The following is a 56,928-nucleotide window of genomic DNA, read 5'->3' as shown; positions in this document are numbered from 1 at the left end:
CTGAAGCACCACCAACTCCCCAGCGCGGATGACCCGGCGCACGAACTCGCGCGGGGTCAGCGAGCCATCGAGCAAGGCGGCCTGGTTGCCGTTGTCGGTGACTGCCTGGCCCGCCACGCTGAACAGTTCGTTGGCGGCCTGCGCACTCGGCACCTGCCAATGCAGCAGCGCGTTGTCGGCGGTCTGCAGATACAGCTTGAACCCCAGTCCGGCGATTTGCAGGCCGAAGGTGGCGATGGCCTGAGTCATGGCGTCCACCCACAGCGCCGGGCTGGCAAAGCGCTTGTACAACCAGGCTTCGCTGGCCGGCAATTGCCCGGGCTCGAAGCGCGGTGCGTTCCGGTAGACGCCGACCACCCGATAGTTAGAGAGCAGTTTCGGCTGACCGTCGGCGCGGGTCGGGAACAGGCTTGCCAGGGTCGAGCCCGCCGCCACCGGTAACGTCGCGACATACGACGAGCGGGTCTGATGCTTGAGGACAAACCCCTGGTATGCAGCAGGCGGCAGCGAGTCGAGATTATTCAGGGCGATCAGCGCCGCCACATGCCCCATGCCGGCGACCGGTGTAAAGAACGGCTGTTCCTGCACACTGCCGGCGGGGGCGACCGGGTGGCCGAGACGCCAGCCTCTGGATATCCGACCGCGAGCACCGCCCCAGACACGATTGGGCAATACCACCCGCAGGTCTCCAACATCCGCAAAGCCCCAGATGGCCCCTTCAAAGTCAGTGAACGGCTCGATCTCCAGCTCGCCGGTCAGTTGCTTGAGCAGCTTCTGCTCCGCTGCCGAGCCGCTGCTCATGTACTTGAGCAAAGAGCCCTCCGGCCCCGAGAGATAGTGGGCCGGGGCGAACTCGCAGTTACCGATGATAAACGCCTGGTCGGCCGACGAGAAAAAGCTGATAAACACCCTGACCTGGTCGGCGGAAAACTGTTCGTGCAGCTGTTGTTCCCCAGCGGAGCCTGCCGGATGCGAATGGTAGAAGGCGTGGCAGTCATAGGGCGACGGTGCAATGAAGTAGTCATGCTCGTCGGTGGCCATCATGGTGCGGAAATCAAACTGAATGGACGCACCGGCCACCGGCTCAGTGGCGAAATAACGCCCGCCCTGTTTCAGTACCGCGCCGCCATACTCCTTGTCACGCCGCTCGCCGATCCGATTGTGGGCCCAGCGGGCAGCATCGTCGGCCGTGGCAAAAGGCGGGCTCAAGACGGGCTTGGGAATCAATGAACAAGCACGCCAGTGCCCATCGACCGGGCCAACCTTGTCCCAGATCTTCCCTGCCCGGATCACCGCCAAATGCCCGGCTGCTGCCACGCGCAGCACAAAATCCCGCGGCCGCAACGTGCCGGCAAGCAGCGCCGAATCAATCTGGTTATCCACCACCCGCCCGCTGGGCGCGACGCGAAAAAGCTCCGTCTCAGCCGCCGAAAACCCACAGGTGTATCGCAACAACGCGCCATCGTTGAGGTTGCGATAGAACCACAGCTGGCGCCCCGGCCCCAGTAAATCCGTGGCCTGGTGCCCCTGATAAAGCTGGGTCGCCAGCTCAAGCGGAGTAAAGAAGTTACGGTACAGCCAGGGTTCCAGGGCGGCGAGCCGCACCGGCGTCGGGGTTTTTCCCAGATAGACCCCGACCCAATGAAAATGGTCGTGCACCACGCGCTTGCCATCCGGGGTGCGCGGGAAGAGCTGTTGAACCGACAGCGCCGGTGCGCCATCGGCCTGGGGTTCACTCAGCACATAGTCTTCTTTGTCGACGTGCTTGAGGATAAACACCGGCCGTGTCCGCTGGGGGCTGCGCGCCTGCAGCACCGCCAACGCAGCCGTCAGTCCCGCCTGGACAGGCCCGCAGGCAGGCAGGTCGTAGGTGTGTGAGGCAAAGGGTGAATACGCCTGCCACTGCTTGGGAACGGTGCCCACCGAACCGCCCCACAAGGGACTGGACACCACAAAGGACAGTTGGCTGACACTGAGCACCTTCTTGATAAGGCTTTCCGGTTTGTTGTCGGGGATCCCGTCCTCATGATTGAAGTGCAGCTTTTGATCAAGCCAGACCCCGAAACGGCGCTCCTCTTCCGAGCCGCTGGTGACATGCTTGAGCAACGCGCCGTCGGGAGCGGACAGATAGGACGCAGAGAAAAAACCGCGCTCCAGAATATTGATGGCCAGATCAATGTCCGAAAAAAAGCCGTTCAGCGCCCGGACCTGACGATCGGAAAACTGCGGATTATTGGCTTCGAACTCATCGAACAGATCGGGGTGAGAGTGGTAGTCGGCCACACACCGATAGCCTTCCGGGGCCAGGTACTGCCCATTGCTGTCGACTTTCAGTACCTTCCAGTGATCGAAACTATTGCGCTCCCCGGCGATGGGCTCGGTGGAATGAAAGTAACCATCCGCCAGGCTCTCCAGAATCACTCCGCCGTACTCCACATCCCGCCGCCGACCAATCTGCTGATGAGCATAACGAGCCGCATCATCCATGCTGGCAAAGGCCGGCCCCACTGGCGGCAGCACCGCATCTGACTGCAAACCGCCCCCGAACCAGCCGCGTTTAGGTCGCTCCATGACATCCCCTCCAATTGGATAATCGCTGTGGCCAGACGCTGGCCACACAACCAGCCAAATAATCACCGCTGCGGCCAGGCAGGGGGCGCTAGATAGTTATCTGCCGCCGCGCCCTGCCCTATTCGGGCGCGCGTCACGCACCAGCATGCAAAACAGGCCCTCACTTGGTGCAGCGTGCCTTGCCCACCCAGTCGATAGCCCCTGCAACCGCGCGGTGCAGGCACTAGGCACAGCCTTTGCAAACGCTCCAGCAATGCCCCTATCTGCCCTCATGAAAATAATCAGTTCTGGAGATCGCACCATGAAGCGTCGCAGCTTGATCAAGGCTTTCACTCTGTCGGCATCCATTGCCGCCATGGGCCTGACCTGGACCGTCCAGGCCGCCGAGACCATCAAGGTCGGCATCCTGCATTCGCTGTCCGGGACCATGGCCATTTCCGAAACGTCCCTCAAGGACATGGCGCTGATGACCATCGACGAGATCAACGCCAAGGGCGGAGTGAACGGCAAGATGCTCGAAGCGGTGGTGGTCGACCCGGCCTCCAACTGGCCGCTGTTCGCCGAGAAGGGCCGACAGTTGCTGACCCAGGACAAGGTCGCGGTGGTGTTCGGCTGCTGGACCTCGGTGTCGCGTAAATCGGTGCTGCCGGTGTTCGAAGAACTCAACGGCCTGCTGTTCTACCCGGTGCAATACGAAGGCGAAGAGATGTCGCCCAACGTGTTCTACACCGGCGCCGCGCCGAACCAGCAGGCGATCCCGGCGGTGGAATACCTGATGAGCGAAGAAGGCGGCAGCGCCAAGCGTTTCTTCCTGCTGGGCACCGACTACGTGTACCCGCGCACCACCAACAAGATCCTGCGTGCGTTCCTGCATTCCAAAGGCGTGGCCGACAAGGACATCGAAGAGGTCTACACCCCGTTCGGCCATAGCGATTACCAGACCATCGTGGCCAACATCAAAAAGTTCTCGGCGGGCGGCAAGACCGCCGTGGTCTCCACGGTCAATGGCGACTCCAACGTGCCGTTCTACAAGGAACTGGCCAACCAGGGCCTGAAGGCCACCGAGGTGCCGGTGGTGGCGTTCTCGGTGGGCGAAGAAGAACTGCGCGGCATCGACACCAAGCCGCTGGTGGGCAACCTGGCGGCGTGGAACTACTTCCAGTCGGTAGAAAACCCGGTCAACGCCAAGTTCGTCGCCGACTGGAAAGCCTACGCCAAGAAACACAACCTGCCGGGCGCCGATAAAGCGGTGACCAACGACCCGATGGAAGCCACCTACGTCGGCATCCATATGTGGGCGCAGGCCGCTGAGAAAGCCAAGTCCACCGACGTCGACAAGGTGCGCGAAGCCCTGGCCGGCCAGACTTTTGCGGCACCGTCGGGCTACACCCTGACCATGGACAAGACCAACCACCACCTGCATAAGCCGGTGATGATTGGCGAGATCCAGTCCGACGGCCAGTTCTCGGTGGTGTGGCAGACCGAAGGGCCGATCCGTGCCCAGCCGTGGAGCCCGTACATCCCTGGCAATGACAAGAAGCCGGATCACGCGGTGAAGAGCAACTAAACCGCACCACAGATCAAATGTGGGAGCAGGTCGAATCGCCGCTCCCACATAAACCTAGTCCGCGCATGACCAGGACATTTGTTTATGCCCACTGCCCTCCACCGCTTCCTCCTGGCCTGCCTGCTGTTGCTGCCCCTGGCCGCACACGCCGGTGATGCCGAAGACTTCCTCGCCGCCAACCCGAGCCAACAAGCCAAGCTGTTGCAGGACTGGGCCGCCCAGCCTGACCCGGCGCGCATCGAGTTGGTCAACGCCCTGCAACAAGGCCAACTCACGGTCAACGGCGAACCCAAGACCGTGCGCCTGAACAACCGCCTGCGCGGCCTGATCGATAATGTGCAGGCCAGCCAACAACTGCTCGCCGCCGATCCCACGGTGCGCCTGGCCGCTGCGCGGACCCTGCAAAAAAGCGCGCAGCCTGCGCAACTGAAATTCCTCGACCAGCAACTCGCCAGCGAAGCCGACGACGACGTCCACAGTGCCCTGAGCCTGGCCCTCGCCAACCTGCAACTGGTCGACCCCGATCCGGCCGTGCGCCTGGCTGCCGTGCGCCTGCTTGGCAGCACCGGCGACCCGCTGGCCCGCACGCGCCTGGAAGCCTTGCTGGCGCCCGGCGTGGAAACCGATGCCGGGGTGCACACCGCCGCCGAAACCAGCCTGGCCCAGGTCAAGCGCAAGTTGCTGGTGGGCGAGATCCTCGGGCAAGCCTTCAGCGGCATGTCCCTGGGTTCGATCCTGCTGCTGGCGGCCCTGGGCCTGGCGATCACCTTCGGCTTGCTCGGGGTGATCAACATGGCCCACGGCGAGATGTTGATGCTCGGTGCCTACTCCACCTACGTGGTGCAGTTGCTGATGCAGCGCTACATGCCCCAGGCAATCGAGTTCTACCCGCTGATCGCGCTGCCGGTGGCGTTTTTTGTCACCGCCGGCATCGGCATGGCCCTGGAACGCACGGTGATCCGTCACCTCTACGGCCGCCCCCTGGAAACCTTGCTCGCCACCTGGGGCATCAGCCTGATGCTGATCCAACTGGTGCGCCTGCTGTTCGGTGCACAGAACGTCGAAGTGGCCAACCCGGCCTGGCTGTCGGGCGGGATCCAGGTGCTGCCCAACCTGGTGCTGCCGTACAACCGCATCGTGATCATCGGCTTTGCGTTGTGCGTGGTGGTGCTGACCTGGCTGCTGCTGAACAAGACCCGCCTGGGCCTCAACGTGCGTGCCGTGACCCAGAACCGCAACATGGCCGCCTGCTGCGGCGTGCCCACCGGGCGTGTGGACATGCTCGCCTTTGGCCTCGGCTCGGGTATCGCCGGCTTAGGTGGCGTGGCCCTGAGCCAGATCGGCAACGTCGGCCCAGACCTGGGCCAGAGCTACATCATCGACTCGTTCCTGGTGGTGGTGCTCGGCGGGGTCGGCCAGTTGGCCGGCAGCGTCATGGCCGCCTTTGGCCTGGGGATCGCCAACAAGATTCTCGAACCGCAGATCGGTGCCGTACTCGGCAAGATCCTGATCCTCGCGCTGATCATTCTGTTTATCCAGAAACGCCCGCAAGGACTCTTCGCACTGAAAGGACGGGTGATCGACTGATGAACCAGCCATTGATGCTTACAGCCGCGCAAAAGGCCGGCCCCAAGGTAACGATCGCGGTGGGTGTGGTGATCCTCGCCGTGCTGCTGGCGTTGCCGCTGCTGTCGCTGCTGCCTGCCGATAACGCATTGCATGTCTCGGCCTACACCCTGACGCTGGTGGGCAAGATCCTCTGCTACGCCATCGTCGCCCTGGCCCTGGACCTGGTGTGGGGCTACGCCGGTATGTTGTCCCTGGGGCACGGCCTGTTTTTTGCCCTAGGCGGTTATGCCATGGGCATGTACCTGATGCGCCAAGCCGCCGGCAGCGAGTTGCCGGCGTTCATGACCTTCCTGTCGTGGACCGAACTGCCGTGGTATTGGCTCGGCACCCAGCACTTCCTCTGGGCCCTGTGCCTGGTGGTGTTGGCCCCGGGTTTGCTGGCGCTGGTGTTCGGCTTTTTCGCCTTTCGCTCGCGGATCAAGGGCGTGTATTTCTCGATCATGACCCAGGCCCTGACCTTTGCCGGGATGCTGTTGTTTTTCCGCAACGAGACCGGCTTTGGCGGCAATAACGGCTTTACCAACTTCCGCAGCATCCTGGGCTTCGGTATCACCGAGCCCGGTACCCGTGCGGTGCTGTTCCTGGCCACGGTGCTGCTGTTGGTGGGCAGCCTGTTTATCGGCTGGCGCCTGGCCCGGAGCAAGTTCGGGCGGGTGCTGACGGCCCTGCGCGACGCGGAAAACCGTCTGATGTTCTGCGGCTATGACCCGCGTGGCTTCAAGCTGTTTGTGTGGGTGTTGAGCGCGGTGCTGTGCGGCCTCGCCGGGGCGCTGTACGTGCCGCAAGTGGGCATCATCAACCCCAGTGAAATGTCGCCGACCAACTCCATCGAAGCCGCCGTATGGGTGGCCCTGGGCGGGCGCGGCACACTGATCGGCCCACTGCTGGGTGCCGGCGTGGTCAACGGCATGAAGAGCTGGTTCACCGTGGCCTTCCCGGAGTACTGGCTGTTCTTCCTGGGGGCACTGTTCATTATCGTCACCCTGTACCTGCCCAAGGGCATCATCGGCCTGCTGAAGAAAAGGGGCGAACAATGAGAGTCACGGCAACCGACCAGTTCATGGTCGAACCGATCATCGAACCGAACCGCGACCAGGGCACCAGCCGCGACGCCATCGGTCTCGGCCAGGCCGCCGGCAAGGGCCTCAATACCCGCCATGGCACGATCCTGACCCTGGAAGATATCAGCGTCAGCTTCGATGGTTTCAAGGCCCTCAACGACTTGAACCTGTACATCGGCGTCGGCGAATTGCGCTGCATCATCGGCCCCAACGGCGCGGGCAAGACCACGCTGATGGACGTGATCACCGGCAAGACCCGCCCCAGCCACGGCAAGGCGTGGTTCGGTGAAACCCTGGACCTGACGCGCATGAGCGAAGTGCAGATCGCCCAGGCCGGTATCGGCCGCAAGTTCCAGAAGCCCACGGTGTTCGAGGCCCTGAGCGTGTTCGAGAACCTGGAGCTGGCACAGAAGACCGACAAATCGGTGTGGGCCAGCCTGCGCGCGCGTCTGAGCGGTGAACAGAAAGACCGCATTGAGGAGGTGCTCGACACTATTCGCCTGACCACGTCGGTACAGCGCCCGGCCGGCTTGCTGTCCCACGGCCAGAAGCAGTTCCTGGAAATCGGCATGCTGCTGATGCAAGACCCGCAACTGTTGCTGCTCGACGAGCCGGTGGCCGGCATGACCGACGCCGAGACCGAGTTCACCGCCGAACTGTTCAAGCGCCTGGCGGGCAAGCATTCGCTGATGGTGGTGGAGCACGACATGGGCTTTGTCGGCTCGATTGCCGACCATGTGACGGTGCTGCACCAGGGCAGCGTGCTGGCCGAAGGGTCGCTGGAGCAGGTGCAGGAAAACGAGCGGGTGATCGAGGTATACCTCGGTCGTTGAGCCAGACACAGACCGCTTACTGTGGGAACCAAATCAAATGTGGGAGCTGCCTTGTCGGATCGCCGCATCGCTGCGATCCAGACAACTCGGTATGTCTGATGGACCGAGGTGATGCCATCGCAGGCAAGCCAGCTCCCACAGTTGATCCGGTTCCTACCAGGGATTTGAGGAGAGTTTGAACATGTTGCAAGTCGACAAGCTGCACCAGTACTACGGCGGCAGCCACATCCTGCGCGGCCTTTCGTTCGACGTGAAAGTCGGTGAAGTCACCTGCCTGCTCGGCCGTAACGGCGTGGGCAAGACCACCCTGCTCAAATGCCTGATGGGCCTGCTGCCCGCCAAGGAAGGTGCGGTGAACTGGGAAGGCAAGGCCATCACCGGCTTTAAGCCGCACCAGCGGGTACACGCCGGCATCGCCTACGTGCCCCAGGGCCGCGAGATTTTCGGCCGGCTGACGGTGGAAGAAAACCTGCTGATGGGCCTGTCGCGTTTTCCCGGCAGCGAAGCCAGGGAAGTCCCGGCGTTTATCTACGAGCTGTTCCCCGTGCTGCTGCAAATGAAGCACCGGCGCGGTGGCGACCTGTCCGGTGGGCAACAGCAACAACTGGCCATCGGGCGCGCCCTGGCCAGCCGTCCGCGCCTGTTGATCCTCGATGAGCCCACCGAAGGTATCCAGCCGTCGGTGATCAAGGAGATCGGCGCGGTGATCAAGAAGCTCGCCGAGCGCGGCGACATGGCGATTTTGCTGGTGGAACAGTTCTACGATTTTGCCGCCGAACTGGCCGATCAATACCTGGTGATGTCCCGGGGTGAGATCGTCCAGCAGGGCCGTGGTGAAAATATGGAGGCCGACGGTGTACGCGGCCTGGTTACCATCTAATCTGTAGCGTCCCGTTGATTAAGCCCTGACCATGACCGTTCCTGCCCCCACCGCCCTGTTCACCCCCAGCTGGCACGCCGCGCTGGAGTTGGGCTATGCACGCTTCGGCGCCAGCACACGCCCGGTGATGCGCCGCCACCTGGGCCCGCTGCGGGTGCAAAAGCACCTGTACGCCGAAGGCCCCGAGGTGTGCCAGCACATCATCGTGCACCCGCCGGGCGGGATTGCCGGAGGGGATCGCCTGGAGATCACCGCCCACCTGGCTGAGGGCGCGTGGGCGCAATTGACCAGCCCCGGCGCTGCCAAGTGGTACCGCGCCAGCGGGCCGGCCTATCAGCAGGTGGCTTTGACGGTCGAGGCCGGCGCCACCCTGGAGTGGCTGCCCCAGGAAACCATCGTGTTCAGTGCGGCCCAGGCCGAACTCAGCACCCGCATCGACCTGCACGGCGACGCCCGGCTGTTGTACTGGGATGTGGTGGCGCTGGGGCGCCCGGCCAGTGGCGAGCGTTTCGAGCGCGGGCACTTCCAGTCGCACCTGGACATCCGCCGCGACGGCCAGTTGCTCTGGCATGAGCGCCAGCGCATCGTCGGCGACGACGGCCTACTCGACTCGCCGATCGGCCTGGATGGCCAGCCGGTGTTTGCCACCTTGCTGGTGACCGGTGAAATCGACAGTGAACTGCTGGAACAGTGTCGCGCCCTGCCCCATGCAGTACGCGGCGACCTGACCCAGTTGCCGGGCTTGCTGGTGGCGCGCTGCCTGGCCAGCGAGACCCTGCTGGCGCGGGCGTGGTTGATTGATTTATGGCGACTGTTGCGCCCGGCACTGCTGGGGCGTGAGGCTGTACCCCCAAGAATTTGGAACACATGAAGGTGGAACCGGGCTTGTGTGGGAGCGGGTTCCCACAATGAATCTTCGGTGTTTTTTAGAATGCTTTTTATGACGGACTGCTGACCATGGACCTGACCCCAAGGGAAAAAGACAAACTGCTGATCTTCACCGCAGGCCTGGTGGCCGAGCGTCGCCTGGCGCGCGGGGTGAAGCTCAATTACCCGGAAACCATCGCCTATATCTCCGCCGCCCTGCTTGAAGGCGCGCGCGACGGGCGCACCGTGGCCGACCTGATGCACTTTGGCACCACCCTGCTCAGTCGCGAGCAAGTGATGGAAGGCATCCCGGAGATGATCCCGGATATCCAGGTTGAAGCCACTTTCCCGGACGGCACCAAACTGGTGACCGTCCACCAACCCATCGCCTGAGGCCCGGCCATGTCCTTGCTGATTCGTGACGCGGTACACGGCGACCTGCCGGCCATCTGCGATATCTACAACGATGCCGTGCTCAACAGCACCGCCATCTGGAACGACCAACCCGTGGACCTGGGCAATCGCCAGGCCTGGTTCAGTGCGCGCCAGGCGCAGTGCTATCCGATTCTGGTGGCGGTGGAAGCCGAGGAGGTGGTCGGCTATGCCTCGTTCGGCGATTGGCGGCCCTTCGACGGTTTTCGCCACACCGTCGAACATTCGGTGTACGTGCGCAACGACCAACGCGGCAAAGGCCTTGGCCCCTTGCTGATGCAGGCACTGATCGAACGCGCCAGGGCCTGCGACAAACACGTGATGGTCGCCGCCATCGAAAGCGGCAACCAGGCCTCGATCCGCCTGCATGAGCGCCTGGGCTTCAGTGTCACCGGGCAGATGGCCCAGGTAGGCACCAAGTTTGGCCGCTGGCTGGACCTGACCTTTATGCAACTGCTGCTCAACCCCGGCGCCCAGCCGCCGGCGGTTCACAAGGAGTAATAGCGATGAACGCTGCCCAACTGCGTCGAGTGAATGCCGAAAGTTTTGCCCATTACCGCCAGGGCTTGATTGAGTTGTTGCTGGACGCCGTGCAGCACGGCGCATCGGTAGGCTTCATGGCCGACCTCGACGCGGCCCAGGCGCGCAGCTACTTCGATGGCGTACAAGCCGGCGTCGAGGACGCCAGCGTGTTGCTGTGGGTGGTGGTGCGTAATGAGCAAGTCCTGGCCAGCGTGCAACTGGCGCTGTGCCAGAAAGCCAATGGCCTCAACCGTGCCGAGGTGCAGAAACTATTGGTGCGCAATGACGCCCGGCGCCACGGCCTCGGCCAGCAATTGATGAGCGCCCTGGAGCTGTGCGCGCGCCAGCACAAGCGCGGCCTGCTGTACCTGGACACCGAAGCTGGCTCCCCCGCCGAAGCCTTCTACCAGGCCCTGCGCTACACCAAAATCGGCGAGCTGCCGGACTACTGCCAAAGCCCGGACGGGCGCTACAGCCCGACCGCCATCTACTACAAGACCCTGGGGCAACCTGCATGATTCCTGGCCAATTCCAGATCCAGCCTGGCGACATCGAATTGAATGTGGGCCGGCGCACATTGAGCCTGAGCGTGGCCAACAGTGGCGACCGGCCGATCCAGGTCGGCTCCCATTACCATTTTTTCGAGACCAACGACGCGCTGACCTTTGACCGCGCCCTCAGCCGCGGCATGCGCCTGAACATCCCGGCGGGCACGGCGGTGCGCTTTGAACCGGGGCAGAGTCGCGAGGTGGAGTTGGTGGAGCTGGCAGGGTTGCGCCGGGTGTTTGGCTTTGCCGGACGGATCATGGGCGACCTCGACTGACTGATCGTTCCCACGCTCCGCGTGGGAACGCCGCCTGGGACGCTCCGCGTCCCGCTCTTAACGTCGTGACGCAGAGCGTCAGCGGATGCATCCCCACGCAGAGCGTGGGAACGATCAACACAAATTTTTCAGGACACCCCAATGAAAATCAGCCGCCAAGCCTACGCCGACATGTTCGGCCCCACCGTCGGCGACAAGGTCCGCCTGGCCGATACCGAGCTGTGGATCGAAGTCGAACAGGACTTCACCACCTACGGCGAAGAAGTGAAGTTCGGCGGCGGCAAGGTCATCCGGGACGGCCAGGGCCAGAGCCAACTGCTGGCCGCCGAGGTGGTCGACACAGTGATCACCAACGCGCTGATCATCGACCACTGGGGCATCGTCAAGGCCGATGTCGGCCTGAAAAATGGCCGCATCGCCGGGATCGGCAAGGCCGGCAACCCGGATATCCAACCCGGCGTGACCCTGGCCATCGGCGCCAGCACGGAAGTGATTGCCGGCGAAGGCATGATCCTCACCGCCGGCGGCATCGACACCCATGTGCACTTCATTTGCCCGCAGCAGATCGAAGAGGCGCTGACCAGTGGCGTCACCACCATGATCGGCGGCGGCACGGGCCCGGCCACCGGTACCAACGCCACCACCTGCACCTCCGGCCCGTGGCACCTGGCGCGCATGCTGCAATCAGCCGACGCGTTTGCGATGAACTTGGGCTTTACCGGCAAGGGCAACGCCAGCCTGCCCGAGCCTTTGATCGAGCAGGTCAAGGCTGGGGCGATTGGCTTGAAGCTGCATGAAGACTGGGGCACCACCCCGGCCAGCATCGACAACTGCCTGAGCGTGGCCGACGAGTACGACGTGCAGGTGGCAATCCACAGTGACACGCTCAACGAGTCGGGTTTTGTCGAAACCACCCTCGCCGCCCTCAAGGGCCGCACCATCCACACCTATCACACCGAGGGTGCCGGCGGCGGGCATGCGCCGGATATCATCAAGGCCTGCGGCTTTCCTAACGTGCTGCCCAGCTCCACCAACCCGACCCGGCCGTTCACCCGCAATACCATCGACGAACACCTGGACATGCTGATGGTCTGCCATCACCTCGACCCAAGCATTGCCGAGGACGTGGCCTTCGCCGAAAGCCGCATTCGCCGCGAGACCATCGCCGCCGAAGATATCCTGCATGACCTCGGCGCCTTTTCGATGATCAGCTCCGACAGCCAGGCCATGGGCCGCGTAGGCGAAGTGATCATGCGCACCTGGCAAACCGCCGACAAGATGAAGAAACAGCGCGGGCCGCTGCCCGGCGACGGCGAGGGCAATGACAACTTCCGCGCCAAGCGCTATATCGCCAAGTACACCATCAACCCGGCGATCACCCACGGTATCAGCCATGAAGTGGGCTCCATCGAAGTCGGCAAATGGGCCGACCTGGTGTTGTGGCGCCCGGCGTTCTTCGGCATCAAGCCCACTTTGATCCTCAAGGGCGGGGCAATTGCGTCCAGCCTGATGGGCGATATCAACGGCTCGATCCCCACCCCGCAGCCGGTGCACTACCGCCCGATGTTCGCCAGCTTCGGCAGCTCGCTGCACGCCACCAGCCTGACGTTTATCAGCCAGGCGGCGCTGGCCGAGGGCCTGCCGCAGGCGTTGGGCCTGAAGAAGCAGATCGCCGTGGTCAAGGGGTGCCGCCAGGTGCAGAAGACCGACCTGATCCACAACGACTACCTGCCAGACATCGACGTAGACCCGCAGACCTACCAGGTCAAGGCCGATGGCGAACTGTTGTGGTGCGAGCCGGCGGACGTGCTGCCGATGGCCCAGCGTTACTTCCTGTTCTGACCGTTCATCGGCAGATACCCGCCGTGCCAGTGAAGCGAAGAGGTGTAAGGCGCTACGATGCGCCACGCTTCTTCACTGTCTTGCACTTGGGAACCTGGCTATGCGCCTATCCGAATTCATCGTGTTACATGCCGACCGGATCGTCGATGAATGGGAACAGTTTGCCGAAACCTTGACCCCGGCCGCCGAAACCCTGAACCGCACGCAACTGCGCGACCACGCGCACTCCATCCTGCTGGCCGCTGCGCGGGACATGAACACCCGCCAGAGCGCCAGCGAACAGGCGGCCAAGGCCAAGGGCGAAGGCCTGGAAAAAACCCCGAGCCTGGACGAAGCCGCCGCCAGCCATGGCGAGCTGCGCCATACCGTTGGCTTTGACCTGGTACAGATGACCTCCGAGTTCCGCCACCTGCGCGCTTGCGTGATCCGCCTGTGGGTCAATCACCTGGAATCGCCAGAGCTGACCTATTTCCAAGACATGATCCGCTTCAACGAAGCCATCGACGAAGCCCTGGCCGAATCCACGGCGGCCTACGCCGAGCAGGTCAATCGCTCGCGGGATATCTTCCTCGCCATCCTCGGCCACGACCTGCGCGCCCCCTTGCAGGCGGTGAAGATGTCCACCGAGATGTTGTTGCGCAAAGCCCCGCTGGACAGCAAAGGCCTGAGCCTGGTGGGCAATATCCAGAATGGCGCCCGGCATATGGGAGCGATGGTCAGCGATCTCTTGGAGTTTGTGCGCAGCCGGCTGGGCAGCAGCCTGCCGATCGAGCCCAAACCGATGAACCTGGCCGATGCAGCCAGGGAGGCCATCGCCGAAGCGTGCGCAGGCCGCCCGGATTGCCAGGTTCACTTGCATACCGACGGGGACACCCAAGGGCAGTGGGATCGCGGGCGCATTGATCAACTGCTGCAGAATCTGATCGGCAATGCGTTACAACACGGGCTCAACGGCCAGGTGCCGACCCTGAGCCTCGACGGCACCGCCGACAGCGTGGAACTGCGCATGCACAACTTTGGCCCGCCGATTCCCCAGGCGGCGCTAGGTACCGTATTCGACCCGCTGGTGCGCAGCGCCACTGAAGAACTGGGCAGCAACTCGACCAGCCTTGGGCTGGGGTTGTTTATCGTCAAGGAAGTGGTGCAGGCCCACCGAGGCACGATTGAAGTGGCGTCCAGCGAGGCGGCGGGCACCACGTTTACCGTGGTACTGCCACGCCGATAGGCCACGCAAATCCTTTGTGTGTCGAGCGAGAGCGAGGCTGCGATAGCGGTGGGTCAGCCAACATCAATACTGGCAATGCCGCCGCCATCGCAGCCTCGCTGGGGCTCGACAGCTCCCACATTGGGCTTGTGTTCCTGACACAGACTGAGAGGCGCCGCCAATCCCTGTGGGAGCTGTCGAGCTTTAGCGAGGCTGCGATAGCGGTGGGTCAGCCAACATCAATACTGGCAATGCCGCCGCCATCGCAGCCTCGCCGGGGCTCGACAGCTCCCACAGTAAACTTGCGTTCCTGACACAGACTGAGAGGCGCCGCCAATCCCTGTGGGAGCTGTCGAGCTTTAGCGAGGCTGCGATAGCGGTGGGTCAGCCAACATCCACGCTGGCAATGCCGCCGCCATCGCAGCCTCGCCAGTGCTCGACAGCTCCCACAGTAAACTTGCGTTCCTGACACAGATTGAGAGGCGCCGCCGATCCCTGTGGGAGCTGTCAGCGGCTCCAGGTTTCCCGTGGATCAAAGTTGGCCTTTTTCGCCAATTCCTGCCACAGCGCCTTGACCTCTTCGTCGCTGCTTTTTGGCATCACTGCCTTGAGCTGCACAAACAGATACCCGCGCTGCCCGGCCTTGTTCAGCAAGCCATGGCCCTTGGCCCGCATGCGCTGGCCATTCTGGCTGCCGGCCGGGACTTTGAGGTTGATCTTGCCGGTCAGGGTCGGCACCGCGACTTCTGCACCCAGGGCCAATTCCCACGGTGCCAGCGGCAAATTAATCACCAGGTTTTCGCCTTCCACCTCAAACTTCGGATGCGGCGCAAAGCGGATGATCAGGTACAGGTCGCCATTCGCGCCGCCACCAATCCCCGGTGCGCCCTGGCCCTTGAGGCGGATGCGCTCGCCATCGGCCACGCCGGCCGGGATCTTCACGTTCAGGCTCTTGGTGGTGTTGCTGACGTGCTGGCCCGCCGCATTGTATTGCGGCACCTGGAAGCTGATCGCCTTGGACTCGGTAGACAGCGTCTCTTCCAGGAACACCGGCAGCTCCATCTCCACATCCTGGCCGCGACGGCCGGGGCTGCGCCCTTGAGCGCCGCCGAAGCCGTTGCCACGCGAACCAAAGATCGAGCTGAAGAAGTCCGAAAACTCGCCCGTGTCCTGGCCACCGCCGAACCCGCCACGGCTCTGCCAGCCTGGCGGCCCCTGGAAAGGTTGACCGTGCTGGCCATAGCGGCGCAATTCGTCATATTCGGCGCGCTTGTCGGCACTTTTCAGCGCTTCATAGGCTTCCGAGGCGTCCTTGAACTTCTCTTCCGCGTCCTTTTCCTTGCTGACGTCGGGATGATACTTACGGGCCAGCTTGCGATAAGCGGCCTTGATCTGCTTGTCATCGGCCGTCGGCTCGACACCAAGAATCTTGTAATAGTCTTTGAAATCCATGGGGGCATCACCATCCGTTATCGAGATCGCACAGTCGGGCCCTGCCTGCCGGGGCATTGCGGGGCGATTCGAGGTGCGTCAGAAAAATATCGGCGGCTTGCAGGACAAACTTGATCCTTTCGACAGCCACCAACCGTATGCACAGGAGTTGGGGGCAAGGAGCCGACCTTTCAAGGTAACAAGTCTGCTGTATTTAGCGGATAGTCGGCCTACGCATCTGCACGCGAGTGACATACACTGCGCGGCCGTTTTTTAACCGGAACCTGTTAGACATGAACAACACCTCCCCAGCCCGTGCCTGCGGCATCGACTTCGGCACGTCCAACTCCACTGTCGGCTGGATCCGTCCCGGCATGGAAACGCTTATTGCGCTGGAGGACGACAAGATCACCCTGCCGTCGGTGGTGTTCTTCAACTTCGAAGAACGCCGCCCGGTGTACGGCCGTCTGGCGCTGCACGAGTACCTGGAAGGCTACGAAGGCCGCCTGATGCGCTCGCTCAAAAGCCTGCTGGGCTCCAAGCTGATCAAGCACGACACCAGCGTGCTGGGCACGGCCATGCCGTTCAAGGACCTGTTGGGCCTGTTTATCGGCCAACTCAAGAACCGCGCCGAAGCCACCGCCGGCCGTGAATTTGAAGAAGTGGTGCTGGGCCGCCCGGTATTTTTCGTCGACGACGACCCAATGGCCGACAAAGAGGCCGAAGACACCCTGGTGGACGTGGCCCGCAAGCTCGGCTTCAAGGAAGTCTCGTTCCAGTACGAGCCGATTGCCGCGGCCTTCGACTACGAGTCCACCATCGAAAAAGAAGAGTTGGTACTGATTGTCGACATCGGCGGCGGTACCTCCGACTTCTCCCTGGTGCGCTTGTCGCCCGAGCGACGCAAGCATGACAACCGCCACGACGACATCCTCGCCACCGGCGGCGTGCATATCGGCGGTACCGACTTCGACAAACAGCTCTCGCTGGCCGGCATGATGCCGCTGTTCGGCTATGGCAGCCGCATGAAAAGCGGCGCCTACATGCCCACCAGCCACCATATGAACCTGGCCACCTGGCACACCATCAACTCGGTGTACTCGCAAAAATCCCAGCTGGCCCTGGGCAGCATGCGCTACGACATCGAAGACACCGGCGGCATCGACCGTCTGTTCAAGCTGATCGAACAGCGCGCCGGCCACTGGCTGGCCATGGAAGTCGAAGAGACCAAGATCCACCTCACCCACGACGACAGCCGCCATGTGCCGCTGGACCGGGTAGAACCGGGCCTGAGCGTGGAACTGAGCCGCGCCCTGTTCGAGTCCTCCATCGACAACCTGCTGGAACGGGTGCGCAACAGCGTGACCCAACTGCTCGACGACGCCTCGGTGGATGTGGCCCAGGTCGACACGGTGTTCTTCACCGGCGGCTCCAGCGGCATCCCGGCCCTGCGCCAGAGCATCTCGGCGATGCTACCCAATGCCCGGCACGTGGAAGGCAACATCTTCGGCAGTATCGGCAGTGGGTTGGCGATTGAGGCCAGTAAGCGTTACGGCTACTGAGTGAAGAAATCGCCTCGTGATGGCACGGGGCGATTCATCACAACTTACCTGTGGCCAACTGATCGACCCATGCCTTGAAGGTATCGGCATAGTCATAAAAACCGACAACCGTACGGACTAATTTTCCGTCCCGGAAAAACAGCGTGGTTGGCGCGGACTGCACGTCATAAGCAGGCGTCTTCTCGATCGGACCATTGACCTCCAGCGTCTTGTCGAGGAACTCAATAGCCGTGCCCTGATCCCGGGCTGCAGCCTCCAGTGTCACGACCATTCTGTTTGAAGAGGGCTTGCTGGCATTACTGAACAGCACAATCACTGGGGTCGTGGCCTTGAGCACACGACTTTCAAAGCTGCTGGCATCTACCGTAGGCAAAGACATGATTTAGCTCCTGTCGAAACGAAAAATGATATTCCGCACTCAGGAGCAGACCAGCAAACCCGTGGTGGGTCTACTGTCAGAAGTAACAGGTGTGAACCAAAGGCAGCCTCTTACCGCAGCTCTCTACACCATCCCGCCCAGCTTCAACTCACTCTTCAAATACGCATAGTAGATCGGCCCCGCCACCACTCCCGGCAGGCCAAAGGCGGCCTCGAACACCAGCATCGCCAACAGCAACTCCCACGACTTGGCGCTGATCTGCCCGCCGACGATGCGCGCATTGAGGAAGTACTCGACCTTGTGGATCACGATCAGGTAGCCCAGCGCCGCCACCGCCACCCAGATCGACACCGACAACGCGACGATGGTGATCAGGGTGTTGGACATCAGGTTGCCGATCACCGGCAGCAGGCCCAGCAGGAAGGTGAGGACGATCAGGGTCTTGGTCAGCGGCAGGTGGATCCCCGCCAGCGGCAGCACCACCGCGAGGAATATCCCGGTGAAGATGGTGTTGAGGGCGGCAATTTTGATTTGCGCAAAGACAATGTTGCGAAAGGCCTGGACCAGCAGGTGCAGGCGGTCGAACAGCACGGCGGCCAGGGGTTTGCGCTTGGTCAGGTCGGGCACCCGCTGCAGGGCGATGATCGCCCCCAGGACCATACCGATCAGCAAGGTCACGAACATATGGGCGGCGTCTTTGCCCACCAGTTGCAGTTCGCTCAGGTGCTTGCTCAGCCATTCGCCGATGGCCACGCGAAACTCGGCGGCGCTGGCTGGCAGGTAGGCGTCGAGGAACGGCGGCAACTGGCCGCGCGCGCGGTCGACCACGCCCATGAATTTATCGAGGGAGGCCCCGGGGTTTTCCGCTTCGTGCAGCAGGAAACTGATGGCGCCAGCGAAAATCAGGGTCAGCGCGCTGACAATCACAGTGCCAAGCAACGCCACCGCCAGCCAGCGCGCACGCCGGCCTTCGATCAGGCGTTGCAGCTGCGGGGTGAGCATATTGACCAGTTCGAAAACCAGCAGGCCGGCCAACAGGCTGGGCAGCAGTTTTAACGGTAGGACCAGCAACAAGCCGCCGAAAATGATGATGTAGCTGGCCAGCAACAACACATGACGCTGAGAAAACGTTGGCATACAGCCTCTAAACGAACGGCGTTAAAGGATGGGCAGTCTGCCAGCCTTGGGACAATCAAGCGAGAAGTCTGATGGCTGTAAACGCCATCGACTGTGGGAGCGGGCTTGCCCGCGATGGCGCTGGCTCAGTCGATATCTCGCCGGCTGACACACCGCAATCGCGGGCAAGCCCGCTCCCACAGGGGTATTTAAGCGGGTCAGCCTTTGAGGCAGGTGCTCATAAAGGTTTTACGCGCATCGCCGGTCAGCGCCTTGGTTTTTGCCGACGCGTTGCAGTCCTTCATTTTTTGCTGCTGCGGGGTCAGGGTCTTGGCGTCGTTGGCGGCCGGGGCCGAGAGGCAGGTTTTCATGAAGGCCTTGCGCTCGTCGCCCTTCAAGGTCTTGGTCGAGGCTTCGGCATTGCAGGTGGTCATTTTGTTTTGCTGGGCAGTGGCCGCAAACCCTTGGGAACAGAGCAGCAGACCGATCATCAACAACGGAATACGCAACATCTTCATGGAGTTTTCTCCCTGTTACCACGCCGAGGGGCGCGGCCTCCCCTGCAGTGTAGACAAAGCCTGTTACACCTTCACCTGCTACGTAAGTTCGTTCGTCGATACTGCTCCGGCGTACAACCGGCCTGGCGCTGGAACATCGCAATAAACGCCGAGGCGGTGCTGTAGCCCAGGTCAAACGCCACCTCCTGCACGCTGCGCGTGCTTTCCAGGGCCTCGATGGCCGCCAGAAAGCGCAGGCGCTGACGCCACTCGCCAAAGCTCATGCCCAGTTCGCGCACAAACTGCCGGGCCAGGGTGCGCTCGCTGACATGCACCTGCTGCGCCCACAGCGCCAGCGCGCGATTGTCCCCAGGATCGGCCTGCATGCCTTCAAGCACGCTGAGCAGGCCGGGGCTGCTGGCATACGGCAGGAAACAGTCATGCACCGGCGCCTGCTGGAGTTGGTCCACCAGCACCTGGGCCAGGCGCACGTCGGCCTCGTTGGCCGGGATGTTCACGTCGCGCTCGGCGAAATCACTGAGGATCGCCTTGAGGATGTTGCTGATGGTCAGGGTGCAGGGCTGCTTGGGCAACAGCTCGCACAACGACGGCGACAGGTACACCGAGCGGTAGACAATCGCCTGGGCATTGTAGGAACTGTGCTGGGTGTTGGGCGGGATCCACACCGCGTATTGCGGCGGCGACATAAACCGGTTGCCGCCCACTTCAAAGCGCATCACGCCACGGGCCGAGTAGTCCAGGGAGCCCCAGGCATGCTGATGGCGGGAGGCGCGGCTGTCGGCGGCAAATTCCGAGTAGCGGAAGTACACCGGGGCCGGTAGCACGTCGAAATCGGGCAGGTTGATGTAGGTCTTGGACATATTGTCTGGATACAAAGGCGGCTTGTCTGGATCGAAGTATAGGCTTCGATCCAGACAAAGGATAATCAACCCTCACTAACGTTCCTGGTTCCTTGCAATGCAATACGCTTATCCGCTGCTGGCCATCTTTATCTGGGCTGGCAATACCGTGGTCAACAAACTCGCCGTGGGCTCGATTTTCCCGGCCGAGATCGGTTTTTATCGCTGGCTGCTGGCGGCCATCCTGTTCACCCCGTTCATGCTCAAGCCGGTCATTGCCAACTGGGCATCGATCCGCCCCAACCTGGGCAAGATCGCTGTGCTCGGCGTGCTCGGCATGGCGGTTTACCAGAGCCTGGCGTACTACGCCGCGAGCCTGACCAGCGCCACCAATATGGGGATCATCCTCTCGCTGATGCCATTGATGGCCCTGACTGCGGCGATTATCAGCCTCGGCCAGCGCCTGACCTTCGGCGCCCTGACCGGGGCGGTACTGTCGTTTGCCGGGGTGGCGGTGGTGGTGTCAGCCGGCAGCCTCGGCGCGCTGCTGCAACACGGGGTGAACCTGGGCGACGCGATGATGTTGGTGGCCACCCTGGCCTACGCGATCTACAGCACCCTGTTGAAAAAATGGCAGCTGCGCCTGCCGCCCCTGGTGCTCCTGTATTTGCAGGTGCTGGTGGCTGTGGTGGTGCTGTTTCCACTGTTCCTGGCCTCGGACAAGGTCGGCCTCGGCCCGTCGAATATTGGCCTGGTGGTGTACGCCTGCCTGCTGGCCTCGATGATTGCGCCGCTGGCGTGGATGCATTCGGTCAAGCAGTTGGGGCCGAGCCGGACCACGCTGTTTTTTAACCTGCTGCCGTTGATCACCGCGCTGATTGCCGCAGTGGTGCTCAAGGAACAGCTGGCGCTGTATCACCTGGTCGGCGGCGTACTGACACTGGGTGGGGTGATTTTGTCGGAGCGCTGGACGACGCCCGTAAGACGTTAAAGCCCGGCCGCCTTCAACCGCTGTGCATGCTCGACAAACAGGCGGATCGGCTCGGCACCCTTGCCCACCAGGCCCAGCGACTGGTTGACGATATCGAAATGGTCCAGCGCATAGTCGTCACCGATCACCGTGCCCAGGTGTGAGCTGTAGCGCCCGACCATGCCGTCGCACTGGCCTTTCTCCTTGACGAAGGTCCGCGCAAACAGCCGGCAACTGCGGTTGGTGCCGTCCAGCAGGTTGCGCCCGCGATCGGTCTTGCCCGGCTGCAGGGTGCCGGACCAGGAGTAATAGCGCACACCGCCCACTTCCTCGGCGCCCTGCCCGCCCCAGGTATCTGGCAGGCCCTGAGGGTACTGGCGATTGAACAGCGCCACTCCCGCGCTGGTCAGCGACTGATGGGAGGCGTGGATATCCGCCGCAAAACGCGGGCCGCGATAGCCGGTTTCCAGAAGCCCCATCACCACGCCCACCAGGCGCAACAGCGCACTCATGATCCGGCCCTTGGCGCTGTCGGCCGGGTAGTGGGTGTGCAGGTAGTCTGCCAACTCCGAGCCGTGATTGGGTCCCGCCACCGACGTCACCGAAGCCACCCATTCCGGGCGTTTGGCCGCTGCGTAACGGGCGGTGAGCGAGCCCTGGCTATGGCCGATCAGGTTGACCTTGTCGGCGCCGGTCTGGCGGCGTATCTGCTCGATCTGCACCAGCAACTGCTCGCCGCGCACCTCGCTGGAGTTGAGCGGCGCCACTTGCACCGCAAACACCTGCGCCCCGCCGGCACGCAAGGCCGGGATGATGCCGTACCAGTACGGGTACAGCAGCAACCGTACAAACCCGAGCATGCCTGGCACCAAAACCAGGGGATAACGTGTAGCCAATGTCTGCGTCATAGGGGCAAACGTCCTTGAAAGAGGCGATTAGGCTGATCCTAGACCAGCCCTGCCGCCACCGATATGACACCCGGCAACATCCGATAAAACTTTTTGCGCCGCGCAGCACTCACAACTTGGAGCGATCACGCCCCGAGAGTGTGGCGCAAAACCGGATTAGCCTCAGGAGATTGAAATGACTGACATGCATTTGTCTGACGTAAGCACCCTTCGCGAACGGGCACGCAAGAATGTGGAAAACGGCGCGGTGACCGAAGGCTACAGCGCCGACCGCGAAGAGATCCTGCGTCTGCTCAATGAGTCGCTGGCCACCGAACTGGTCTGCGTGCTGCGCTACAAGCGCCACTACTTCATGGCCAGCGGCCTGAAAGCCAGCGTCGCCGCCGATGAGTTCCTGGAGCACGCCAACCAGGAACTGGAACATGCCGACAAACTGGCCGAGCGCATCGTGCAACTGGGCGGCGAACCCGAGTTCAACCCGGACCTGCTGTCCAAGAACTCCCACGCGCAGTACGTAGCCGGCAAGACCTTGAAGGAAATGGTCTACGAAGACCTGGTGGCCGAGCGCATCGCGGTGGACAGCTATCGCGAGATCATCCAGTACATCGGCGAAAAAGACCCGACCACCCGCCGCATCTTTGAAGACATCCTGGCCCAGGAAGAAGAGCACGCTGACGATATGGCGGACATTCTCAAAGACCTGTAAGGCTCTGCCAGCACAGCTAACGACGGTGGGAGCGGGCAAGCCCGCTCCCACATTGAGCTATCGGTTTCTTCAGTTAGCCTTTCACCGTTTTCGGTGCCTTGCCTTCCCGCATCTGCTGCAACAGCGGCACGCACTGGTTCGGCTCATCCCCACTCGGCGCCACCAGCGCCAGCAAGCCCGCCGCAGGGGCGACGATCACACCCAGCGCCACCATGCCTGCGCCACGCAACAACAGTGGCACCGTCTTGACCCCGGCATTGGGCTTGATAAACGGCCCGTTGACGTACAACGGCGAACGCAGCGAGAACAGGCGAAAGCCCTTGGACTCTGGGCTGATCGTCAGGTCCAGCTGTTCGCTGGCCATGTTCGCGGTGCCGTCGATGTAGATGATCGCGTTCTCGGTATCGAACACAAACAGGCGGGTGGTGGCCAGGCCGGTCTTGATGCCGAAATCTGCCGCCGCGCAGTTGATCTTCACTTCCTTGTCGCCAAACAGTTTGCCGATCACATAGTTGCCCACGTTCAGCCCGGCGATTTCCATCAAGCCACGGCTGATGGCTCCGTCGTTGATGAGCATTTTCAGATCGCCATTGGCACTGCCCAGCAACGCTGCCACCGAGTTGCCGCGCCCCGCGATATCGGCATCGCCATTGAGCTCGCCAAAGCTGGTCTTCATCGGTTCAAAGGTGGGGAACAGTTGCTTGAGCTTGAAGTTGCGCGCCGTCAGTTTCGCCCGGCCTTCCAGCGGGGTGATGCGGCCATTGAGGCGAATCTGCGCATCCAGCTTGCCGCCCGCCACACCGAAACGCAGGGGTTCGAGGCTCAAGTGGCCGTCGTTGAGCACCAGGTGCGTGTAGAGGTCGGTAAAGGGCAGTTCGGCACTGTGGACGATGCGTTTGCCGGTGAACTCGACATCCGCGTCCATATCGCGCCAGCGCTCGGTGCGAAATTCCTCCACCGGCAACACCTTGGTCGCCGGTTGCTTGCTTTCACCGCCACGGGCTTTTTGCTTGGCATTGGAGTCGGCACCGATCAGCGGCGCGAGGTCGGCCAGCAGCAGTTGATTAGACACCAGCGCGCCGCTGAGCTTGGGCCGTGGCTGGCTGGCGACGTAGGCCAGGTCGCCGTGGATGTCGCTGTTGCCGATCTTGCCGTTGAAGTTCTCATAGCGGAACGACGCACCGCCGGCCTCCTGCAACTTGGCGATCAGGCGCCCATCGGTGGAATAGGCCGGCGAGTCCGGCAGGGTCACGCCAGTCAGTGGGTAAAGGTTGCCCAGGCTGGTGCCGGACAGTTTCAGGCGCAGGTCCAGGGCGCCGAGGTTCAGTGGGTCGGTCAGGGTGCCAGCTAGGGCAATGCTGGTATCACCGATTTTCGCCTGGGCTTGCAGGGGGAATGGCTTGGCAGCGTCCTGCAGGGCCAGCAGCCCGCCGATCTTGCCGCTGCCCGCGAGTTTCTGGCCGTGGTACTGGCCGCTGACCTTGAGGCCGAAGGCATAGTCCTGGGGTGTCGCGCCCTGCTCCAGGGCCTTTTTGGCATCGCGTTCGCCGACGATTTCGCTGAATGCGATGGGTTTGCCCAGGAGCTCGATCAGCACATCGAGACGGGTTTTGAGGGTCTGATCGTCGAGGGTCACGTGGCCCTTGTCGAAACCGATGGCACCGATATCCACCACCCAGTTGGACGGTTCGGCATTCGGATCCTTGGGATCAAAGGTGAAGGTCCAGTTGGCGCGGCCATCGGCCAGGCGCTGCAACTCGGCGCTCGGTTCGGTCAGGTCGATGCGCGGGATCACCACGCGCTGGGCCAGCAAGGCCAAGGGCGAGATGCGCAGTTCAACGCGCTTGAGGGTGACCATCTGCGGTTTTTTCGACCACTCGGGGTTGCCCAGGCTCAGGTCTTCGGCCACCACATGGGGCCACGGCACCCAGGCGCGCCAACCGCCCTCGTCCGCCTCGCGCTGCCAGACCACCGCCAGGTTGCCATTGATGGCAAAGGCGCGATGCAGCTCTTCGGAGACTTTGGCATTGAGTTGCGGCTTGATCCGGTTCCAATCGAAGAACACCAGGATCAGTACCACTGCGGCGATCAGCAGGACGAAGCAAGCACTGCTCCAGGCGAGAATTTTACGAGTGCGCGTCATTGCACAGGGCTCCTGATTACGACTGCGCGTGCCACGGGCAACGCGCGCAAGGGCTAAAGCTTATATGGCTACGACTGGCAAATGGCCTGGGGGTTTAACCGCAGAGGGCAATTAGCAGTGAAAAGCGTTTTTTCTGACTAATCCGACAGCTTATTTCATCAATGACGCACCGTTGTTACCCACGCCCGTGTCGAAAATACCCACCTCGGTGCAAAAGCGCGTGCTTGAGAGCCGCGATTTAGAGCCTCGGCGCAGAACAATCAATTCTGTTGATTATTACCATTGCGTTTATGAACTTTTATATCGAGATATCGAGAGTAGCATTGGCTCCGTACCCACTTTATCGCCCTCCCAAGGAGCCACTCTCATGAAACGCCAATTACTGCTCAGTGTTGCACTCTCCGTCCTGGCCACCAGCGCTTTTGCCCTGCCAGCCACAGAACAAGCCATCCCACAAGCCAAGGCTGACGCCGCGCACATCAGCCAGACCGTTGCCGAAGGTGGCCGCGATCGCCTGGAACAGAAAGGTCTGGTTGAAGGCGGTTCCGACCGTCTGCAAGAGCGCAACGCCGTCGCCGAAGGCGGTCGCGATCGCCTGGAACAGAAAGGCCTGGTTGAAGGCGGTTCTGAGCGCCTGCAGAAACGTGAATTCGTAGCCGAAGGCGGCCGTGATCGCCTGGAACAGAAAGGTCTGGTTGAAGGTGGCTCGGACCGCCTGCAACAGCGCGAATTCGTTGCCGAGGGCGGCTCCGACCGTCTGGATGACATGCATAAAGCTACGAGCTAAGCCTGTGCCGGCCCTGAAAAAAGCCCGATCCCCAGTGATCGGGCTTTGACTTTGTGGGACCTACCCCCCTTTTGCCCTGTTTCAAGTTCGACGCCGGTAAAGTTGTTTTGCTAGAGTGCGTCGCTGTCCTTGTCTACAAAGCCCAGCTGCCAATGCTCCCCCGCGCCGAACAGAAGCAACAGACCCGCCTTGCCTTGATGGACGCAGCCCGCCATCTGATGGAGGGTGGCCGTGGGTTTGGTAGCCTGAGCCTGCGTGAAGTGGCAAAGAGCGCCGGCATCGTGCCCACCGGTTTTTACCGTCACTTTGCCGATATGGACCAACTGGGCCTGGTGCTCGTCAGTGAGGTCGGCCAGACCTTCCGCGCCACCATCCGCCTGGTACGCCACAACGAATTCGTCATGGGCGGCATCATTGATGCCTCGGTGCGGATCTTTCTCGATGTGGTAGCGGCCAACCGTTCGCAATTCCTGTTCCTGGCCCGCGAGCAATACGGTGGTTGCCTGGCCGTGCGCCAAGCCATCGGCGCGCTGCGCGAGGACATCACCTCGGACCTGGCAGCCGACCTGACGCTGATGCCCAAGCTCCAGCACCTGGATGCCGACGGCTTGCATGTGATGGCCGACCTGATCGTCAAGAGCGTGTTCGCCACCCTGCCCGACATCATCGACCCGCCCGCCGCCGCCCTGCCGCCGCATCTCACGCCCCAGGCCAAGATCACCCAGCAACTGCGCTTCATCTTTATCGGCCTCAAGCACTGGCAAGGCCTGGGCAGCACCGAGTAGCGCGGTCAACGCACCGTGTGAAAACGCTTGGCGGTGGTGTAGTTCTTCTTCCAGTAGTTGTTGGCCAGGGAGTCGATGCGGATGCTCTTGCCCTTGCGCGGCGAATGAATGAACTTGCCCTCACCCACATAAAGGCCGACATGGCCGACCTGGCTGCTGCCATTGGCCTTGAAAAACACCGCATCGCCGGGCTGCAGCGCATCACGCTTGATCGTCGCCGCCGTTGACCGGTGCATCGCCGCCGTGGTGCGCGGGATGACAATATTGGCCTCGGTCTTGAACAGATAGACCAGCAACCCGCTGCAATCGAACCCCTGCTCCTGGGAGCTGCCGCCCCACGTGTACGCGGTGCCCAGCAACGCATGGGCGCGGTCGACCACACTCTCGATGGTGGGTTGCGGCACGGCCTGCAACGATGAACTGAAAGGGGCCAGGGAGGTGGTGCGCTTATTGAAGTTGGCCGAAGCCGATGAGGTGATGCCAAACAGACCGACCATGACTACACATAAAAATGACTTAAACATGAGGAACGTCGCAATGGATTAAACACGGGGGCGAAATCCTAGTGAAACGACGCGTAGAAATATGAGCGAGGAATCCCCTATGCGCGTAGGAGCAATCCCAAATCAACCCTGGGACAAGTAGCTGAAGGAAACGCCCTGCAAAACACCTGGCGGGCCCCGCCAAAACCGCCCAATTCGGGTGCTTACGCAGCCCATGACGCACCACAATGAATCACTCCCTCACCACCCCCTCGCCCCGTTTAGTGGCGCAACGCCCCAGACCTACGGCGTTTTCCTACGTCCAGCAGGGTTGGCAAGCCCCTTGCTCTAGCCTGTTTATCGCTCATAGCTGGAAGCTTCCTGATGCTGGTGATCCACCGCCGAATCGCCCCCCAACCCACCTGGGCCGCAGAGTTGCTGCTGAACTTCGAAGCCCGCAGCAAAAGCCGCCTGCGCTGTTTCAGTGCCGAGGGAGAAGACGTCGGCCTGTTTCTGGAGCGCGGTCAGCCGCCGCTGCATGATGGGGAATTCCTACAAGCTGAAGACGGACGTGTCGTACGTGTCTGCGCGCGCCCTGAACAACTGCTGCACGTGACCTGCAGCAGCGCGTTCGAGCTGACCCGCGCGGCCTATCACTTGGGCAACCGCCATGTGGCCCTGCAAGTGGGTGACGGCTGGCTGCGCCTGCTTGATGACTACGTGCTCAAGGCCATGCTCGAGCAATTGGGGGCCCATGCCGAAACCCTCGAAGCACCGTTCCAGCCCGAGCACGGCGCCTACGGTGGCGGTCATCATCACTCACGCCACGGTGACGAAGACTTCAACTACCCGCCCAAACTGCATCAGTTCGGCGTGCGCCTGTGAACCCGGCCTGGGCGCTGTTGCGTCTGGCCAGTCCGCAATTGCCGATTGGCGGCTACAGCTATTCCCAGGGCCTGGAAATGGCCGTGGACAATGCCCGTGTCAGCGATGCCGACAGCGCCCGACGCTGGATCAGCGACCAACTGCTACTCAACCTCGCACGCTTCGAAGCGCCGCTGTTGCTTGCCCATTGCCAGGCCGCCGCCGACCAGGACTGGGCGCGCCTGCGCCAGCTCTGCGAAGAGCATCGTGCCAGCCGCGAAACCCGCGAGCTGTTCCAGGAGAGCCGGCAAATGGGCTACTCCCTGCAACAACTGCTCAACGGTCTGCCGGAACTGGATGACGCAGCGCGCCGCTTTCTCGACGCCACCCCCGAACCCCACCTGGCCCTGGGCTGGGCACTTGCCGCGCGCGCCTGGGCGATCAGCCCCGAGGATGCCCTGGCTGCCTGGCTGTGGAGCTGGCTGGAAAACCAGTTGGCGGTGCTGATGAAGACCCTGCCCCTGGGCCAGCAGGCCGCCCAACGCCTGACCAGCGAGCTGCTGCCGTTGCTGCAACAAGCCCAGCAGGACGCCCGCCAGTGCGATCCCCATCACGTTGGCAGCGCCGCGTTCGGCCTGTCCCTGGCATGCATGGCCCACGAGCGCCAGTACAGCCGCCTGTTCCGTTCCTAGGAGAAACCCATGAACACACAACCTCTGCGCGTCGGTATCGGCGGCCCCGTTGGCTCCGGCAAGACCGCCCTGACCCTGGCGCTGTGCCTGGCCCTGCGTGATCGCTACAACCTGGCGGTGGTCACCAACGACATCTATACCCGCGAAGACGCCGACTTCCTGGTGCGCAACCAGGCCCTGGCACCCGAGCGCATCATCGGCGTAGAAACCGGCGGCTGCCCGCACACGGCGATTCGCGAAGACGCGTCGATCAACCTCGAAGCCGTGGATCAACTGAACCGGCGCTTCCCAGGCCTGGACCTGATCCTGGTGGAGTCGGGCGGCGACAACCTGTCGGCCACCTTCAGCCCCGAGCTGTCGGACCTGACCATCTATGTGATCGATGTGTCGGCCGGCGACAAGCTGCCACGCAAGGGCGGGCCGGGGATCTGCAAGTCGGACCTGTTGGTGATCAACAAGATCGACCTGGCGCCGCTGGTCGGCGCCTCGCTGGAACTGATGAACAGCGACACCCAGCGCATGCGCGGCGGCAAGCCGTTTGTCTTCAGCAACCAGAAAACCGGCGTCGGCCTGGAAGAAATCGTCGCCTTTATCGAACGCCAGGGCCTGCTGACCGCAGCCTGATCCCTTACCAAGGAGCTGTTTATGAGCCTCAACAAACTGTTTGCCGCCGCCACCCTGCTACTGGTCCCAGCCCTGGCCTTTGCCCATCCGGGCCACGGCGACAATGGCCTGGTGGCCGGCATCAGCCATCCCCTCGGCGGGCTGGACCATCTGCTGGCGATGCTGGCCGTCGGCCTATGGGCGGCGCAGCAACAAGGGGCGGCGCGTTGGGCGCTACCGTGTACGTTTGTCGGCACCATGCTGCTCGGCGGCGTGCTGGGGTTTGAAGGGTTGGCCTTGCCGGCCCTGGAAAGCGGGATTGCCGCGTCGGTACTGGCCCTGGGCCTGGCGGTGGCCTTGGCGATTCGCCCGCCGGTGGCGCTGGCCGTGGCCGCAACAGCGGTGTTTGCCCTGTTCCATGGCGTGGCCCATGGCCTGGAGCTGCCGGACATGACCAGCCCCTGGGCGTATGCAGCCGGGTTTGTCGGGGCGACGGCGGTGCTGCACGCGGCCGGGTATGCGCTGGTGCGCTTCTTGCCGGCTGCGGCGGCGCCGCTGGTGCGGCTGGCGGGCGCGGCTTCGGCGGCGACCGGGGTCTGGTTGCTGGCGGGCTGAGCCTTGCGGCGCCTGTAAGGGCCCCATCGCAGGCAAGCCAGCTCCCACATTTGAAGGGGTTCACAACTCAAAAATGGGGAGCGGGCTTGCCCGCGATAGCGCTCGCACAGACACCACTGTTCTCAAGCCTGCTACCATGCGCGGCAAACACCCCTGCCGTGACGACGCCAGCCGATGCCCATCGCTCCAAGCTCCGCCCACAAGCCTCAATTGAACGCCGTGCTCACGCACTTCAACGACCTGATCGTGCCGCTCTGGCAGGGTCCGGGCTGGAATGCCGAGCTGGCGTTGCCCTATGAGGCGCTGGACGCCGACCATCGCCCCTTGCCCCCGCAACGCTACCGCGCCATGGCCTGTGCCCGGCAGTTGTATGTGTTTGCCAGCCTGATCGGCGAGCCAGGCAAAGCGTTTGCGCAAGAGCGCGCTGCGGCGCTGTTCCGCTCGCTGCAACGGCACTTCCATGACGCCGAACACGGTGGCTGGTTCTACAGCATCGACCCCCACGGCAATCCGCTGGACCAGCGCAAAGACCTCTACACCCACGCGTTTATCATCTTCGCCTGCGCCCATTACTGGGCCAAGGTCCGCGAGCCGTTGGTGGAGTCGGTGCTCAATGCCGCCCTGGAAGTAGTCGCCGAGCGCTTTGCCACGGGCGACGGCCTGTATGAGGCGGTCCTGGAGCGTAACTGGTCGTCCCTCAAGTCCGGCCCGCTACAGAACCCGCTGATGCACCTGGCTGAAGGCTTCCTCGCCACCCTCGCGGTGCGTGAAGACGCGGCGGTGCAACAGGCCCTGCTGGCACTGGCGACGGCCATGCAACAGCGCTTTATCGAGCGCCAGCATGGCGTGATGATGGAGAAACCCCTGGGCGCTGTGGATAACTGGTTCGAGCCGGGGCATCAGTTTGAATGGTTCTTCCTGCTGGAGTCCTCGCCCCTGCTGCGCGGCACTGCGCTGCATGCCTCGCTGAGCCGGGCATTTGCCTATGCCGAGCAAACCGGTGTGGATAACCTCACTGGCGCCGTCAGCGGCATGTTGGCGCTGGACGGCAGCGTGCGTGACGCCACCCAGCGCATCTGGGCCCAGGCCGAGTACCTGCGGGCACTGACCTTGCGCCCGGGCAGCGCGGCGGTGCTGGAGCGCCAGTTGCTGGCGTTGCAGCAGCATTTCCTGCATGCCAGGGGCTGGAATGAGTGCCTGGATGCCAAGGGTGAGGTGAGCCGGCGGGATATGCCGTCGACTACGCCTTACCATTTGGCTACCTGCTATCAGGGGTTGAGCGAGTTTCTCGGCTGATTTTCCCGGCCCCATCGCAGGCAAGCCAGCTCCCACACTTGACCGATTTCCATCGTTGGAACGCAGTCGAATGTGGGAGCTGGCTTGCCTGCGAGAGCCTCACCTCGGTCTAACGGCTGATCACGCAATCCACTTGCGATCCCCAGTAAAACTGATCGTCAGCCATCGCGCCTTGTCCGGCGCGCCCAGCCCTGTGGATATCTCTTCACGTAGCCCGTCGAGCGTCGCGACCTTATCCACCGGGTAATCGGCCGGCAACACCACATGGATCTCGATAAACCGCGCCCGCCCGTGTTTCTGCACGTAGGACACGTAATCCTCGAAACCATGCCGGGCCTGGGCCGCATCCATCACTTCGCGCACCTTGTCGTCCAACTGGTCCGGGGCAATCCCCAGCACGTCGCGCAAGGCCGGGCGCAGGATCTTCAAGGCCGGCGCCAGCATGCTCAGGGCCAGCAGGATCAGGATCAAGGGGTCGACATACACCGCCCACTCGCCGTAGCCCTGGGACTTGAGCAACAACGCGGCCAGGAAGCTCACCAGCAGGCCCACGGAGAGCATCGCGTCCACCAGCCAACTGATGTTGTCGAACTGGATCAGCGACGACTGCAGCTTGCGGTTGCGGTGGCGCACATAGAAGAAGTAGGCGAACTCGACCACGGTAAACACCGCGGCGTAGATGATCACCAGCCCCAACTCGATCTCGCGCCCGCCATTGATAATGCCGAACACCCCGTTGAGAAACGCGTAGATGGCGATCAACAGCAGGAAACTGCCCTCGATCAGCAACACCATGGGTTCCAGGTGCCAGTAGCCGAACTGGAAGCGGTCATTGCTTTTCTTGGCGATCAGCTTGGCCGTGATCAGCATCAGCACCTTGATAAAGGTCGCGATCAGCGAGAAAAAGCCATCGAATAAAATGGATTGGGCGCCTGATATCACACCCGTGACAATCCCGGCGATCGCCACGGCGAACATCAGGATGGTCGATTGTTTGAGCAGTGCCTGCTCACCTCGGTTACTCACATATCCTCCTGTCAAAACCTTTAAACCGCTGGTTGCGGTGGGGTTTTCAGGAGTGGAGTGTACCTTATGTCGCCTTTTGGCCGATTTGCCGCCTTCGCCGGCAACCCCGGCTCCCCCATTTGATTGCATTTCAGAAGAGGGAGCCGCGCTGCGACGATTCGACTTGCCCGCGCTGCAGGCGGCGCGGTGCTAAGCCTTATTTAGCCCCACGCTCAATCGCAAACCCAGCCCAGGTCTGGCTGACCGGCATCAGCTCCAGGCGGTTGATGTTCACATGCGCCGGGGTGTTCATCACCCAGAAGATGGTGTCGGCAATATCTTGCGGCTGGATCGGCTCGGCGCCCGCATAGGTCGCGTCGTAACGCGCCTGGTCACCGCCGAAGCGCACCAGGGAGAACTCGCTCTCGCACAGGCCCGGCTCGATGTTGGTCACGCGTACGCCGGTGCCTTGCAGGTCGCAGCGCAGGTTCAGGGAGAACTGTTTGACGAACGCCTTGGAGCCGCCATACACGTGGCTGCCCGGGTACGGGTAGTTACCGGCGATGGAGCCCAGGTTGATGATCCCGGCGCCACGACCATGGGCGATCAGGCGCGGCAGCAGCAGGCTGGTGGTGGTCAGCAGGCCCTTGATGTTGGTGTCGACCATGGTTTCCCAATCGTCGAGGCTGCACTTGGGCGCCGGGTCGGTGCCCACGGCCAGGCCGGCATTGTTGATCAGCCCACGCAGTTTGCTGAACGATGGCGGCAGGTTGGCAATTGCCTCTTCCATGCCCTTGCGATCACGCACGTCCACCACCAGGCCATGCACCTCGGTCTGCTTGGAAAGCTCTTCGACCAGGGCATTCAAGCGCTCGGCACGCCGGCCGGTGAGCACCAGTTTCCAGCCAGCCTCGGCAAAGCGACGGGCACAGGCTTCGCCGAAACCTGAAGTTGCGCCAGTAATAAACAGCGTGTTGGACATGGTGTTCTCCTTGCGGGCATCGGGAAAAAATCAGCCAGCAGAATGCCCTTACGCCGCCGTTGCGGCAACCGCTATGCACATAACGTCATGCACACCTGATCATTTTTTAATCACTCCAGGTAAAGCCTTATAAACCGTGGCCTGCAGCCATATGCGCGCAGGTTATCCACAGCTGCGCCCACAGTCTTTGGGGGCAAGTACAAAACCCTCCAGGCCGCTATGTACAAGGCTTTCAGGGCGATTCAAAAAGTTTTTTGCTTGACCTTGGGCGGGCCATATGTAGGCCCCTGCGGGAGGATGAGTCGGGATGCATGGCTCCAGGCCAGTAAATCCGGCCTCTACACCAGTCTTTCCAGAGTTTAACCACAGACTTATCCACAGGCTTGAAGGTTATGTTTCGGTCATATACCTGTGTCTATGAACAGGTTGACAAAACCTGCGACACTCCACAAAAAAGCCCCTGATCAAAAAACAACCATAGCGCTACAGGCCTCGTAGATAAAGGCTTGCAGCCAGCTACTCCCATGTTACCCACAGCCGGTTCCACAGTGGATGGGGACAAGTCATTTGTGTGACAAAACAGGGATTTGCGGCGGCTATATGTCGCGCTTGAGGAGGTGTGTGGATTTGTTTTCCACAATTTGCCGGAGGGCCTGTGGACGACCGAAAAATGCAGGCGCCCGCTGATCGTTCCCACGCTTCGCGTGGGAATGCCGCCAAGGACGCTCTGCGTCCCAAAGCGTGACGCGGAGCGTCACAGGATGCGCTCCCACGCGTAGCGTGGGAGCGATCAGGCCGGGTTAGTGCCCGCCGAGGTAGGCGTTGCGCACTTCCTCGTTCACCAGCAACTCCTTGCCGGTGCCGGTCAAACGGATTTCGCCGTTGACCATCACATACGCCCGGTCAGACAGGCGCAACGCATGGTTGGCGTTCTGCTCCACCAGGAAGATGGTCATCCCGGTGGCGGCCAGCTCGCGCAAGGTGGCGAAGATCTGCTTCACCACAATCGGCGCCAGCCCCAGGCTCGGCTCATCGAGCAGCAACAGCTTCGGCCGGCTCATCAATGCCCGGGCAATGGCGAGCATTTGCTGTTCGCCACCGGACATGGTCATCGCCCGCTGGTTACGCCGCTCCTTGAGCCGTGGAAACAGCTCGAACATGCGCTGCATATCTTCGCTGGCGTGCTTGTCGCCAATGGGGATGGTGCCCATCAGCAGGTTTTCCTCGACGGTCATGTCCGGGAACACCCGCCGCCCTTCCGGGGACTGGGCGATGCCGTTGGAGGCGATGTAGTGGGACGACTTGTGGGTGATGTCCACGCCCTGGTAGAGGATCTGCCCGGACTCGGCGCGCGGCTGGCCGAAGATCGACATCAGCAGCGTGGACTTGCCCGCGCCGTTGGAGCCGATCAGGCTCACCGTTTCACCTTCGTCGATGTGCAGCGAGACTTTTTTCAGGGCCTGGATCGGGCCGTAAAACACGTCCAGGTCCTTCATTTCGAGGATAGGCGTACTCATACCAACTCCTCTTCATCGGCGCCCAGGTAGGCCGCAATCACTTTCGGGTCGTTACGGATCGCGTCCGGCCCGCCCTCGGCGATGACGTTGCCGTGGTCCAGCACCACGATGTGGTCGGAAATACTCATCACCATGCCCATGTCGTGTTCAATCAGCACCACTGTGAGGTCGTGTTCGTCGCGCAGCAGGCGAATCATCGCGCTGAGGGCTTCGGTTTCCTGGGGGTTGAGGCCCGCTGCCGGTTCGTCCAGGCAGATGATCTGCGGCCGGGTGCACATGGCGCGGGCGATTTCCAGGCGGCGCTGCTGGCCGTAGGAAAGCTCGCCGGCCAGACGGTTGGCACAGTCCACCAGGTCCACTACTTCCAGCCAGTAAAAGGCGTGGTCCAGTGCATCGCTTTCTGCCTTGCGGTAGCCCTTGGTGTTGAGAATGCCCGCCAGCATGTTGCGGTTGACCCACATGTGCTGGGCCACCAGCAGGTTTTCCACCACCGACATCTCCTTGAACAGGCGAATGTTCTGGAACGTACGGGCCAGGCCGGCACGGTTCACCAGGTGGGTGCCGCCGAACATCTTGTAGTACACCCGGCTGAAAAAGCTCTTGGGCGACACGAAGTCGGTGGGCTTGAAGCGCTCGCCGAGCAACTGGATCACGTTGGTCTGCTTGCCACGGATATTGAGTTCGATCTTGCCGCCGCTGGCCGTGTAGAAGCCGGTCAGGCAGTTGAACACCGTGGTCTTGCCGGCGCCGTTGGGGCCGATCAGGGCGAAGATCGAGTTGCGTTCAACCTTGAGGCTCACATCGCTCAAGGCCTTGATGCCACCGAAGTGCATCATCAGGTGTTCCACGTTGAGGACCACTTCCTTGCTCATGGCGCTACCCCCTTGCGTGGTGTCACACCGGCACGGCTGATCCGGATCAGGCCACGCGGTCGCCAGATCATCATCACCACCATCAACACGCCAAACAGCAGCACACGGTACTCGGAGAAGCTACGCAGCAGTTCAGGCGCCACGGTCAGCACGAACGCGGCAATCACCACGCCCACCGTCGAGCCCATGCCGCCCAGTACCACGATGGCGAGGATCAATGCCGACTCGAAGAAGGTGAACGAAGACGGGTTGACGAAGCCCTGGTAGCTGGCAAAGAACACCCCGGCCAGACCGGCCGTGGAGGCGCCGATGGTGAAGGCCGAGAGTTTGACCAGCACATGGTTCAGGCCCATGGAGCGGCAAGCGATCTCATCTTCACGCAGGGCTTCCCAGGCGCGACCCACTGGCATGCGGGTCAGGCGGTGCTTGATGTACAGCACGGCCAGCACCACCAGGAACAGCACGATGTAAATGAACAGGAATTTCACGTTGGGGTTGTAGGCGATGCCGAAGAACTCATGGAACGGCACCCCGCCTTCTTTGGCGCGGCGGCCGAACTCCAGGCCGAGGAAGGTCGGCGATGGCACCGGCATACCGTTCGGCCCGCCGGTAAACGACAGCCAGTTGTTAAGCACCAGGCGGATGATTTCACCGAAGCCCAGGGTCACGATGGCCAGGTAGTCACCGTGCATTCGTAACACCGGGAAGCCGAGTATGCACCCCGCCAACGCGGCCGCAATGGCCGCCAGCGGCAACACCGTCCAGAACCCCAGCCCGAGGTATTGGTACCCCAGGGCCAGGCCATAGGCGCCGATGGCGTAGAACGCCACGTAACCCAGGTCGAGCAACCCGGCCAGGCCCACCACGATGTTCAGGCCCAGGCCCAGCAACACGTAGATAAGCCCGAGGATCACCACGGTCAGCAGGTATTTGTTGGCAAAAAACGGAAAGACAATGGCGATCACGATCAGCGCCGGGATGATCCAGCGCAGCCGCGACTTGTAGTCCGGCGCCAGCACATGCACCCCGGAGCCCGAGCTTTCAAAACCCTGGAGGATCTTCAAGCCCTTGGGCGTTTGCAGGAACAAGCTCATGACCAGCCGCCCGGCCATGACGATGGCGACCAGCAAGCCCACGCGGGCCGGCTCCAGATTGAAGCTGTAGCCGTCCAGGACCACGCCGACGATAGGGCCGAACACGATCAGGGAAATCAGCCCGGCGAGGACCGCATCGACCACACTTTTCTTGATATCAATAGATTTGGCAGCAGACATGTTTACACCTTCGCCACGAGAGGGCGACCAAGCAGGCCCTGGGGACGGAAAATCAGAATCACCACCAGCAGGGAGAAACTGAACACGTCTTTGTAGTCAGAGTTGATCAACCCCGAGAACAGCGACTCGGAAATCCCCAGGATGATCCCGCCCAGCATCGCCCCAGGCAGGGAGCCGATGCCGCCGAGTACCGCTGCGGTAAATGCCTTGATGCCGATGATAAAGCCGGCATAGAAGTCGAACGTGCCGTAGTTCAGGGTAATCAGCACACCGGCCAGGGCCGCCATGGCGGCACCGATGACAAACACGTAGGAAATCACGCGGTCGGTGTTGATCCCCAGGATCGAGGCCATCTTGCGGTCTTGCTGGGTCGCACGGCACATGCGGCCGAGCTTGGTGTACTTGATGATGTAGGTCAGCAGCGCCATACCGGCAAAGGCTGCGACCAGGATAAACACCTTGGTGTAGGTCAACTGGACGAACCCGGTGCCGATATCGACGCGCCAGGCGCCGGCCAGCAGAGTGGGAATGCCTTGTTGCTTGGCGCCCTGGGCGATCTGCGCGTAGTTCTGCAGGATCAGCGAAATCCCGATGGCGCTGATCAGCGGGGCCAGACGCGTGGAGTTACGCAACGGTTTGTAGGCGACACGCTCGATGACCCAACCGTAGACGCCCGTGACGACAACGGTGAACACCAGGGTGCCAAGAATGAGCAGCGGGAAGGATTCGAGGCCGAAGTAAGCCAGCAGTGCCAGACTGATCGCCGCGAGGTAAGCGGAAATCATATAAACCTCGCCGTGGGCGAAGTTGATCATGCCAATGATGCCATAGACCATTGTGTAGCCGATGGCGATCAGGCCATAGACCGACCCGAGGGTCAGACCGTTGACCAGTTGCTGCAGGAAAATACCATCCATAACGCAATCTCACGCGGTGAGAACCTGCACACCGTGGGGTGTGCGGTCCTTCTGGAGGAAAAGACAGATCTGGTGCCGGACGCAATGGCCCGGGCAACCGCGATCCAGTGTGGGAGCTGGCTTGCCGGCGATAGCGGTCTCACATTCAACACAGGTGCTGGCTGTCAGTCCGTCATCGCGGGCAAGCCCGATTCCCACAAGGGGTCGGTGGTGGCTGGTTGATTACTTCTGCTTTTCCAACTGGTGGTATTTGCCGTCCTTGTCCCACTGGTACACCACGTAGTCGGAGACTTTCAGGTCACCCTTGGTATCCCATTCTTTCTTGCCCATCACGGTTTGCACCGGGTTGGCCTTGAGCCACTTGGCTGCATCTTCGCCCTTGTTGGACTTGGCGCCGTTGAAGCCGGCGGCCAGGGCCTGGATCGAGGCGTAGGCGTACAGGGTGTAGCCTTCAGGCTCGGTGCCATTTTTGCGGAACTCTTCCACCACGGCCTTGCTGTCTGGCAGCAGGCGCGGGTCGGCGCCGAAGGTCATGTAGACGCCATTGACGTACTGCGCACCACCGGCGGTCGCCACCAGTTCGTCGGTCACGACACCGTCGTCGGACATGAACTTGACGTCGTTGAGGCCGGCTTCACGGATCTGGCGTACCAGTGGACCGGCTTCCGGGTGCAGGCCGCCGAAGTACACAACGTCGGCACCCAGCGAGCGGATCTTGGTGACCAGGGCGCTGAAGTCTTTTTCGCCACGGGTCAGGCCTTCTTCCAGCACCGGCTTGACGCCGCGCTTGGTCAACTGAGCGGCGGTGGCATCGGCCAGGCCTTTGCCGTAGGTGTCCTTGTCGTTGATGACCGCGACTTTCTTGCCCTTGAGCACGTCGACGATGTAGTCGCCGGCCACGATGCCTTGCTGGTCGTCACGCCCGCACATACGGAACATGGCAGCCAGGCCACGCTCGGTCACTTGTGGGTTGGTGGAGCCAGGAGTGATTGCGATGATGCCCGCTTCGTCGTACACCTCGGAGGCTGGAATGGTGTTGGACGAGCAGAAGTGGCCGACCACGCCGATCACTTTGTCCTGGTCGGCCAGGCGGTTGGCCACGGCCACGGCCTGCTTGGGTTCGCACGCATCGTCACCGGCCACCAGCTTGATCTGTTCGCCGTTGATCCCGCCCGCCTTGTTGATCACATCGGCTGCCGCCTGGGCACCTTTCATGTACTGCTCACCGAAGGCTGCGTTGGCGCCCGTCATCGGCCCCGCCACGCCAATCTTCACATCAGCTTGAACAAACGTAGAAACACCCAGCGCGGCAGCTACCGCGAGGGCCAGGAAACCTTTCTTGTAAAACGTCTGGGACATGAGTGGTGCTCCGAGTTTTTTGTTGAATGGGCACTGCAATTTCACTTCAAACTTTCACTTGAAACCTTCACCGGAAAGCTGAGAGCAAGCGGCGTGCCATTGCGTTTTTATATTTCAAAAAGACACGGTGTCATTGTTATTACAGGCGTTTCGGTGCCTTTTTGCCGGGACGTGCAACCCTCTGGAACGCAGAGGTGCAACCAAAGGCCCGAAAGAGTGAAACCCGCCGATTGGACTGATGTCAGCCAGCCATCAAGCGCCCCTTCGGACATCTGTAACCACGCGCGTAACGGAAGTGCACATTTACAGTGCGTCACTGCTACGACTCGCACCAATACAGATTAGTAGCCGGCTAAGAAAACGCCGGCTTTTGGGCGGTATTTCGCTGATCAGATGACAATTCGCAGGCATTGGCCGGCGTGATACAACGAAAACCCGGCTTCATACAGGCAACTGCGCAGGCCTACCCCGGCCAGGGGCTGCATCGGTGCAAACGGAATCGGCAGAGCCTGGGGATCCTGGTGACACAGGTAGTCGGCAAATGCCTTGCCCACCACCGTCCCGGTGGTCACGCCACGCCCGTTGTAGCCAGTGACGGCCACCAACCCGGGCGCGGGCTCGAACAGTCGCATCAGATGGTCCGGGGTAAAGGCGATGCAGCCGGTCCAGGTGTATTCCCAGTCCACCGCCTTGAGGTACGGGAAATAGTGTTGCTGTACACGGTCGGCCCAGGCCTTGAGGAACCAGGCGGGCTTCTGGTTGCCGTTGCCCAGGCTGCCCAGCAACAAACGCCCGTCGGCATCGCGCCGGATACTGCTCAGCACCTGACGGGTATCCCAGGAACCCTGGCCGCCCGGCAGGATTTGTTGCGCGGCGGCATCGGTCAACGGCGCGGAGGCTACCTGATAGTAATAACCGGGGAAAAAGTTGCGCCGCAGCTCGGTCCATTCACCTTCGGTGTAGGCGTTGGAGGCGATCACCACTTGTGCAGCCTGCACCGCGCCCTGGGCAGTTTGCACAGACCAGTGCTGGCCCTGGCGCTCCAGTTGGGTCACCGGGGAATGATCGAACAATTGCCCACCCAGGCCCACGGCTGTATGGGCCAGGCCGCTGGTGTAGGCCATCGGGTTCAAGGTACCGGCACGCCGGTCGAGCAAGGCGGCGGCGATCTTTCGGGTGCCGGTGGCCTGCTCGCACGCGGCCCCCGTCAACAGTTCGACCGGCGCACCACGGCGCTTCCACTGCTCCTCGCGGCTACGCAGGTCCGCTTCGCCACGGGCGTTGTGCGCCATGTGCAACGTGCCCTCGCGGCGCAGCTGGCAATCAATGTTGTATTTGTCGATCAGGCTGAACACCAGGGACGGTGCCGCGCCGAGCATGCGGTTGAGCTGGCTGCCCACCGCCGTGCCGAAACCGGCCTCGATCTCGTCCGGAGGAATCCACATCCCGGCGTTGACCAGCCCCACGTTGCGCCCCGAACCGCCATGGCCGGTGCGATGGGCCTCCAGCACGCAGACACTTTTGCCTTGCTCCAGCAGGTGGATGGCCGCCGACAAACCGGTGATACCGGCGCCGATCACGCACACATCCACCTTGACCTCACCCTTGAGGGCGGCGCGATCCGGCCGGCCAGGGGTCAGTTGTTCCCACAAACACGCTTCGCGTAATGGCATTGCCAGACTCCGGGATCTAACCAACAACGCTTATTCTGAATTGCGAACCCAATCGGATGTGGGAGCTGGCTTGCCGGCGATAACGATGGTGAATCCAATACCGCTATCGCCGGCAAACCAGCTCCCACATTGACCGCACCTGATTCAGTCGAAGGTAATGCCCTGGGCCAACGGCAGTTCCAGCGAATAGTTCACGGTGTTGGTCTGCCGGCGCATATACCCGCGCCACGCGTCCGAACCCGACTCACGCCCGCCACCGGTCTCTTTCTCGCCGCCAAACGCGCCGCCGATCTCCGCGCCACTCGGGCCGATATTGACGTTGGCGATCCCACAATCACTGCCCACTGCCGACATGAACTGCTCGGCCTCGCGCACATCGGTGGTGAAGATGCACGACGACAAGCCCTGCGGCACCGCGTTATTCAGGCGCAATGCCTCGCTGAAGTCCTTGTAGCCGACCACATACAGAATCGGCGCGAAGGTTTCACTGCACACCACATCGCTCTGCTCGGGCATTTCGACGATGGCTGGCGACACGTAGTAAGCGTTGGGGAACTGGTCCTGCAACTGACGCTTGCCGCCAAACACCTTGCCGCCTTCGCTCAAGGCCTGCTCCAGGGCGTCCTGCATGTTTTCAAAGCTGTGTTTGTCGATCAGCGGGCCGACCAGGTTGCCTTGCAACGGGTGACCGATGCGCACCTTGGAATAGGCGGCCTTGAGGCGCGTGACGATTTCGTCCTTGACCGACTCGTGGGCGATCAGCCGGCGCAGGCTGGTGCAGCGCTGGCCTGCAGTACCGACCGCACTGAACAGGATGGCACGCACGGCCATGTCCAGGTCGGCGCTGGGGCCGAGGATCATCGCGTTGTTGCCGCCCAGTTCCAGAATGCTGCGAGCAAACCGTGCGGCGACTTTGGGCGCCACTTCGCGGCCCATGCGCGTGCTGCCGGTGGCGCTGATCAGCGCCACACGCGGGTCGTCCACCAGGGCGGCGCCGGCATCGCGCCCGCCGATGACCACCTGGCAGAGATACGGCGGCGCGTCGCTGAAGTTTTTCGCGACACGTTCAAACAGTGCCTGACAGGCCAGGGCGGTGAGTGGGGTCTTTTCCGAGGGTTTCCAGATCACCGGGTTGCCGCACACCAGCGCCAGCGCCGTGTTCCACGCCCACACCGCCACCGGGAAGTTGAAGGCGCTGATCACACCCACCACGCCCAACGGGTGCCAGGTTTCACGCATATGGTGGCCAGGGCGCTCGGAGGCGATGGTCAAGCCGTACAGCTGACGCGACAGGCCCACGGCGAAGTCGCAGATGTCGATCATTTCCTGCACTTCACCCAGGCCTTCCTGGGTGATCTTGCCGGCTTCCCAGGACACCAGCTCGCCCAGGTCGGCCTTGTACTCACGCAGCAGGTCGCCGAACTGGCGCACCAGCTCACCGCGACGAGGCGCCGGCACCTTGCGCCAGGCGTCGAATGCATGCTCGGCGCGACTGACCTGCTGCTCGACCTCGGCCGCCCCTTCCCAGTGCACACTGGCGATGCGGCTGCCATCTATAGGTGAATGCACAGGCTGTTTCCCCGCCTGGTACAACGCCGGGTCTACACCGAGACGATCAAGCAATGCGGCAACCATGGGTCACTCCTTCAATCCACCAACAGAAAAATTGCGCCGTGGCCCGCACGACGATCCAGACCTTATTTGTAGCTGGCCCAGGACTTGCCAACAAACGACGATTAGGCGAGATATCATTCCGTTTATTCATGCAAAACAAAAAAAGAGGCGTGCCGTGCTCAATAAAAGACATTTGCCCTCGATCACCGCCCTGCAGTGCTTCGAGGCCGTGACCCGCCACCTGAGCTTCACGCGCGCCGCCGAGGAGCTGAACCTCACCCAGAGCGCCGTCAGCAAGCAGGTCGCACAATTGGAGGAGTTGCTGCAGCACCTGCTGTTTCGCCGGGTCCGCCGGCGCTTGCAGATGACCCCGGCGGGCGACCTGTACCTGGTGGAAGTACGCAAGATCTTGAGCCAGGTGGAGATGTCGACCCACTACCTGCGCTCCTACGGCGGCGAAACCGAAGTGCTGCGCGTATCGACGCCCTACACCTTTGGCGCGCGCTGGCTGGTGCCACGGCTCAAGGGCTGGCGCCTGCGCCACCCGCAGATCCACCTGGACTTGTGCAACGAGCAGACGCCGGACGAGTTGCTGCAAGGCAAGGCCGACCTGGCCTTCTACTTCGGCACAGGCGCAAGGCCAGGCACCGAAAGCCTCAAGCTGTTCAGCGAGGAACTGGTGCCGGTGTGCGCCCCCGACAGCCTGCCGGCCCAGCCCTTTAGCGACCCCACGCAACTGAGCGAGTTGGTGCTGCTGCAAAATGCCTCGCGCCCCCAGGGCTGGCATGACTGGTTCGCCAGCCTCGGCTACCAGACCGAGCACAGCTACCACGGGCCGCGCTTTGACACCTTCTATATGTGCATCCGCGCCGCGCAGGTAGGTTGTGGCGTGGCGCTTCTACCGCGTTTTTTGGTGGAAGAAGAGTTGGCAGACGGCAAGTTGGTGATCCCCTGGCAGCACGCAATGCCCAGCCAGGATGCGTACTACCTGGCGTATCCGGAGCATTCGGTAGAGGTGCCCAAGGTGCGGGATTTTGTGAAGTGGATGATGGAGCAGGTTGTTTAGCCCCTGGAATACCGCCATCGCAGGCAAGCCAGCGCCCACATTTGGAATGCATTCTCCTGTGGGAGCTGGCTTGCCTGCGATGACGCCAGAGGCCACGACAAAAAAACCTCTGGCAAAACAACACAGGTCTATGCGCCACTAGCGCCATTCTTGTCTGGAGATTCCCGTTATGAGCGAGAGTGTGTTTGCCGATCGCATCGTGCAGAACCTGCTCGACACCGACTTCTACAAGCTGACCATGATGCAGGCGGTGCTGCACAACTACCCCAACGTGGAAGTTGAATGGGAATTCCGTTGCCGTAACAGCGAGGACCTGCGCCCCTATCTGGCAGAAATCCGCTACCAGATCGAGCGCCTCGCCGAGTTGAGCCTGAGCCCGGACCAGTTGGGTTTCTTGGAACGTATCAGCTTTATGAAGCCGGACTTCCTGCGCTTCCTGGGTTTGTTTCGCTTCAACCTGCGCTATGTGCAGACCGGCATCGAGAACGGCGAGCTGTTTATCCGCCTGCGCGGCCCCTGGCTGCATGTGATCCTGTTTGAAGTGCCGCTGCTGGCGATTGTCAGCGAAGTGCGCAACCGCTACCGCTACCCGACCATCATCCTGGAGCAGGCCCGCGAGCAGCTGTATCGCAAGTTCGACTGGTTGACCGCCAATGCCAGCAGCGACGAGCTGGCCGAGTTGCAGGTCGCGGACTTCGGTACCCGCCGGCGCTTCTCCTACCGCGTGCAGGAGGAAGTGGTGAATGTGCTCAAGCACGACTTCCCCGGCCGTTTCGTCGGCACCAGTAACGTGCACCTGGCCCGCGAACTGGACATGAAGCCCCTGGGCACCATGGCCCACGAATGGATCATGGCCCACCAGCAACTGGGCCCGCGCCTGATCGACAGCCAGATCGCCGCCCTTGATTGCTGGGTCCGCGAGTACCGTGGCCTGCTGGGGATCGCCCTGACCGATTGCATCACCACCGATGCCTTCCTCAGCGATTTCGATCTGTACTTCGCCAAGCTATTCGACGGCCTGCGCCATGACTCCGGCGACCCGGTGCAGTGGGCCGAAAAAGCCATCGCCCATTACCACAAGCTGGGCATCGAGCCGATGAGCAAGACCCTGGTGTTCTCTGACAGCCTGACGCTGCCCAAGGCCCTGGAGATTTTCCGCGCGCTGCGCGGTCGGATCAATGTCAGCTTTGGCATCGGTACCAACCTGACCTGTGACATTCCAGGTGTGGAACCGATGAGCATCGTGCTTAAAATGACCGCCTGCAATGGCCAGCCCGTGGCGAAGATCTCCGATGAAGCAGGCAAGACCCACTGCACGGATCCGAACTTCGTCGCCTATTTGCGCCACGTTTTCAAAGTACCTGCCATCTCTAGCGAGGAGTGAATCATGCAAGCCGTACAGCGTGAGATTGCTGAACAGCTCAAGGTCCAACCACCGTTCCAGGACCACGCCGCCCTCGAAGCGGAAGTGGCCCGGCGGATTACCTTTATCCAGGACTGCCTGCTCAATTCGGGGCTCAAGACCCTGGTGCTGGGCATCAGCGGCGGCGTCGACTCCCTGACCGCAGGCCTGCTGGCCCAGCGGGCGATGAAAGAGCTGCGCGCGCTCAAAGGCGATGACGCTTACCGCTTTATCGCGGTGCGTCTGCCTTACGAGACCCAGTTCGACGAACACGATGCCCAGGCCAGCGTTGACTTCATCAACCCCGACGAACGCCACACGGTCAACATCGGCCCGGCGGTCAAGGCCCTGGCCAATGAAGTAGCGGCCTTCGAGGGCAAGGCGGCGGTGTCCCGCGATTTTGTACTGGGCAATACCAAGGCGCGGATGCGCATGGTCGCGCAATACACTATCGCCGGCGCAGCGAGCGGCCTGGTGATCGGCACCGACCATGCGGCGGAAGCGGTGATGGGGTTTTTCACCAAGTTTGGTGATGGCGCCTGCGACCTCGCACCGTTGAGCGGGCTGGTGAAAAACCAGGTACGGGCGATTGCCCGGTACTTTGGTGCGCCCGAGTCGCTGGTGGAGAAGATCCCGACAGCCGACCTGGAAGACCTCTCACCGGGCAAGCCGGATGAAGCGTCCCATGGCGTGACTTATACCGAAATCGATGCGTTCCTGCACGGCCAGCCGGTGCGTGAGGAAGCGTTCAGGATTATCTGCGAGACCTATCGCAAGACTGAGCACAAGCGGGTGATGCCGTTTGCGCCTTGAGGTGAGGCGGGTGGTTGTGTATTGATTGTCAGGCCGCTATCGCGGGCAAGCCCGCTCCCACAGTTGAATGTATTCATACATCAAAATGTGGGGGCGGGCTTGCCGGTGATGAACGATAACGCGGTCTGTGGCCTTACTTCAGGGTCACAGTGCCTTTCATCATCGCGATGTGGCCTGGGAACGAGCAGAAGAACATGTACTTGCCGTCAGCCTTGAGCTTGGACACATCGAAGGTCACCGAGTCGGTCTCGCCAGCGCCGATGATCTTGGTATGGGCGATGATGCGGGTGTCGTCTTTTTTCAGGTAGTTGTTGTCGATACCGGCGGCCATGCCCTCGGTTGCAACCGGCTGCATATCAGCCTCAGTGGTCAGCACCCAGTTATGGCCCATGACGTTCTTCGGCAGGTTGCCCGAGTGCTTCAGCTCAACGGTGAACGTCTTGCAGCTCTTGTCGATTTCAATGGCCTTGGTGTCGAAGGACATTTGGTCGGTGGAGTCGACAGTGACCTTGCACTCTGCAGCGAGCAACTGACCGCTGGCCAGAGTCAGCAGGGAAACAGCAACGATTTTGGCGAACATGTGAATCTCCAAGGCAGGGTTTAAAAAACGCATATGCGACAAGGGTGCCTGAGGCAGGCAGATGTTCCAATGATCTGAATCAACAGATTGTATACAACTTTAGGCTATCAGACTGATCGACAGAATCAACCAGCCAAAGTGCCGCACGCTGCCTATGATCGGCTCATCTTTCCTTCCTGGAGTCCGAGCCATGCACCTCAATAGCCTGTTATGCAGCCTGCTTGCCGCTTACGCCTGTGGCGCCAGCGGTACTTACGAAACGGTTAATGTCGACTAACGTTTAGTCAGCAGAGACGATTCTGAAACCCGATTACCCCTTGGAGCCCGTTTAAAGGCAGAATACCCGCCGCTCAACCTCACCTTCGACCCCAGAGGATCGCCCATGGCAAAACCTAATTACTCCTTCGCCAAACGTCAGAGAGACTTGGCCAAGGAACAGAAGAAAGAGGAAAAGCTGCAACGTAAGAAAGCTGCGGCCGACGAAGAAGCAGGCGCACTGAACCCGGATGCTGAAGGGGAAGTGATTGCTGACGAAACTGAAACCCCGAAAGACCCGGCACCCGAGGCCTGAACCCCCGCCTCAATGAATGCCTGACCTGTGGCGAGCGGGCTTTATGTGGCGAGCGGGCTTGCCCGCGTTGGGGCGCGAAGTGGTCCCAGAACTGGGACGGCTACGCAGTCCAGCGGGAGCAAGCGCCCTCGCCACAGCGGCCTGCTCTCCACGGGAGCATTGGCCACACCGCATCGGTTATTCCAGCGGCATCACCGTCACCCGTACTTCCGGGTCATGGCTGCCCCCTCCCAGAATCACCCCGCGCAACGGCGAGACATCGGAAAAATCCCGGCCCCAGGCCAGGGTGATGTGCTCCAGTGCCGGCTGCACATTGTTCGTCGGATCAAAATCCACCCAGCCCGACAACGGGCAAAACACCGACACCCACGCGTGCGACGCATCAGCGCCGATCAGCCGTGGCTGGCCGGGCGGTGGCTGGGTCAGCAGGTAGCCACTGATGTAACGCGCCGCCAGGCCCCGTGAGCGCAGGCAGGCAAGCATCAGGTGGGCAAAGTCCTGGCACACCCCCCGTCGACGCTCCAGCACCTCCACCAGCGGCGTGGCGACCTGGGTGGCTTCGGCATCGAAGGTAAACTCGCTGAAAATCTTCTCCATCAACGCCTGCACGCCCAGCAACAGCGGCCGGCCAGCCGGAAAGCAGCTCTCGGAAAAATCGACGAAGTTTTTCTTCAAATGCACGTAGGGCGATTCGAAACGATAGCGGCACGCCTCGATCGCCTCTGCCGACAACGGCTGGCCACTGTAGGTCAGGCGGTTGCGGGTCTGGTCCCAGGGCGGTGACTGGTTGAAATCCAGCACAGGCCGGGCCAAAACCTCCACGGTCAGGCCGGCGTTGACCAGCAATTCGTCATGGGGCCGCTCGAACGCCAGCCGGGTGATCGGATTGCCAAACACATCCAGCTCATCACGGCGCGCCGTCGGCTCGGGGCTGATCTCCAGTTGCCGCGAAGTGCAGCGCTGCCACGCACACGGGCGCGGCCATAAGTGCGCCAGTTGCTGGGCCAGGGACACCGGGCTGTCGTAGTGATAATGGGTATCGTGGAAAATCTGATAGCGCGCGCTCATTACACAGACACCGTTTGCTGGCTGACATCATCCACATGGGCAAAATGGCGCAGGGCCAGGCGATCAGAGACTTGCCCGCTTTCATCGGCGACCGCCTGCAACAGGTCCGCCAGGCCGTCGAGGGCCGCGCGCACGCTGGCGTCACCAAACAACGGGTTCTCCAGGCAACCCAGGTCAAAGCGCGACAAGCGCTCCACCAGCGGCGCCAGCCCGGTCTCCCGAGGCACACCGAAGTCATCGTTGAGGCGACGCAGGGTGCGACTCACCAGCTTGAGCTGGAACACCACCGCGTGGGGGTTCTGTTCATCCAGCAGCAACAGGTCCAGCACCGGAATCAATTGCGGCACTGCCAGGTAACGCGAGCGGTAGGTGATGCTGCTGTTGCCCAACTCCAGCAACCACTCCAGCCCGGCCTGGTCGAACACCGCCACGCCGCGCAGGAAGGCCGCGAGGCTGCTGCTGAGAAACTGCAGGCGCTCGATGCGCCGGCCCATCATCAAAAAGCGCCAGCCTTCGTCGCGGGTCATGTCGTCGAGGGCAAAGCCGGACAAGGCCGCCAGCGACATCACCAGGCGATTGAGAAAATCCAGCAGCTCGCCAAAATCCGGCGTCTCGCGCTCCAGCTCCAGGGCTTCGCGCTGCAACTCCACCAGAGCCTGCCAGTTCTCCCGGGACAGCTTGCCGCGCACCTGGGACGCCGCCCACTGCAAGCGCTGCAAGTTGGCGCGCAGGCTCGACGGCCAGTCATCACCGAGCAGGGCCTGCAGCAGGCGCTCGGGCAACTCGCCCTCCTCCGGCAGCAGGCGCAGGCTCTCACCGAGTTCTACGGCGGCCTGCAGGGCCAGCGGGTCGTCACCATCGACATAGCGCGCGAGCACCACACGCAGCCAGCGCGCACTGTTATCGCAGCGCTCGCAGTAACGGCCGAACCAGAACAGGTTTTCCACCACCCGCGAAGGCAGGTAGGGGTCGCGACGCACCAGGTCATGGGTGCCGATCACCCGCTGCGCGCGCCATTGCTCGCCACCGGGGGCACGCTCGCCCAGCACCCAGGTGTCCTTGCTCGCCCCGCCACGTTGCATCGACACCACTTCGGCGTCCGCGTGGGCTGCCACGCGGGTCAGGCCGCCCGGCAGCACCCGGTAGCCATCCTCACCGGCCACCGCGTACACGCGCATGCCGATGGCGCGATGTTGCAGATGATCATCCACGGTGTGCCAGACCGGCGCCTGGGACAGCTGCGCCAGCTCCTGGGCCACGTAGGCGTATGGGCGCGCCTGCATGCGTTCGGCCAGAGCCTGGCGTTGTTCGTTGTTCAAGTCGCGGCCAAACACCGGGGCAAAACTTTGCGAAGGAAACGCCGGCTTGATCAGCAACTCCGGCAGTTTTTCCAGGGCTTCGGCCAGTACCGGGGCCTCGCCGCACCACCAGGTGGCGATGGACGGCAGGATCAGTTCTTCGCCAAACAGAAATTGATTGATCTTCGGCAGGAAACCCAACAGTCCAGGAGACTCCAGCACGCCGGCGCCCAGGGCATTGGCCACCAGCACATTGCCCTGGCGTACCGCATCCAGCAGGCCGGGCACGCCCAGGGCCGAGTCGGTGCGCAGTTCCAGGGGGTCGCAGAAATCATCGTCCAGGCGGCGCATGATCGCGTGCACGCGGCGCAGGCCGCTGAGGGTCTTGAGGTACACCGTGCTGTCGCGCACGGTCAGGTCGCCGCCTTCTACCAAGGGGTAGCCAAGCTGGCGGGCCAGGTACAGGTGTTCGAAATAGCTTTCATTGAAGCGCCCCGGGGTCAGCAGCACGATCAGCGGCGGCTGGTCATCACCGGGCGCCTGGCGGGCCAGGGTTTCCTGCAGGGTGCGGAAGAACCCGGTGAGGTGCTGCACCTGCAAGTCGCGATACAAATCCGGGAATGCACGGGAGACGATGGTGCGGTTTTCCAGGGCATAACCGGCGCCGGAGGGCGCCTGGGTGCGGTCTGCCGTGACCCACCAGCGGCCATCCGGGGTGCGCGCCAGGTCCACCGCGTACAGGTGCAGGAACACCCCATCGGGCGGCTGGATGCCCTGGCACGGCCAGAGGAAGTTGTTGTGCCCAAACACCAGTTCTGCCGGCAGCAAGCCTTCGGCAATCAGGCGTTGCGGGCCATACAGGTCGGCCAGCACCGCATTGAGCAACCGCGCACGCTGGGCAATGCCTGCCGACAAGTGCGCCCACTCATCCGCCGCCAATACGTGGGGCAGCAGGTCCAGCTCCCATGGACGGTCGGCGCCCTTGGGGTCGGCATAGACGTTGTAGGTCACGCCGTTTTCCTGGATCTGCCGCGTCAGCAACGCCTGGCGCTGGGCCAGTTGCGCCGGGGTGCTGCGCTGCAGGTGGTCGAGCAGGCGCTGCCAATGGGCGCGCACCGCGCCGCTGCCATCCAGCAGTTCGTGATAGGTGCCCGCAGTCAGCGGGTAACGGTCGAGCAAGTCGGACATGGAACGCTCGGCAGGGGCAAGGGAAGCCAGATTAACCTAACAAACACTGCAAATCCTCTGTGGAAACTGGCCGTGTGGGGAAGCGGGCTTGCTCGCGATAGCAGTGCGTCAGCCAATGCATGTCCTGGCTGATACTCGGTCATCGCGGGCAAGCCCGCTCCCACATGAGCCCGCGCCTACAGGTGGGGTTGTGTTTAGTCATTTTTATTGGGGAACCGCCGCAGATCCAGGGTCATTGGCAGTTCATCGTTGATCACCATCGCCGGCACCGGCAATTTGCCCGGGCTGTGACCCAGGCGGAAAAACCGCGCCATGCGCCGGCTTTCCGCTTCGTTGGCATTCACCGGCAAGCTGTCGTAATTGCGCCCACCCGGATGGGCCACGTGGTATTGGCAGCCGCCCAGGGAGCGTTGCATCCAGGTATCCAGCAAATCGAACACCAGCGGTGCATGCACTGCGATGGTCGGCTGCAGGCAATTGGCCGGTTGCCAGGCGCGATAACGCACGCCCGCGACGAATTCCCCCACCCGGCCGGTGGCGTGCAGTGGCACCGCCACCCCGTTGCAGGTCAGCACATAGCGCAGCGGCGCCAGGCCGCTGAGTTTTACCTGCAAGCGCTCCAGGGATGAATCCACGTAGCGCACCGTACCGCCCGCCGCGCCCTCTTCGCCCAGCACATGCCAGGGCTCCAGGGCCTGGCGCAGTTCCAACTCGATACCGCTGACGGCATAGTCGCCGACCTTGGGAAAACGGAATTCCAGGTGTGCCGCGAACCACTCGGCGCGCAGTGGATAACCGGCGGCGTTGAGCTCGACGATCACGTCGGCAAAGTCCTGCTCGATAAAGTGCGGCAGCAGGAAGCGGTCGTGCAGCTCCGTGCCCCAGCGCGCCAGCTTCGGCGGCGCGTAGGGCTCACGCCAGAAGCGCGCCACCAGGGCGCGCAGCAGCAACTGTTGGGTCAGGCTCATGCGTGCATGGGGCGGCATCTCAAAGGCGCGCAGCTCCAGCAGGCCCAGGCGCCCGGTAGCACCGTCCGGCGAGTAGAGCTTGTCGATGCAGAATTCGGCGCGGTGGGTATTGCCGGTGACGTCGATCAGCAAGTTGCGCAGCAAGCGGTCCACCCGCCACGGCGGGCATTCCTCGCCTGGCGCGGGCATCTGCGCAAAGGCGATTTCCAGTTCGTACAACGCGTCATTGCGCGCCTCATCCACCCGTGGCGCCTGGGAGGTCGGGCCGATAAACAGCCCGGAAAACAGGTACGACAACGACGGATGGTTATGCCAGTAACTGATCAGGCTGCGCAGCAGGTCCGGGCGGCGCAGGAACGGCGAATCCTTGGGCGTGGCCCCACCCAGCACAAAGTGGTTGCCTCCGCCGGTGCCGGTGTGGCGCCCGTCGATCATGAACTTTTCGGTGGTCAGGCGGGTTTGCCGGGCCTCTTCATAGAGGAACTCGGTGCGCTCCACCAGTTCGTCCCAGGTGGCGGACGGCTGCACGTTGACCTCGATCACGCCAGGGTCTGGCGTCACGCGGAAGTTGCTCAGGCGCGGGTCGCTCGGCGGCTCGTAGCCTTCCAGCAATACCGGGCAATGCAGTTCCTGGGCGGTGGCCTCGATGGCGGTCACCAACTCCAGGTAATCCTCGACCCGCTCCAGGGGCGGCATAAACAGGTAGAGCCGCCCTCCCCGTGCCTCGGCGCACAAGGCGGTGCGGGTCAGCCAGTCGGCAGACTCGTCGACCTTGGGCACACGCTCGTCGCTGGGGGCCGGCTCGCCCGGGCCTGACGCGCTGATGGCCAGCGCCGGCAGATCTTGATTGGGATCGGTGGGGTGCACAAAGGGGTAATCTGCCGCCGTCACCCAGGGCTGCGAAGCCAGGGGCAAGCGATAGCCCAGCGGCGAATCACCCGGCACCAGCCGGCAATGGGTGTCGCGCAGGTACCAGCGGCCGCTCTGCCAGCGATCATTGGCTGCGGTGCGCGCCAGGGGCAGCACATGACCGATGACTTTATCCAGGCCCTGGCTGAACACCTTGCGCAGGCGTTCGCGCTCCAGCTCATCCTCCAGGCGTGAATCCTGGGCGCTGACGTTCTGTGGCAAGGCACCTTCGCGCCACAGGTAGTAAAAATTGTCCTCGAAGGCCGGGAATACAAAGCGCGCTGGGAGCTTCAGGCGCTCGGCAATGCTCGCCAGGAAGCGCCCGGCCATGACCTCATCCGCGCCGTAGTCTTGCTGCTCGTCGGCGATCAGCGCGTCGTTGTGCCAGACCGGCACACCGTCCCGACGCCAATGACAATTGAGCGACCAACGCGGCAGTTGCTCGCCGGGGTACCACTTGCCCTGGCCGAAGTGCACCAGGCCCTTGGGCGCGTAGTGCTTGCGCATGCGCTGGAACAGCTCGGCGGACAGTCGGCGCTTGTCCGGGCCCAGGGCAGCGGTGTTCCACTCGGCACCGTCGGGGTCGTCGATGGACACAAAGGTCGGTTCGCCGCCCATGGTCAGGCGCACATCGTCCTTGAGCAGGTCGCTATCAATCTGCCGGCCCAGGGCCTGGATCGCCAGCCATTGTTCTTCGGTGTAGGGCTTGGTCACCCGAGGGGCTTCCCAAATGCGCTCCACCGACATTTCGTGGGTGAACTCACACTCGCACGGCTCCACCAGCCCACTGATCGGGGCGGCAGACGATGGATCGGGACTACAGGCCAATGGGATATGCCCTTCACCGGCGAATAGACCGGAAGTGGCATCCAGGCCGATCCAGCCGGCGCCGGGCAAATACACCTCGCACCAGGCGTGCAAGTCGGTGAAGTCCACCTCGGTGCCGGAGGGCCCGTCGAGGGCTTTGACGTCGGCGGTCAACTGGATCAGGTAACCGGAGACAAACCGCGCCGCCAAACCCAGGTTGCGCAGCAGCTGCACCAGCAGCCAGGCCGAGTCGCGGCACGAGCCGGAGGCGTTTTCCAGGGTGAATTCCGGGGTTTGCACGCCCGGTTCCATACGGATCAGGTAGCCGATATCCGCCGCCAGGCGCTGGTTGAGGCCGACCAGGAAATCCACGGCCGGCAGCGGCGTGCGGTCAATACCGGCCAGGTACGCAGCAAACTTCGGCGTCAGCGGCAGAGTTTCCAGATACGGCGCCAGCTCGCGCTGCTCGTCGGCGGCGTAGCTGAAGGGGATTTTTTCGGCGTAGGGCTCAAGGAAAAAGTCGAACGGATTGAACACCGCCATCTCGGCGACCAAGTCGACCTCGATACGCAGCTCATCGGTCTTTTCCGGAAACACCAGGCGCGCCAGGTAATTGCCCTGGGGGTCTTGCTGCCAATTGATGAAATGCTGCTCGGGCAGCACCTTCAGCGCGTAGGACAGGATCCGCGTGCGGCTATGGGCCGCCGGTCGCAGACGCACAATCTGTGGGCCAAGCTCCACAGCGCGGTCGTAACGGTAATGCGTAACATGGTGCAACGCGACATGAATCGACACGGCGGCCTCCTGCGAGCCAGAGCATGAAAACAAAGCGCGCAAGACTTATGCCAGAGCGGCGGTCATTGCGCTTTATCGAGGGAGCCGGTGCAGTACAGCACCAAAACGGCGCGAGAGCGGCCGTCGTGGTGCGAGGGTTGCACATATTTGTGGCGCAAGTGCGGGGCGCAGTGGTGAATCTACCCAATCAGCGCTTTTTGCGCGTTGCGTTGAAACCGGTTATCGAAGGCAACGCCTTCACATGCGACTACTCGATCTAGCGGTTGATTTGACAGACTGCCGAATGCGACGGATTCCAACGAGTTTTGTACGCATCTCTCGTTGAACCTTGCTGTTAAGTGTCAACAATCCAAGGAATGGGAATAACAGCGCCAACCCATAGAGAACTTTATGAGGCTGGTACTGAACCATTGGAACTACAAACACTAGACAGGCGAGGTAGATACCGACCATCACCCACACCCAGGAGGGTCGGCCCCGCAAAATCATAAAGTTGCTATGGACCGTCAACAGAATGAGCAGCGCCCCGACCAACATGATCTTGAGCCCCACTTGAGCCAGCGGCACATCACGAAAATAAGTGACGAACGCCAGCGCAACAGCCAATGCCAACGAAAAATACGCAGCGAATACACCACCCAGAAACGTCAGAAAGTATTGCCTGAAAAAGTCGCGTAGCGTCATTAACTCGTTCATTCGCTTACCCCATCAACGCTTTTTGCGCGCTGCGATTACGGCTTGGCGCAGGTGGCGTATTTCGAGCAGCCGCTGGCGCATTTCGCGATGGCGCTTGCTATTGAGCAGCAGCAACCCCGCCAACGGAAACAGCAGCCCCATTACATACGCTGCCATATGTGGCCGATAGCTATAGGTTGGCAACACGACCAGCAAACATACAACGTAGAAGGCTGCGATAGCCCAAGCCCCCCATTCTCGCCCTCTGATCATGACGAAATGGCTGAACGCCAAGAGCAAGCCCAAGAAAACTGCCGCCAGAAAAGAGTAACGCGCCCGCTCTGGGTCACTGCGAAAAAATGTGCTTGATGCCAATGAAATAGCGGCAGAGAGAGAGAAGCAGGCAAGGAAGAACGCGCATATAAACGCTGGAAAATATTGCGCCAAAAAAGCTCTTAATGAACCAGGACGATCCATCACTCAACCTCCTCATAGAGGCCAACTGCAATCGTTCGAATGTTGCCTGATATAGCGCTCCCGGTAAGACCAACGGCAGCCCCGAGGGAGTCTCTGATCTGCGTCACAGTAGCGTGATTGATCTCGCTAGCTGAATAGCGCTTGGCCAGCTCACCGGAGCGCTGGCGCAGTTTCAAGAGTTTATTGCTCAGTCTTGGATCTTTCAGGCTCAGCAACTCTTTGGTGAGCGCCTTGCGTTGCTGGCGGGTCAACCCCTTGGACAACTCGTACCAACTTCTGCCAGTGGTCACCTTTCGAGCCTGCAGCAGCCGAAGAGTGGTCAGAGTAGAGGCGCCGGCACCCAGCAGTGAAGCGGCGTCCAATACCGGCATTGCATAGCGATACCAGTCCTCGCTATCCATATCGTCGTTGGCTGCCGGGTCATTGAGTTCGTTGATAGTTCTCACCCCCCCGACGACACATTGCACAGTACTGGCCGCTGCAGCCGTCGCACCGATGCCCGCCACCACCAGGCTCGCGCCACCCGTGAAAGGCACGGCGACTGTACCGCTGAACACAACAATCCAACCGAGGATTGCGCCCGCACAAGACAGGGTCGTATTGACTGCTTCGCCCACCAACCGGGACTCACGCGGGTTGTTAGCCACCTGATTGGCAAACTGCGCCGGCGAAATGTACCTCTGCGCCTCACGCAAAATGATGCGCTTGGGCTTGATGCTGCAGATCGGCTTGAACTCGCGCAGGGTAATTACATTGAAGTCAGCGTCGATATACACCACCCCTGCGCCGACGATGCCGGGGTCGGCGTCGATGGCCGCGAACAGCCGTGGCAGGTTGATCTGGCTTTCGATGCGCTGGCGCGCCATGAACTGGGAGCGGTTGGAGTCCATGCCGATGTTGAGCAAGGGGTTGCTCATGGGGTGTTCTTCCTTGAAATAGGTGGTGTCTGAACTGGCGCCTTCGCGAGCAAGCCCGCTCCCACAGTTGACCGAGTTCCAGCATGAGAATGCGGTCGAATGTGGGAGCGGGCTTGCTCGCGAAGGCGATTCAATGGGCGCCACCTTAACAAACAGGTTTCCCACCCGCTAGAAAGCAAAACGCCAGCACGAGGCTGGCGTTTTGCATTTCAGGCTGCGATCAACGCGGTACGACCGGCTTACGCGCAGGCTTCTTGCCTTTGCCCTTGGCCGCGTCGGTGCGCTCTTTAGCCGCCTGCTTGTTGCGGGCCATGGCCGCGGCCTTGGCTTGTTCGCGCTTGTCCCACGGGTTGCTGCCGTCGCTGCCACGAGGCGGCAGGCCGGTGTGCTGGGTGAGGATCCTGGTGGTGGTTTCCTTGGCGACCTTATGGCTGCCCACCGGCGTCGAGTTCTTGCGACGGGCGCTCTGGTAGCTGTCGGTGGACGGCTGATGCAGCGGAATCAACTGATCCTTGCCCGGCCCGATCAGGTCGGCGCGGCCCATGCGGGTCAGCGCTTCACGCAGCATCGGCCAGCCTTTGGGGTCGTGGTAGCGCAGGAACGCCTTGTGCAGACGGCGCTGTTCTTCGCTCTTGACGATGGTCACCGCGTCGCTCTTGTAGGTGACCTTGCGCAGCGGGTTCTTGCCCGAGTGGTACATCGCGGTGGCGGTGGCCATTGGCGACGGGTAGAACGCCTGCACCTGGTCGGCGCGGAAGCCATTGCCCTTGAGCCACAGGGCCAGGTTCATCATGTCTTCATCGGTAGTGCCGGGGTGGGCGGCGATGAAGTACGGGATCAGGTACTGCTCCTTGCCCGCTTCCTTGGTGTACTTCTCGAACATGCGCTTGAACTTGTCATAGCTGCCAATGCCCGGTTTCATCATCTGGTTGAGCGGACCTTCCTCCGTGTGTTCCGGGGCGATCTTCAGGTAGCCACCGACGTGGTGGGTCACCAGCTCTTTGACATATTCCGGCGACTCCACGGCCAGGTCGTAGCGCAGGCCGGAAGCGATCAAAATCTTCTTCACACCCGGCAAGGCACGGGCGCTGCGGTACAGCTGGATCAGCGACGAGTGGTCGGTGTTCAGGTTCGGGCAGATGCCCGGGAACACGCAGGACGGCTTGCGGCACGCGGATTCGATTTCCGGGCTCTTGCAGGCGATGCGGTACATGTTCGCGGTCGGCCCGCCAAGGTCGGAAATCACCCCGGTGA

52 protein-coding genes (2 of these 52 only partly in view) are annotated in these 56,928 nt (G+C 62.0%); 26 read left to right on the top strand and 26 right to left on the bottom strand.

The window, feature by feature from the left end; translation table 11 throughout:
• On the bottom strand, positions 1-2,571 hold the 5' end (the start) of the coding sequence (locus tag PSFL_RS18625) for a DUF4329 domain-containing protein (protein WP_397470360.1). 3,357 nt of this gene lie to the left of the window's left edge; only the first 2,571 of its 5,928 coding nucleotides appear in the window; its start codon is at positions 2,569-2,571; its stop codon lies off the left edge, out of view.
• A gap of 301 nt (positions 2,572-2,872) precedes the next feature.
• Between PSFL_RS18625 and urtA the strand changes: the two genes are divergently transcribed.
• The 12 genes from urtA (at position 2,873) to PSFL_RS18565 (ending at position 14,252) form a co-directional block, all read left to right on the top strand.
• Positions 2,873-4,138: an urea ABC transporter substrate-binding protein gene (gene urtA, locus PSFL_RS18620; RefSeq protein WP_057437515.1), complete on the top strand. Its 1,266-nt coding sequence runs from the start codon at positions 2,873-2,875 to the stop codon at positions 4,136-4,138.
• An 84-nt stretch (positions 4,139-4,222) separates the two neighbouring features.
• Positions 4,223-5,725, top strand: a complete 1,503-nt coding sequence (gene urtB, locus PSFL_RS18615; RefSeq protein ID WP_128593127.1) for an urea ABC transporter permease subunit UrtB — start codon at positions 4,223-4,225, stop codon at positions 5,723-5,725.
• Complete coding sequence (gene urtC / locus PSFL_RS18610; protein WP_057437513.1) at positions 5,725-6,804, top strand: urea ABC transporter permease subunit UrtC; 1,080 nt, start codon at positions 5,725-5,727, stop codon at positions 6,802-6,804. Before urtB ends, urtC begins: the two co-directional genes overlap by 1 nt.
• Positions 6,801-7,661, top strand: coding sequence for an urea ABC transporter ATP-binding protein UrtD (gene urtD / locus PSFL_RS18605; protein ID WP_397470359.1), 861 nt, complete (start codon positions 6,801-6,803; stop codon positions 7,659-7,661). The genes urtC and urtD overlap by 4 nt, the downstream gene beginning before the upstream one ends.
• A gap of 181 nt (positions 7,662-7,842) precedes the next feature.
• Positions 7,843-8,541, top strand: a complete 699-nt coding sequence (gene urtE / locus PSFL_RS18600) for an urea ABC transporter ATP-binding subunit UrtE (protein WP_057437509.1) — start codon at positions 7,843-7,845, stop codon at positions 8,539-8,541.
• 31 nt (positions 8,542-8,572) lie between these two features.
• On the top strand, positions 8,573-9,412 hold the full coding sequence (locus tag PSFL_RS18595) for an urease accessory protein UreD (RefSeq protein ID WP_057444483.1): 840 nt from the start codon (positions 8,573-8,575) through the stop codon (positions 9,410-9,412).
• An 86-nt stretch (positions 9,413-9,498) separates the two neighbouring features.
• On the top strand, positions 9,499-9,801 hold the full coding sequence (locus PSFL_RS18590) for an urease subunit gamma (protein ID WP_032862374.1): 303 nt from the start codon (positions 9,499-9,501) through the stop codon (positions 9,799-9,801).
• Positions 9,802-9,810: 9 nt separating this feature from the next.
• On the top strand, positions 9,811-10,341 hold the full coding sequence (locus tag PSFL_RS18585) for a GNAT family N-acetyltransferase (RefSeq protein ID WP_115127280.1): 531 nt from the start codon (positions 9,811-9,813) through the stop codon (positions 10,339-10,341).
• A 5-nt stretch (positions 10,342-10,346) separates the two neighbouring features.
• On the top strand, positions 10,347-10,880 hold the full coding sequence (locus PSFL_RS18580) for a GNAT family N-acetyltransferase (protein ID WP_057437504.1): 534 nt from the start codon (positions 10,347-10,349) through the stop codon (positions 10,878-10,880).
• Positions 10,877-11,185 (top strand): urease subunit beta, encoded by a 309-nt coding sequence (locus tag PSFL_RS18575; RefSeq protein ID WP_057958190.1) that lies wholly within the window; start codon positions 10,877-10,879, stop codon positions 11,183-11,185. Before PSFL_RS18580 ends, PSFL_RS18575 begins: the two co-directional genes overlap by 4 nt.
• Before the next feature lie 141 nt (positions 11,186-11,326).
• Positions 11,327-13,027: an urease subunit alpha gene (gene ureC / locus PSFL_RS18570; protein ID WP_115127279.1), complete on the top strand. Its 1,701-nt coding sequence runs from the start codon at positions 11,327-11,329 to the stop codon at positions 13,025-13,027.
• A 100-nt stretch (positions 13,028-13,127) separates the two neighbouring features.
• The gene (locus PSFL_RS18565; protein WP_057958188.1) at positions 13,128-14,252 is read left to right on the top strand and encodes a sensor histidine kinase KdpD; all 1,125 of its coding nucleotides are present in this window, start codon (positions 13,128-13,130) and stop codon (positions 14,250-14,252) included.
• A 486-nt stretch (positions 14,253-14,738) separates the two neighbouring features.
• On the opposite strand, the gene PSFL_RS18560 is transcribed toward PSFL_RS18565, so the two are convergent.
• Positions 14,739-15,683 (bottom strand): DnaJ C-terminal domain-containing protein, encoded by a 945-nt coding sequence (locus PSFL_RS18560; protein ID WP_057437496.1) that lies wholly within the window; start codon positions 15,681-15,683, stop codon positions 14,739-14,741.
• Positions 15,684-15,955: 272 nt separating this feature from the next.
• Here PSFL_RS18560 and PSFL_RS18555 point away from each other — a divergent pair, with 272 nt between their 5' ends.
• Complete coding sequence (locus PSFL_RS18555) at positions 15,956-17,224, top strand: Hsp70 family protein (protein WP_128593130.1); 1,269 nt, start codon at positions 15,956-15,958, stop codon at positions 17,222-17,224.
• 37 nt (positions 17,225-17,261) lie between these two features.
• On the opposite strand, the gene PSFL_RS18550 is transcribed toward PSFL_RS18555, so the two are convergent.
• The 4 genes from PSFL_RS18550 to PSFL_RS18535 form a co-directional block, all read right to left on the bottom strand.
• Complete coding sequence (locus PSFL_RS18550) at positions 17,262-17,603, bottom strand: co-chaperone YbbN (RefSeq protein ID WP_057437492.1); 342 nt, start codon at positions 17,601-17,603, stop codon at positions 17,262-17,264.
• 123 nt (positions 17,604-17,726) lie between these two features.
• Positions 17,727-18,740, bottom strand: a complete 1,014-nt coding sequence (locus PSFL_RS18545) for an AI-2E family transporter (RefSeq protein ID WP_057958180.1) — start codon at positions 18,738-18,740, stop codon at positions 17,727-17,729.
• Positions 18,741-18,937: 197 nt separating this feature from the next.
• Positions 18,938-19,237, bottom strand: coding sequence for a PsiF family protein (locus PSFL_RS18540; RefSeq protein ID WP_057437488.1), 300 nt, complete (start codon positions 19,235-19,237; stop codon positions 18,938-18,940).
• Positions 19,238-19,308: 71 nt separating this feature from the next.
• Positions 19,309-20,097, bottom strand: coding sequence for a helix-turn-helix transcriptional regulator (locus tag PSFL_RS18535; RefSeq protein WP_120734393.1), 789 nt, complete (start codon positions 20,095-20,097; stop codon positions 19,309-19,311).
• A 97-nt stretch (positions 20,098-20,194) separates the two neighbouring features.
• Between PSFL_RS18535 and PSFL_RS18530 the strand changes: the two genes are divergently transcribed.
• Entirely contained in the window at positions 20,195-21,067 is an 873-nt protein-coding gene (locus PSFL_RS18530) for a DMT family transporter (protein ID WP_115127276.1), read from the top strand.
• Here the strand turns inward: PSFL_RS18530 and PSFL_RS18525 are convergent.
• Positions 21,064-21,954 carry a triacylglycerol lipase gene (locus PSFL_RS18525; protein ID WP_057437484.1) on the bottom strand — a complete coding sequence of 297 codons (891 nt, stop codon included), beginning with the start codon at positions 21,952-21,954 and terminating at the stop codon, positions 21,064-21,066. The genes PSFL_RS18530 and PSFL_RS18525 overlap by 4 nt on opposite strands.
• 175 nt (positions 21,955-22,129) lie before the next feature.
• Here PSFL_RS18525 and PSFL_RS18520 point away from each other — a divergent pair, with 175 nt between their 5' ends.
• Complete coding sequence (locus PSFL_RS18520) at positions 22,130-22,660, top strand: bacterioferritin (protein WP_029297770.1); 531 nt, start codon at positions 22,130-22,132, stop codon at positions 22,658-22,660.
• 73 nt (positions 22,661-22,733) lie between these two features.
• Here PSFL_RS18520 and PSFL_RS18515 read toward each other — a convergent pair whose 3' ends face one another.
• Positions 22,734-24,803, bottom strand: a complete 2,070-nt coding sequence (locus PSFL_RS18515; protein WP_169959876.1) for an AsmA family protein — start codon at positions 24,801-24,803, stop codon at positions 22,734-22,736.
• A gap of 367 nt (positions 24,804-25,170) precedes the next feature.
• Here PSFL_RS18515 and PSFL_RS18510 point away from each other — a divergent pair, with 367 nt between their 5' ends.
• Positions 25,171-25,590, top strand: a complete 420-nt coding sequence (locus PSFL_RS18510) for a hypothetical protein (RefSeq protein ID WP_169959877.1) — start codon at positions 25,171-25,173, stop codon at positions 25,588-25,590.
• Positions 25,591-25,742: 152 nt separating this feature from the next.
• Positions 25,743-26,375, top strand: a complete 633-nt coding sequence (locus tag PSFL_RS18505) for a TetR family transcriptional regulator (RefSeq protein ID WP_057958175.1) — start codon at positions 25,743-25,745, stop codon at positions 26,373-26,375.
• Between the two features lie 5 nt (positions 26,376-26,380).
• Here the strand turns inward: PSFL_RS18505 and PSFL_RS18500 are convergent, their stop codons facing one another.
• Positions 26,381-26,899, bottom strand: a complete 519-nt coding sequence (locus PSFL_RS18500; RefSeq protein ID WP_397470358.1) for a C40 family peptidase — start codon at positions 26,897-26,899, stop codon at positions 26,381-26,383.
• A 342-nt stretch (positions 26,900-27,241) separates the two neighbouring features.
• On the opposite strand from PSFL_RS18500, the gene ureE reads away from it, so the two are divergent.
• The 5 genes from ureE (at position 27,242) to PSFL_RS18475 (ending at position 30,927) form a co-directional block, all read left to right on the top strand.
• On the top strand, positions 27,242-27,742 hold the full coding sequence (ureE, locus tag PSFL_RS18495; RefSeq protein ID WP_057437471.1) for an urease accessory protein UreE: 501 nt from the start codon (positions 27,242-27,244) through the stop codon (positions 27,740-27,742).
• Entirely contained in the window at positions 27,739-28,413 is a 675-nt protein-coding gene (locus PSFL_RS18490) for an urease accessory protein UreF (RefSeq protein ID WP_057437465.1), read from the top strand. Before ureE ends, PSFL_RS18490 begins: the two co-directional genes overlap by 4 nt.
• 9 nt (positions 28,414-28,422) lie before the next feature.
• On the top strand, positions 28,423-29,037 hold the full coding sequence (ureG, locus tag PSFL_RS18485) for an urease accessory protein UreG (protein WP_003217431.1): 615 nt from the start codon (positions 28,423-28,425) through the stop codon (positions 29,035-29,037).
• A gap of 21 nt (positions 29,038-29,058) precedes the next feature.
• Positions 29,059-29,631 (top strand): HupE/UreJ family protein, encoded by a 573-nt coding sequence (locus PSFL_RS18480; RefSeq protein ID WP_057437463.1) that lies wholly within the window; start codon positions 29,059-29,061, stop codon positions 29,629-29,631.
• Between the two features lie 174 nt (positions 29,632-29,805).
• Positions 29,806-30,927: an AGE family epimerase/isomerase gene (locus tag PSFL_RS18475; RefSeq protein ID WP_057437461.1), complete on the top strand. Its 1,122-nt coding sequence runs from the start codon at positions 29,806-29,808 to the stop codon at positions 30,925-30,927.
• Between the two features lie 120 nt (positions 30,928-31,047).
• Here PSFL_RS18475 and PSFL_RS18470 read toward each other — a convergent pair whose 3' ends face one another.
• The 9 genes from PSFL_RS18470 to PSFL_RS18430 form a co-directional block, all read right to left on the bottom strand.
• Complete coding sequence (locus tag PSFL_RS18470; protein WP_057437459.1) at positions 31,048-31,953, bottom strand: cation diffusion facilitator family transporter; 906 nt, start codon at positions 31,951-31,953, stop codon at positions 31,048-31,050.
• A gap of 196 nt (positions 31,954-32,149) precedes the next feature.
• Positions 32,150-32,914: an SDR family oxidoreductase gene (locus tag PSFL_RS18465; protein ID WP_057437457.1), complete on the bottom strand. Its 765-nt coding sequence runs from the start codon at positions 32,912-32,914 to the stop codon at positions 32,150-32,152.
• An 800-nt stretch (positions 32,915-33,714) separates the two neighbouring features.
• Positions 33,715-34,431 (bottom strand): ABC transporter ATP-binding protein, encoded by a 717-nt coding sequence (locus PSFL_RS18460; RefSeq protein ID WP_057437450.1) that lies wholly within the window; start codon positions 34,429-34,431, stop codon positions 33,715-33,717.
• Positions 34,428-35,303 (bottom strand): ABC transporter ATP-binding protein, encoded by an 876-nt coding sequence (locus PSFL_RS18455; protein ID WP_057437448.1) that lies wholly within the window; start codon positions 35,301-35,303, stop codon positions 34,428-34,430. Before PSFL_RS18455 ends, PSFL_RS18460 begins: the two co-directional genes overlap by 4 nt.
• A complete protein-coding gene (livM, locus tag PSFL_RS18450; protein ID WP_115127266.1) occupies positions 35,300-36,577 on the bottom strand; it encodes a high-affinity branched-chain amino acid ABC transporter permease LivM in 1,278 nt (425 codons plus the stop codon). Before livM ends, PSFL_RS18455 begins: the two co-directional genes overlap by 4 nt.
• A gap of 2 nt (positions 36,578-36,579) precedes the next feature.
• Positions 36,580-37,494 (bottom strand): branched-chain amino acid ABC transporter permease, encoded by a 915-nt coding sequence (locus PSFL_RS18445; RefSeq protein WP_057437447.1) that lies wholly within the window; start codon positions 37,492-37,494, stop codon positions 36,580-36,582.
• A gap of 222 nt (positions 37,495-37,716) precedes the next feature.
• Complete coding sequence (locus tag PSFL_RS18440; RefSeq protein ID WP_057437446.1) at positions 37,717-38,853, bottom strand: branched-chain amino acid ABC transporter substrate-binding protein; 1,137 nt, start codon at positions 38,851-38,853, stop codon at positions 37,717-37,719.
• Between the two features lie 389 nt (positions 38,854-39,242).
• A complete protein-coding gene (locus tag PSFL_RS18435; protein WP_271043148.1) occupies positions 39,243-40,526 on the bottom strand; it encodes an FAD-binding oxidoreductase in 1,284 nt (427 codons plus the stop codon).
• 144 nt (positions 40,527-40,670) lie between these two features.
• Positions 40,671-42,161 carry an aldehyde dehydrogenase family protein gene (locus PSFL_RS18430; RefSeq protein ID WP_057437443.1) on the bottom strand — a complete coding sequence of 497 codons (1,491 nt, stop codon included), beginning with the start codon at positions 42,159-42,161 and terminating at the stop codon, positions 40,671-40,673.
• Between the two features lie 154 nt (positions 42,162-42,315).
• Between PSFL_RS18430 and PSFL_RS18425 the strand changes: the two genes are divergently transcribed.
• The 3 genes from PSFL_RS18425 (at position 42,316) to nadE (ending at position 45,421) form a co-directional block, all read left to right on the top strand.
• Positions 42,316-43,206, top strand: a complete 891-nt coding sequence (locus tag PSFL_RS18425) for a LysR family transcriptional regulator (protein ID WP_397470357.1) — start codon at positions 42,316-42,318, stop codon at positions 43,204-43,206.
• Positions 43,207-43,375: 169 nt separating this feature from the next.
• Positions 43,376-44,590 carry a nicotinate phosphoribosyltransferase gene (gene pncB / locus PSFL_RS18420; RefSeq protein ID WP_057958168.1) on the top strand — a complete coding sequence of 405 codons (1,215 nt, stop codon included), beginning with the start codon at positions 43,376-43,378 and terminating at the stop codon, positions 44,588-44,590.
• 3 nt (positions 44,591-44,593) lie between these two features.
• Positions 44,594-45,421 carry an ammonia-dependent NAD(+) synthetase gene (gene nadE / locus PSFL_RS18415; protein WP_057437440.1) on the top strand — a complete coding sequence of 276 codons (828 nt, stop codon included), beginning with the start codon at positions 44,594-44,596 and terminating at the stop codon, positions 45,419-45,421.
• A 133-nt stretch (positions 45,422-45,554) separates the two neighbouring features.
• Here nadE and azu read toward each other — a convergent pair whose 3' ends face one another.
• Entirely contained in the window at positions 45,555-46,001 is a 447-nt protein-coding gene (gene azu / locus PSFL_RS18410) for an azurin (RefSeq protein ID WP_057437438.1), read from the bottom strand.
• A 382-nt stretch (positions 46,002-46,383) separates the two neighbouring features.
• On the opposite strand from azu, the gene PSFL_RS18405 reads away from it, so the two are divergent.
• The gene (locus PSFL_RS18405) at positions 46,384-46,572 is read left to right on the top strand and encodes a hypothetical protein (RefSeq protein WP_057437435.1); all 189 of its coding nucleotides are present in this window, start codon (positions 46,384-46,386) and stop codon (positions 46,570-46,572) included.
• 177 nt (positions 46,573-46,749) lie between these two features.
• On the opposite strand, the gene PSFL_RS18400 is transcribed toward PSFL_RS18405, so the two are convergent.
• From PSFL_RS18400 to PSFL_RS18370, 7 genes are all read right to left on the bottom strand, one after another.
• Positions 46,750-47,640 carry a transglutaminase family protein gene (locus PSFL_RS18400; protein ID WP_115127263.1) on the bottom strand — a complete coding sequence of 297 codons (891 nt, stop codon included), beginning with the start codon at positions 47,638-47,640 and terminating at the stop codon, positions 46,750-46,752.
• Complete coding sequence (locus PSFL_RS18395) at positions 47,640-50,126, bottom strand: circularly permuted type 2 ATP-grasp protein (RefSeq protein ID WP_057437433.1); 2,487 nt, start codon at positions 50,124-50,126, stop codon at positions 47,640-47,642. Before PSFL_RS18395 ends, PSFL_RS18400 begins: the two co-directional genes overlap by 1 nt.
• Positions 50,127-50,320: 194 nt before the next feature.
• Complete coding sequence (locus PSFL_RS18390; RefSeq protein WP_397470356.1) at positions 50,321-53,605, bottom strand: DUF2126 domain-containing protein; 3,285 nt, start codon at positions 53,603-53,605, stop codon at positions 50,321-50,323.
• A 237-nt stretch (positions 53,606-53,842) separates the two neighbouring features.
• Positions 53,843-54,289: a hypothetical protein gene (locus PSFL_RS18385; RefSeq protein ID WP_397470355.1), complete on the bottom strand. Its 447-nt coding sequence runs from the start codon at positions 54,287-54,289 to the stop codon at positions 53,843-53,845.
• A gap of 24 nt (positions 54,290-54,313) precedes the next feature.
• Positions 54,314-54,757 carry a hypothetical protein gene (locus PSFL_RS18380; RefSeq protein WP_170044475.1) on the bottom strand — a complete coding sequence of 148 codons (444 nt, stop codon included), beginning with the start codon at positions 54,755-54,757 and terminating at the stop codon, positions 54,314-54,316.
• Entirely contained in the window at positions 54,757-55,674 is a 918-nt protein-coding gene (locus PSFL_RS18375; protein WP_200659373.1) for an NAD synthetase, read from the bottom strand. Before PSFL_RS18375 ends, PSFL_RS18380 begins: the two co-directional genes overlap by 1 nt.
• A gap of 220 nt (positions 55,675-55,894) precedes the next feature.
• Positions 55,895-56,928, bottom strand: partial view of a YgiQ family radical SAM protein gene (locus PSFL_RS18370; RefSeq protein WP_057958158.1) — the 3' end only. The gene runs 1,270 nt beyond the window's last position; the window shows 1,034 of its 2,304 coding nt (coding positions 1,271-2,304); its start codon lies off the right edge, out of view; its stop codon occupies positions 55,895-55,897.

This window comes from Pseudomonas sp. DD1, assembly GCF_044510355.1.
GTDB classification, from domain to species: Bacteria; Pseudomonadota; Gammaproteobacteria; order Pseudomonadales; family Pseudomonadaceae; genus Aquipseudomonas; species Aquipseudomonas shahriarae.
Note: the sequence above shows the minus strand (reverse complement) of the source record. Positions and strands in the feature narration are given on the sequence as shown.

Excerpts from the sequence above, each read along its gene's own strand:
- urtA (WP_057437515.1), top strand. The coding sequence starts at position 2,873 with ATGAAGCGTCGCAGCTTGATCAAGGCTTTCACTCTGTCGGCATCCATT.
- urtB (WP_128593127.1), top strand. The coding sequence starts at position 4,223 with ATGCCCACTGCCCTCCACCGCTTCCTCCTGGCCTGCCTGCTGTTGCTG.
- urtC (WP_057437513.1), top strand. The coding sequence starts at position 5,725 with ATGAACCAGCCATTGATGCTTACAGCCGCGCAAAAGGCCGGCCCCAAG.
- urtD (WP_397470359.1), top strand. The coding sequence starts at position 6,801 with ATGAGAGTCACGGCAACCGACCAGTTCATGGTCGAACCGATCATCGAA.
- urtE (WP_057437509.1), top strand. The coding sequence starts at position 7,843 with ATGTTGCAAGTCGACAAGCTGCACCAGTACTACGGCGGCAGCCACATC.
- PSFL_RS18595 (WP_057444483.1), top strand. The coding sequence starts at position 8,573 with ATGACCGTTCCTGCCCCCACCGCCCTGTTCACCCCCAGCTGGCACGCC.
- PSFL_RS18590 (WP_032862374.1), top strand. The coding sequence starts at position 9,499 with ATGGACCTGACCCCAAGGGAAAAAGACAAACTGCTGATCTTCACCGCA.
- PSFL_RS18585 (WP_115127280.1), top strand. The coding sequence starts at position 9,811 with ATGTCCTTGCTGATTCGTGACGCGGTACACGGCGACCTGCCGGCCATC.
- PSFL_RS18580 (WP_057437504.1), top strand. The coding sequence starts at position 10,347 with ATGAACGCTGCCCAACTGCGTCGAGTGAATGCCGAAAGTTTTGCCCAT.
- PSFL_RS18575 (WP_057958190.1), top strand. The coding sequence starts at position 10,877 with ATGATTCCTGGCCAATTCCAGATCCAGCCTGGCGACATCGAATTGAAT.
- ureC (WP_115127279.1), top strand. The coding sequence starts at position 11,327 with ATGAAAATCAGCCGCCAAGCCTACGCCGACATGTTCGGCCCCACCGTC.
- PSFL_RS18565 (WP_057958188.1), top strand. The coding sequence starts at position 13,128 with ATGCGCCTATCCGAATTCATCGTGTTACATGCCGACCGGATCGTCGAT.
- PSFL_RS18560 (WP_057437496.1), bottom strand. The coding sequence starts at position 15,683 with ATGGATTTCAAAGACTATTACAAGATTCTTGGTGTCGAGCCGACGGCC.
- PSFL_RS18555 (WP_128593130.1), top strand. The coding sequence starts at position 15,956 with ATGAACAACACCTCCCCAGCCCGTGCCTGCGGCATCGACTTCGGCACG.
- PSFL_RS18550 (WP_057437492.1), bottom strand. The coding sequence starts at position 17,603 with ATGTCTTTGCCTACGGTAGATGCCAGCAGCTTTGAAAGTCGTGTGCTC.
- PSFL_RS18545 (WP_057958180.1), bottom strand. The coding sequence starts at position 18,740 with ATGCCAACGTTTTCTCAGCGTCATGTGTTGTTGCTGGCCAGCTACATC.
- PSFL_RS18540 (WP_057437488.1), bottom strand. The coding sequence starts at position 19,237 with ATGAAGATGTTGCGTATTCCGTTGTTGATGATCGGTCTGCTGCTCTGT.
- PSFL_RS18535 (WP_120734393.1), bottom strand. The coding sequence starts at position 20,097 with ATGTCCAAGACCTACATCAACCTGCCCGATTTCGACGTGCTACCGGCC.
- PSFL_RS18530 (WP_115127276.1), top strand. The coding sequence starts at position 20,195 with ATGCAATACGCTTATCCGCTGCTGGCCATCTTTATCTGGGCTGGCAAT.
- PSFL_RS18525 (WP_057437484.1), bottom strand. The coding sequence starts at position 21,954 with ATGACGCAGACATTGGCTACACGTTATCCCCTGGTTTTGGTGCCAGGC.
- PSFL_RS18520 (WP_029297770.1), top strand. The coding sequence starts at position 22,130 with ATGACTGACATGCATTTGTCTGACGTAAGCACCCTTCGCGAACGGGCA.
- PSFL_RS18515 (WP_169959876.1), bottom strand. The coding sequence starts at position 24,803 with ATGACGCGCACTCGTAAAATTCTCGCCTGGAGCAGTGCTTGCTTCGTC.
- PSFL_RS18510 (WP_169959877.1), top strand. The coding sequence starts at position 25,171 with ATGAAACGCCAATTACTGCTCAGTGTTGCACTCTCCGTCCTGGCCACC.
- PSFL_RS18505 (WP_057958175.1), top strand. The coding sequence starts at position 25,743 with ATGCTCCCCCGCGCCGAACAGAAGCAACAGACCCGCCTTGCCTTGATG.
- PSFL_RS18500 (WP_397470358.1), bottom strand. The coding sequence starts at position 26,899 with ATGTTTAAGTCATTTTTATGTGTAGTCATGGTCGGTCTGTTTGGCATC.
- ureE (WP_057437471.1), top strand. The coding sequence starts at position 27,242 with ATGCTGGTGATCCACCGCCGAATCGCCCCCCAACCCACCTGGGCCGCA.
- ureG (WP_003217431.1), top strand. The coding sequence starts at position 28,423 with ATGAACACACAACCTCTGCGCGTCGGTATCGGCGGCCCCGTTGGCTCC.
- PSFL_RS18480 (WP_057437463.1), top strand. The coding sequence starts at position 29,059 with ATGAGCCTCAACAAACTGTTTGCCGCCGCCACCCTGCTACTGGTCCCA.
- PSFL_RS18475 (WP_057437461.1), top strand. The coding sequence starts at position 29,806 with ATGCCCATCGCTCCAAGCTCCGCCCACAAGCCTCAATTGAACGCCGTG.
- PSFL_RS18465 (WP_057437457.1), bottom strand. The coding sequence starts at position 32,914 with ATGTCCAACACGCTGTTTATTACTGGCGCAACTTCAGGTTTCGGCGAA.
- PSFL_RS18460 (WP_057437450.1), bottom strand. The coding sequence starts at position 34,431 with ATGAGTACGCCTATCCTCGAAATGAAGGACCTGGACGTGTTTTACGGC.
- PSFL_RS18455 (WP_057437448.1), bottom strand. The coding sequence starts at position 35,303 with ATGAGCAAGGAAGTGGTCCTCAACGTGGAACACCTGATGATGCACTTC.
- livM (WP_115127266.1), bottom strand. The coding sequence starts at position 36,577 with ATGTCTGCTGCCAAATCTATTGATATCAAGAAAAGTGTGGTCGATGCG.
- PSFL_RS18445 (WP_057437447.1), bottom strand. The coding sequence starts at position 37,494 with ATGGATGGTATTTTCCTGCAGCAACTGGTCAACGGTCTGACCCTCGGG.
- PSFL_RS18440 (WP_057437446.1), bottom strand. The coding sequence starts at position 38,853 with ATGTCCCAGACGTTTTACAAGAAAGGTTTCCTGGCCCTCGCGGTAGCT.
- PSFL_RS18435 (WP_271043148.1), bottom strand. The coding sequence starts at position 40,526 with ATGCCATTACGCGAAGCGTGTTTGTGGGAACAACTGACCCCTGGCCGG.
- PSFL_RS18430 (WP_057437443.1), bottom strand. The coding sequence starts at position 42,161 with ATGGTTGCCGCATTGCTTGATCGTCTCGGTGTAGACCCGGCGTTGTAC.
- pncB (WP_057958168.1), top strand. The coding sequence starts at position 43,376 with ATGAGCGAGAGTGTGTTTGCCGATCGCATCGTGCAGAACCTGCTCGAC.
- nadE (WP_057437440.1), top strand. The coding sequence starts at position 44,594 with ATGCAAGCCGTACAGCGTGAGATTGCTGAACAGCTCAAGGTCCAACCA.
- azu (WP_057437438.1), bottom strand. The coding sequence starts at position 46,001 with ATGTTCGCCAAAATCGTTGCTGTTTCCCTGCTGACTCTGGCCAGCGGT.
- PSFL_RS18405 (WP_057437435.1), top strand. The coding sequence starts at position 46,384 with ATGGCAAAACCTAATTACTCCTTCGCCAAACGTCAGAGAGACTTGGCC.
- PSFL_RS18400 (WP_115127263.1), bottom strand. The coding sequence starts at position 47,640 with ATGAGCGCGCGCTATCAGATTTTCCACGATACCCATTATCACTACGAC.
- PSFL_RS18395 (WP_057437433.1), bottom strand. The coding sequence starts at position 50,126 with ATGTCCGACTTGCTCGACCGTTACCCGCTGACTGCGGGCACCTATCAC.
- PSFL_RS18385 (WP_397470355.1), bottom strand. The coding sequence starts at position 54,289 with ATGACGCTACGCGACTTTTTCAGGCAATACTTTCTGACGTTTCTGGGT.
- PSFL_RS18380 (WP_170044475.1), bottom strand. The coding sequence starts at position 54,757 with ATGGATCGTCCTGGTTCATTAAGAGCTTTTTTGGCGCAATATTTTCCA.
- PSFL_RS18375 (WP_200659373.1), bottom strand. The coding sequence starts at position 55,674 with ATGAGCAACCCCTTGCTCAACATCGGCATGGACTCCAACCGCTCCCAG.